This is a genomic window from Sphingobium sp. WR1, from assembly GCF_059693745.1.
Genome location: NZ_JCATID010000030.1, coordinates 1 through 47203 on the forward strand (window position 1 = coordinate 1; position 47203 = coordinate 47203).

At 65.5% G+C, this 47203-nt stretch carries 52 protein-coding genes; 44 read left to right on the plus strand and 8 right to left on the minus strand.

Going from position 1 to position 47203, the window contains the following annotated elements; genetic code table 11:
• Positions 1 to 78: 78 nt before the first annotated feature.
• The 4 genes from AC58EF_RS24285 (at position 79) to AC58EF_RS24300 (ending at position 2819) form a co-directional block, all read left to right on the plus strand.
• Positions 79 to 1839: a ParB/RepB/Spo0J family partition protein gene (locus AC58EF_RS24285; protein WP_497279014.1), complete on the plus strand. Its 1761-nt coding sequence runs from the start codon at positions 79 to 81 to the stop codon at positions 1837 to 1839.
• Between the two features lie 59 nt (positions 1840 to 1898).
• Positions 1899 to 2117: a hypothetical protein gene (locus AC58EF_RS24290; protein WP_497279015.1), complete on the plus strand. Its 219-nt coding sequence runs from the start codon at positions 1899 to 1901 to the stop codon at positions 2115 to 2117.
• Between the two features lie 67 nt (positions 2118 to 2184).
• On the plus strand, positions 2185 to 2598 hold the full coding sequence (locus AC58EF_RS24295) for a hypothetical protein (protein WP_497279016.1): 414 nt from the start codon (positions 2185 to 2187) through the stop codon (positions 2596 to 2598).
• Positions 2595 to 2819 (plus strand): DUF6117 family protein, encoded by a 225-nt coding sequence (locus AC58EF_RS24300; protein WP_497279018.1) that lies wholly within the window; start codon positions 2595 to 2597, stop codon positions 2817 to 2819. Before AC58EF_RS24295 ends, AC58EF_RS24300 begins: the two co-directional genes overlap by 4 nt.
• Before the next feature lie 305 nt (positions 2820 to 3124).
• Here the strand turns inward: AC58EF_RS24300 and AC58EF_RS24305 are convergent, their stop codons facing one another.
• Positions 3125 to 3499: a hypothetical protein gene (locus AC58EF_RS24305; RefSeq protein WP_497279019.1), complete on the minus strand. Its 375-nt coding sequence runs from the start codon at positions 3497 to 3499 to the stop codon at positions 3125 to 3127.
• Positions 3500 to 3728: 229 nt separating this feature from the next.
• Here AC58EF_RS24305 and AC58EF_RS24310 point away from each other — a divergent pair, with 229 nt between their 5' ends.
• The 3 genes from AC58EF_RS24310 to AC58EF_RS24320 all read left to right on the plus strand — a co-directional run bounded on the left by AC58EF_RS24310 (position 3729) and on the right by AC58EF_RS24320 (position 10309).
• A complete protein-coding gene (locus tag AC58EF_RS24310) occupies positions 3729 to 8051 on the plus strand; it encodes a strawberry notch-like NTP hydrolase domain-containing protein (protein ID WP_497279021.1) in 4323 nt (1440 codons plus the stop codon).
• The gene (locus tag AC58EF_RS24315) at positions 8051 to 9088 is read left to right on the plus strand and encodes a DUF7146 domain-containing protein (RefSeq protein ID WP_497279022.1); all 1038 of its coding nucleotides are present in this window, start codon (positions 8051 to 8053) and stop codon (positions 9086 to 9088) included. Before AC58EF_RS24310 ends, AC58EF_RS24315 begins: the two co-directional genes overlap by 1 nt.
• 297 nt (positions 9089 to 9385) lie before the next feature.
• Positions 9386 to 10309, plus strand: coding sequence for a DUF2493 domain-containing protein (locus AC58EF_RS24320; RefSeq protein ID WP_497279024.1), 924 nt, complete (start codon positions 9386 to 9388; stop codon positions 10307 to 10309).
• A gap of 118 nt (positions 10310 to 10427) precedes the next feature.
• Here the strand turns inward: AC58EF_RS24320 and AC58EF_RS24325 are convergent, their stop codons facing one another.
• Positions 10428 to 11366 carry an alpha/beta hydrolase family protein gene (locus tag AC58EF_RS24325; RefSeq protein WP_497279025.1) on the minus strand — a complete coding sequence of 313 codons (939 nt, stop codon included), beginning with the start codon at positions 11364 to 11366 and terminating at the stop codon, positions 10428 to 10430.
• 136 nt (positions 11367 to 11502) lie between these two features.
• Between AC58EF_RS24325 and AC58EF_RS24330 the strand changes: the two genes are divergently transcribed.
• Positions 11503 to 11871: a winged helix-turn-helix transcriptional regulator gene (locus AC58EF_RS24330; protein WP_497279026.1), complete on the plus strand. Its 369-nt coding sequence runs from the start codon at positions 11503 to 11505 to the stop codon at positions 11869 to 11871.
• A gap of 190 nt (positions 11872 to 12061) precedes the next feature.
• On the opposite strand, the gene AC58EF_RS24335 is transcribed toward AC58EF_RS24330, so the two are convergent.
• The 3 genes from AC58EF_RS24335 to AC58EF_RS24345 all read right to left on the minus strand — a co-directional run bounded on the left by AC58EF_RS24335 (position 12062) and on the right by AC58EF_RS24345 (position 15783).
• On the minus strand, positions 12062 to 14236 hold the full coding sequence (locus AC58EF_RS24335; protein WP_497279027.1) for a xanthine dehydrogenase family protein molybdopterin-binding subunit: 2175 nt from the start codon (positions 14234 to 14236) through the stop codon (positions 12062 to 12064).
• A 12-nt stretch (positions 14237 to 14248) separates the two neighbouring features.
• Positions 14249 to 14716, minus strand: a complete 468-nt coding sequence (locus AC58EF_RS24340; protein WP_497279028.1) for a (2Fe-2S)-binding protein — start codon at positions 14714 to 14716, stop codon at positions 14249 to 14251.
• Between the two features lie 113 nt (positions 14717 to 14829).
• Complete coding sequence (locus tag AC58EF_RS24345) at positions 14830 to 15783, minus strand: aldo/keto reductase (protein WP_497279030.1); 954 nt, start codon at positions 15781 to 15783, stop codon at positions 14830 to 14832.
• A 173-nt stretch (positions 15784 to 15956) separates the two neighbouring features.
• Between AC58EF_RS24345 and AC58EF_RS24350 the strand changes: the two genes are divergently transcribed.
• The 19 genes from AC58EF_RS24350 (at position 15957) to AC58EF_RS24440 (ending at position 29776) form a co-directional block, all read left to right on the plus strand.
• The gene (locus AC58EF_RS24350; protein WP_497279031.1) at positions 15957 to 16856 is read left to right on the plus strand and encodes an AraC family transcriptional regulator; all 900 of its coding nucleotides are present in this window, start codon (positions 15957 to 15959) and stop codon (positions 16854 to 16856) included.
• Positions 16857 to 17127: 271 nt separating this feature from the next.
• Positions 17128 to 17295: a hypothetical protein gene (locus AC58EF_RS24355; protein ID WP_497279032.1), complete on the plus strand. Its 168-nt coding sequence runs from the start codon at positions 17128 to 17130 to the stop codon at positions 17293 to 17295.
• Between the two features lie 141 nt (positions 17296 to 17436).
• Complete coding sequence (locus AC58EF_RS24360) at positions 17437 to 17877, plus strand: hypothetical protein (RefSeq protein ID WP_497279033.1); 441 nt, start codon at positions 17437 to 17439, stop codon at positions 17875 to 17877.
• A gap of 636 nt (positions 17878 to 18513) precedes the next feature.
• Positions 18514 to 18840 (plus strand): DUF736 domain-containing protein, encoded by a 327-nt coding sequence (locus AC58EF_RS24365; protein ID WP_008125143.1) that lies wholly within the window; start codon positions 18514 to 18516, stop codon positions 18838 to 18840.
• A 185-nt stretch (positions 18841 to 19025) separates the two neighbouring features.
• Positions 19026 to 19268, plus strand: a complete 243-nt coding sequence (locus AC58EF_RS24370) for a helix-turn-helix domain-containing protein (RefSeq protein WP_497279034.1) — start codon at positions 19026 to 19028, stop codon at positions 19266 to 19268.
• Between the two features lie 120 nt (positions 19269 to 19388).
• Entirely contained in the window at positions 19389 to 19652 is a 264-nt protein-coding gene (locus AC58EF_RS24375) for a DNA -binding domain-containing protein (protein WP_497279035.1), read from the plus strand.
• Positions 19653 to 19771: 119 nt separating this feature from the next.
• Positions 19772 to 20086 (plus strand): transcriptional regulator domain-containing protein, encoded by a 315-nt coding sequence (locus tag AC58EF_RS24380; protein ID WP_497279036.1) that lies wholly within the window; start codon positions 19772 to 19774, stop codon positions 20084 to 20086.
• Positions 20058 to 20537 (plus strand): DUF2285 domain-containing protein, encoded by a 480-nt coding sequence (locus tag AC58EF_RS24385; RefSeq protein ID WP_497279077.1) that lies wholly within the window; start codon positions 20058 to 20060, stop codon positions 20535 to 20537. The genes AC58EF_RS24380 and AC58EF_RS24385 overlap by 29 nt, the downstream gene beginning before the upstream one ends.
• 127 nt (positions 20538 to 20664) lie before the next feature.
• On the plus strand, positions 20665 to 20946 hold the full coding sequence (locus AC58EF_RS24390) for a helix-turn-helix transcriptional regulator (protein ID WP_104493678.1): 282 nt from the start codon (positions 20665 to 20667) through the stop codon (positions 20944 to 20946).
• Positions 20947 to 20956: 10 nt separating this feature from the next.
• Positions 20957 to 21841, plus strand: coding sequence for a replication initiator protein A (locus AC58EF_RS24395; protein WP_497279038.1), 885 nt, complete (start codon positions 20957 to 20959; stop codon positions 21839 to 21841).
• 208 nt (positions 21842 to 22049) lie between these two features.
• Positions 22050 to 22850 carry a ParA family partition ATPase gene (gene parA / locus AC58EF_RS24400; protein ID WP_497279039.1) on the plus strand — a complete coding sequence of 267 codons (801 nt, stop codon included), beginning with the start codon at positions 22050 to 22052 and terminating at the stop codon, positions 22848 to 22850.
• On the plus strand, positions 22847 to 23101 hold the full coding sequence (locus AC58EF_RS24405; RefSeq protein ID WP_497279040.1) for a ribbon-helix-helix protein: 255 nt from the start codon (positions 22847 to 22849) through the stop codon (positions 23099 to 23101). The genes parA and AC58EF_RS24405 overlap by 4 nt, the downstream gene beginning before the upstream one ends.
• Entirely contained in the window at positions 23098 to 23619 is a 522-nt protein-coding gene (locus AC58EF_RS24410) for a DUF2840 domain-containing protein (protein ID WP_497279041.1), read from the plus strand. The genes AC58EF_RS24405 and AC58EF_RS24410 overlap by 4 nt, the downstream gene beginning before the upstream one ends.
• The gene (locus tag AC58EF_RS24415) at positions 23616 to 24161 is read left to right on the plus strand and encodes a S26 family signal peptidase (RefSeq protein WP_497279042.1); all 546 of its coding nucleotides are present in this window, start codon (positions 23616 to 23618) and stop codon (positions 24159 to 24161) included. The genes AC58EF_RS24410 and AC58EF_RS24415 overlap by 4 nt, the downstream gene beginning before the upstream one ends.
• A 35-nt stretch (positions 24162 to 24196) precedes the next feature.
• Positions 24197 to 24532 carry a DUF736 domain-containing protein gene (locus tag AC58EF_RS24420; protein WP_497279044.1) on the plus strand — a complete coding sequence of 112 codons (336 nt, stop codon included), beginning with the start codon at positions 24197 to 24199 and terminating at the stop codon, positions 24530 to 24532.
• A gap of 42 nt (positions 24533 to 24574) precedes the next feature.
• On the plus strand, positions 24575 to 25312 hold the full coding sequence (locus AC58EF_RS24425; protein ID WP_497279046.1) for a lytic transglycosylase domain-containing protein: 738 nt from the start codon (positions 24575 to 24577) through the stop codon (positions 25310 to 25312).
• Between the two features lie 244 nt (positions 25313 to 25556).
• On the plus strand, positions 25557 to 27293 hold the full coding sequence (locus AC58EF_RS24430) for a relaxase/mobilization nuclease domain-containing protein (RefSeq protein ID WP_497279078.1): 1737 nt from the start codon (positions 25557 to 25559) through the stop codon (positions 27291 to 27293).
• A gap of 28 nt (positions 27294 to 27321) precedes the next feature.
• On the plus strand, positions 27322 to 29316 hold the full coding sequence (locus AC58EF_RS24435) for a conjugal transfer protein TraG (protein ID WP_497279048.1): 1995 nt from the start codon (positions 27322 to 27324) through the stop codon (positions 29314 to 29316).
• Between the two features lie 7 nt (positions 29317 to 29323).
• Positions 29324 to 29776 carry a ribbon-helix-helix protein, CopG family gene (locus AC58EF_RS24440; RefSeq protein ID WP_497279050.1) on the plus strand — a complete coding sequence of 151 codons (453 nt, stop codon included), beginning with the start codon at positions 29324 to 29326 and terminating at the stop codon, positions 29774 to 29776.
• Positions 29777 to 29947: 171 nt separating this feature from the next.
• Here the strand turns inward: AC58EF_RS24440 and AC58EF_RS24445 are convergent, their stop codons facing one another.
• Entirely contained in the window at positions 29948 to 30907 is a 960-nt protein-coding gene (locus AC58EF_RS24445; protein WP_497279051.1) for an aldo/keto reductase, read from the minus strand.
• 151 nt (positions 30908 to 31058) lie between these two features.
• Here AC58EF_RS24445 and AC58EF_RS24450 point away from each other — a divergent pair, with 151 nt between their 5' ends.
• The gene (locus AC58EF_RS24450; RefSeq protein WP_497279052.1) at positions 31059 to 31961 is read left to right on the plus strand and encodes an AraC family transcriptional regulator; all 903 of its coding nucleotides are present in this window, start codon (positions 31059 to 31061) and stop codon (positions 31959 to 31961) included.
• Positions 31962 to 32051: 90 nt separating this feature from the next.
• Here the strand turns inward: AC58EF_RS24450 and AC58EF_RS24455 are convergent, their stop codons facing one another.
• Positions 32052 to 32261: a hypothetical protein gene (locus tag AC58EF_RS24455; protein ID WP_497279054.1), complete on the minus strand. Its 210-nt coding sequence runs from the start codon at positions 32259 to 32261 to the stop codon at positions 32052 to 32054.
• A gap of 50 nt (positions 32262 to 32311) precedes the next feature.
• Here AC58EF_RS24455 and AC58EF_RS24460 point away from each other — a divergent pair, with 50 nt between their 5' ends.
• From AC58EF_RS24460 to AC58EF_RS24530, 15 genes are all read left to right on the plus strand, one after another.
• Positions 32312 to 33106, plus strand: a complete 795-nt coding sequence (locus tag AC58EF_RS24460; protein ID WP_497279056.1) for an SDR family NAD(P)-dependent oxidoreductase — start codon at positions 32312 to 32314, stop codon at positions 33104 to 33106.
• Positions 33093 to 33743, plus strand: coding sequence for a TetR/AcrR family transcriptional regulator (locus AC58EF_RS24465; RefSeq protein ID WP_497279057.1), 651 nt, complete (start codon positions 33093 to 33095; stop codon positions 33741 to 33743). Before AC58EF_RS24460 ends, AC58EF_RS24465 begins: the two co-directional genes overlap by 14 nt.
• A gap of 322 nt (positions 33744 to 34065) precedes the next feature.
• Positions 34066 to 35013, plus strand: a complete 948-nt coding sequence (trbB, locus tag AC58EF_RS24470; protein WP_497279058.1) for a P-type conjugative transfer ATPase TrbB — start codon at positions 34066 to 34068, stop codon at positions 35011 to 35013.
• Entirely contained in the window at positions 35010 to 35342 is a 333-nt protein-coding gene (locus AC58EF_RS24475; protein ID WP_497279060.1) for a TrbC/VirB2 family type IV secretion system protein, read from the plus strand. Before trbB ends, AC58EF_RS24475 begins: the two co-directional genes overlap by 4 nt.
• Positions 35342 to 35623, plus strand: coding sequence for a VirB3 family type IV secretion system protein (locus AC58EF_RS24480; RefSeq protein ID WP_008125099.1), 282 nt, complete (start codon positions 35342 to 35344; stop codon positions 35621 to 35623). Before AC58EF_RS24475 ends, AC58EF_RS24480 begins: the two co-directional genes overlap by 1 nt.
• An 8-nt stretch (positions 35624 to 35631) precedes the next feature.
• Positions 35632 to 38070 carry a conjugal transfer protein TrbE gene (trbE, locus tag AC58EF_RS24485; protein ID WP_497279062.1) on the plus strand — a complete coding sequence of 813 codons (2439 nt, stop codon included), beginning with the start codon at positions 35632 to 35634 and terminating at the stop codon, positions 38068 to 38070.
• The gene (gene trbJ / locus AC58EF_RS24490) at positions 38067 to 38831 is read left to right on the plus strand and encodes a P-type conjugative transfer protein TrbJ (RefSeq protein WP_497279064.1); all 765 of its coding nucleotides are present in this window, start codon (positions 38067 to 38069) and stop codon (positions 38829 to 38831) included. The genes trbE and trbJ overlap by 4 nt, the downstream gene beginning before the upstream one ends.
• A gap of 10 nt (positions 38832 to 38841) precedes the next feature.
• Positions 38842 to 39228 carry a putative entry exclusion protein TrbK-alt gene (trbK-alt, locus tag AC58EF_RS24495; RefSeq protein ID WP_497279065.1) on the plus strand — a complete coding sequence of 129 codons (387 nt, stop codon included), beginning with the start codon at positions 38842 to 38844 and terminating at the stop codon, positions 39226 to 39228.
• A 4-nt stretch (positions 39229 to 39232) separates the two neighbouring features.
• Positions 39233 to 40591, plus strand: a complete 1359-nt coding sequence (trbL, locus tag AC58EF_RS24500; RefSeq protein WP_497279067.1) for a P-type conjugative transfer protein TrbL — start codon at positions 39233 to 39235, stop codon at positions 40589 to 40591.
• Positions 40591 to 41274 carry a conjugal transfer protein TrbF gene (gene trbF, locus AC58EF_RS24505; RefSeq protein WP_497279068.1) on the plus strand — a complete coding sequence of 228 codons (684 nt, stop codon included), beginning with the start codon at positions 40591 to 40593 and terminating at the stop codon, positions 41272 to 41274. The genes trbL and trbF overlap by 1 nt, the downstream gene beginning before the upstream one ends.
• A 2-nt stretch (positions 41275 to 41276) precedes the next feature.
• Positions 41277 to 42299 (plus strand): P-type conjugative transfer protein TrbG, encoded by a 1023-nt coding sequence (gene trbG, locus AC58EF_RS24510; RefSeq protein ID WP_497279079.1) that lies wholly within the window; start codon positions 41277 to 41279, stop codon positions 42297 to 42299.
• A 71-nt stretch (positions 42300 to 42370) separates the two neighbouring features.
• Positions 42371 to 43504, plus strand: a complete 1134-nt coding sequence (locus tag AC58EF_RS24515; protein ID WP_497279080.1) for a TraB/TrbI/VirB10 family type IV secretion system protein — start codon at positions 42371 to 42373, stop codon at positions 43502 to 43504.
• Position 43505: 1 nt separating this feature from the next.
• Positions 43506 to 43769 carry a DUF2274 domain-containing protein gene (locus tag AC58EF_RS24520; RefSeq protein WP_497279070.1) on the plus strand — a complete coding sequence of 88 codons (264 nt, stop codon included), beginning with the start codon at positions 43506 to 43508 and terminating at the stop codon, positions 43767 to 43769.
• Positions 43770 to 43908: 139 nt separating this feature from the next.
• Positions 43909 to 44415, plus strand: a complete 507-nt coding sequence (locus AC58EF_RS24525; RefSeq protein ID WP_497279071.1) for a TetR/AcrR family transcriptional regulator — start codon at positions 43909 to 43911, stop codon at positions 44413 to 44415.
• Between the two features lie 4 nt (positions 44416 to 44419).
• Entirely contained in the window at positions 44420 to 45316 is an 897-nt protein-coding gene (locus tag AC58EF_RS24530) for an SDR family NAD(P)-dependent oxidoreductase (RefSeq protein ID WP_497279073.1), read from the plus strand.
• Between the two features lie 300 nt (positions 45317 to 45616).
• Here the strand turns inward: AC58EF_RS24530 and AC58EF_RS24535 are convergent, their stop codons facing one another.
• Positions 45617 to 46447: an SDR family oxidoreductase gene (locus AC58EF_RS24535; protein ID WP_497279075.1), complete on the minus strand. Its 831-nt coding sequence runs from the start codon at positions 46445 to 46447 to the stop codon at positions 45617 to 45619.
• An 89-nt stretch (positions 46448 to 46536) separates the two neighbouring features.
• Here AC58EF_RS24535 and AC58EF_RS24540 point away from each other — a divergent pair.
• On the plus strand, positions 46537 to 47203 hold a 667-nt coding region (locus AC58EF_RS24540), incomplete at its 3' end, for a cupin domain-containing protein (RefSeq protein ID WP_497279076.1).

Here is a 47203-nt window from a genome sequence, read left to right on the forward strand (position 1 = left end):
CACCCGACGTCAAGGCTAAAAACTGACGGATATCCGACAGAAAATGCTTCACAGGACAGTTGACACATGACCTAAAATATGCATCCCCTCGACCAGTACCGCGCCTTTCAGGATATGCGCGACAAGGGCATGTCCGAAGAGGAGATCGCCGCGGCCTTCTTCCTGCCGGCCCAGGTGGTGAAGCAGCGTCTGCGGCTGGCGTCCGCATCGCCGGCGCTCCTCGACATCTATGCCGAGGACGGCATGACACTGGAGCAGCTCATGGCGTTCACCGTGTCGAACGACCACGCCCGCCAAGAACAGGTCTGGGACGCGATCAAGGACGCTTGGTCCAAGGAGCCGTACCAGATCCGGCGCATGCTCACCGAAACCACGGTGCGCGCCTCGGACAAGCGGGCCGTGTTCGTCGGCGTCGAGGCCTACGAGGCCGCCGGCGGCGTCACCATGCGCGATCTCTTCCAATCCGACGATGGCGGCTGGCTGCAGGATCCGGCGCTGCTAGATCGTCTGGTCGCCGAGAAGCTGAAGGCCACGGCCGAGACAATCGCCGCCGAGGGCTGGAAGTGGATCGAGGTCGCGGTCAGCTTCCCCTATGACGCCACGCGGGGCCTGCGTGAGCTGCAGGGCGAACCGCTCGACCTCTCGGCCGAGGAACAGGCGACTATCGAGGCGCTCAACGCCGAATATCAGAAGCTCGAGGCGGAATATGAAGGCGTCGACGAGCTGCCGGACGAGGTCGATCAGCGCCTCGGCGAGATCGAGACGGCGCTCGCCGCCTTCGAGACCCGGCCGGTGCGCTTCGAAGCGGAAGACATCCCCCGCGCAGGCGTCTTCGTCAGCATCGCCCATGACGGCAGCCTCGACATCGACCGCGGTTACGTGCGGGCCGAGGATGAAGCGCCGATCGAGCCCGAGGGTGAGACCGGCGTAGAAGCCGGCGGTGATCCCGCCGCGCCCGTGGTGCAGCGGGCGGTCATCACCATCGGTGGCCAGCCTGTCGAACCCGAGGAGGACGAGGATGACGGCGTCATCAAGCCGCTGCCGGAGCGCGTGGTCATCGAGCTGACGGCGTACCGCACGCTCGCGCTGCGCAACGCCGTCGCGGAGAATCCGCACGTCGCAATGACCGCGCTGCTCCACAAGCTGGTCTCGGACACCTTCATGACCCGCATGTACACGGGCGCCATGGATGCCGGAGTGAAGCACATCTTCTTCCCGGCCCAGGACGATACGCTGAAGGACAGCCCGTCCGCGCGGGCGGTGCAGGACCGCCACGCCGCCTGGGCGGGCGACATCCCGAAGGAGGACGACGCTCTGTGGGATTGGCTCGCGGGCCTGGACGACGCCAGCCGGATGGCGCTGCTGGCGCATTGCGTCAGCTATGGCGTGAATGCGCTCTACGAGCGGCCGAATCCGCACAGTGCCGGCGGCTTGTCCCAGCACACGCTCGACATGCGGCTCGCCCAGGCCGACCGCCTGACCCGGGCGACCGGGCTCGATCTTGTCGAGGCCGGCTGGCGTCCAACCTTCGGCAATTACCTCAACCGCGTCACCAAGCCCCGCATCCTTCAGGCCGTCCGCGAGGGCGCCGGCGAGCAGGCCGCGCAGCTCATCGACCATCTGAAGAAGGGCGACATGGCCAAGGAGGCCGAGCGCCTGCTGGCCGACACCGGCTGGCTGCCGGAGCCGCTGCGCCTGGTCGCCGAGGCCGAGGCGTCAACGCAGGAAGCCCAGACTGGCGGCGAGGACGACGGCGCTGAGCTGCCCGACTTCCTCGCGAGCGATGACGAGGAATCCGCCGGCGAAGACGACGAACGCCACCTCGTCGCGGCCGAGTGATCGCTCAGGCGGGGCGGCTTCGGCCGCTCCGCCCATTCCTCCAACCAAGGAGCTGCGCCATGTCGCAATCCGGCCCGGCGCCCCGGCGCCTCGTCTTTGAATATCTCGTGCCCGTGCATGTCGAGGTCGAGAACGGCCTGGTCGGCCGCGTGACGATCATCGACGAAACACCGGTGCGCGATCCCTCCGTCGTCGAGGGCGATCCTGCCTATCTCGACGATGCGGTGCGCGCTGCCGACGACGGCCAAGCCTGGCCATCCTGGCAGTTCGGCTACTAGCCCGCCCCCCTCCGATCCCTCACGAGCCCGGCCCAGCGCCGGGCTTTTTTCGTTTCAGGAGCCCGCCATGACCGATTTTCTCACTCGCTTTTCATGCCTGCTCGACGTCGGCACCACCGCCAACGCTGCGCGCGCCTTCGATATCTACACGACGCTGATCACCGAGAACGCCCGCGAATACCCGCCGGCCGAGCCATTCCTGCTTTCGCTGACGCCGGAGCACGGACGGTCCCGCCTTTGGCTGCGCGATCCCGGCAGCGCCGACCAGCAGCTCGCGGTCACCTTCGTGACACGCTGCGCCGAGGCTTTCGGCCTGACCGGTCGCTGGGGATTCCAATGGGCAAACGTCGCCTCGGAACCCCTCGTCGATGGCTTCTCGGGCGGCGCCCATATCCTCGACCTTTCGACCGGCCGGACGCTCGAATGGATCAGCACTGGGCGCTGGCTCGCGGACCGGCTTCCCGACGGAGGCGGGCGATGAGCATTCCCGACTATGCCCGCGCCAATTTCCAGACGCTGCTGCGCGCCGCGACCAGCGGCGACCTGGCGCTGATGGAATGCACCGAAATCGCGACGGGCGAGACCCGCTACGTCATCTGCGCCGTGGGGCGCGATGACGGCGACTATATGTTCACGCCGTTCGGCCACCTGGCCGATGGCAATCCGTTCGAGCTTTATCGTCCGCCCGAGGCCTCGACCTGAGGGCGAACGCGCTCGTAGAGGTCTGCGACAATCGCCCGGGCCCTGGCCGGAAACGCGGCGTCGCCGGCCGGCACGACGAAGCTGTCGAAAGCGTGCCTCGGATAGTAGCCGTTCAGCACGCAGACGATCCCGTCCAGCCCAGCCCCGGGCGACGAGGAATGCCTTCAGCACCAGCTCGGTGGCGATGGCGATCGCGTAACAGATCTCGCGCGCATCGCCGCGATCAGCCGAGTCTGCGCCCCGCAGGAAACCTTCGCCATTGGCAAGGAACACAGCCGCGAGCTCGCGGTCGATGTCGCCCGCCGCTACCAGACCGCGACCTCCCACTGGCCGTTGACCCTGGCAAAGCCGATCGGCCGATTCTGCGGCGCCGCGCCGGCCTTCGTCGGGTCCATGACGAGCTGCGTCATGCAGGTCACGCCGGGCCCGACACCGCCAGGCGAGCAGTCGCCGAGCTTCAGCGTCGCGCGTTCGAGCGAAGTCCCCGTGAACCGGCGATGGCGCCGCACGGCCGCCGTCGCTTCTTCCTCGCTCGGTTGCGCCACGCCCGCCGCCACGGCCGGCGATGCCGCAGCGGGCGACACGGCGACCGGCGAGATCACCGGCCGGAGAACAAAACCCGCGCCGAATCCGGCCGTCAGGCATCCCGCCGCAATGATGCCGATCGCGCTTCCCTTCATACCGTCTGCCTTTCTCGCCCGGCGCGGCGAGCCTTCGAAGAAGACGCCGCGGCCAATTTTTTTTCCCAACCAAGATTAGCGTCCCATCGCTCCCGCCGGAAGCCGGAGCGATGGGACGGGCGCCGACCGCGCCAGAGTGAGAGGTCTGCCGGCACGGGTTTGAGCCCGTCCGGTCGAGAGAGAGCGCCGGGCCGGCTCGTCCGTCTCCTGCTCTTTCGAGGTATCCTCCATGCTTCACGCTCCCGTCTCCGGAGCCGCTCCGGCGGCCTCGCTTCCGCTCGCGCCCGACGCGCCTCCGGCCGCCGCCATTCTCGCCGCCGCCGGCTATCTCCTCCCTCACCTCGAACTGGGCCGCGCGATCGACGCCGCCATCCTGCGCTCCGCCATGGAGCACGCCTTCGGCGCGTCGGATGCCAGCGGCGCCTGGGACTGGAAATCGGCCTATGACGCCTGCGAGGCCGCGACCGTCCTCTTCCTGCGCAAATACGGCAAGGCGCTTTTCCGCAAAGCCGCATCTCCGGCTGCACGGCTCACCGCGCTGGCCAAGATCGTGAGATTGCTCCCGACCCACACACGCCGCTCCGAGGAGGCCCAGGCCTTCCAGCAATTCTCGACACCGATCCCACTTGGCCTTGCGGCGCTCACCGCCGCATCGATCACGCCTGCGGATCGCGTGCTGGAGCCGTCGGCCGGGACAGGCTTGCTTGCCGCGCTCGCCGACGTCGTCGGCGCTGGCGTTTCTCTCAACGAGCTGGCCGAGACCCGGGCCGATTTGCTGGCAGCGCTTTTCCCGGCAGTCGCCGTGACGCGCTTCGACGCCGCTCAGATCGACGATCATCTCGATCGCGCTGCTGTCCCGAGCGTCGTCATCATGAATCCCCCATTCTCGGTCATGGCGAACGTCTCCGGGCGCGTCGCCGACGCCGCCTTTCGCCACCTTGCCTCGGCGCTGGCGCGGCTGGCGCCGGGCGGCCGGCTGGTCGCCATCACCGGCGCGAGTTTCTCGCCCGAGTTGCCGGCCTGGCGGGACAGCTTCGTCCGGCTACAGGAGCGTGGCCGCGTCGTGTTCACCGCGGCGATCGCGGGCTCGGTCTATGCCAAGCACGGCACGACCATCGAAACGCGGCTGACCGTCATCGACAAGGCGCCGGCCGAAGATGCCGAGCGCTTTCCAGAGTCCCCTGGTATCGCGCCGGACGTGGCGACGCTGCTCGCGTGGATCGATCGGCATGTGCCGCCCCGCATGGCCGTTGCGCTGCCAAAGATCGTGCCTGACGCCACACCGCGCACCGTGCGCGGCTATCTCACCCGGGCCGCAACCGCCGCACCTGTCCGCCGCACCGCGCAAGTCGAGGGCGTGCCGCTCGACTATGAGACCGTCGACTGGACGCCGCCCGAGGGCGACCGCCTGTCGGACTCGATCTACGAGGCCTATGCGCTCCAGTCGATCCGCATCCCGGACGCGCAGGCCCATCCCACCAAATTGGTGCAATCGGCCGCCATGGCATCGGTCCCCCCGCCGAAGCCAACTTATCGCCCCACGCTTCCGGCCGCGATCGTCACAGACGGCATCCTCTCCGATGCCCAGCTCGAAACGGTCATCTATGCCGGCGAGGCTCATGGCGAATATCTCGTCGGCGCCTGGACCGTGGACGAGACCGGCGATCTCGTCACCGCCGCGCCGGACGATGCACCGAACGCGGTTCGCTTCCGCCGTGGCTTCATGCTCGGCGACGGCACCGGCGCCGGCAAGGGCCGCCAGTCGGCCGGCATCATCCTCGACAACTGGCTACAGGGCCGCCGCAAGGCCGTCTGGATCTCCAAATCCGACAAGCTGCTCGAAGACGCCCAGCGCGACTGGTCGGCGCTCGGCATGGAGCGCCTGCTGGTCACGCCGCTGTCGCGCTTCCCTCAAGGGACCGCCATCCGGCTGAACGAAGGCGTCCTATTCACCACCTACGCCACGCTACGGTCCGACGACCGTGGCGAGAAGCTTTCACGGGTCAAGCAGATCGTCGAATGGTTGGGCTCCGACTTTGATGGAGTGATCATTTTCGACGAGTCCCACGCGATGCAGAACGCCGGCGGTGGCAAGGGAGAACGGGGCGATGTCGCCCCATCGCAGCAAGGCCGTGCGGGCCTGCGGCTCCAGCACGCGCTGCCCAATGCCCGCGTCGTCTACGTCTCGGCCACGGGCGCGACGACCGTCCACAATCTCGCCTACGCCCAGCGGCTCGGCCTATGGGGCGGCGACGATTTTCCCTTCGCCAATCGGGCCGAGTTCGTCGAGGCGGTGGAGAATGGCGGCGTCGCGGCCATGGAGGTGCTCGCCCGCGACCTGCGCGCGCTCGGGCTCTATACCGCCCGGTCGCTCTCCTATGACGGCGTCGAATATGAGTTGGTCGAGCACCAGCTCACGCCCGAGCAGACTCGCATCTACGACGCCTATGCCGGCGCCTTCGCCATCATCCACAATCACCTCGACGCGGCGATGCAGGCCGCCAACATCACCGGCGACAGCGGCACGCTGAACCGGCAGGCGAAGTCCGCCGCGCGTTCGGCCTTCGAGAGCGCCAAGCAGCGCTTCTTCGGTCATCTGCTGACCAGCATGAAGACGCCGACGCTGATCCGCTCAATCGAGCAGGACCTGGCCGACGGGCACACCGCCGTCATCCAGATCGTCTCGACCGGCGAAGCGCTGATGGAACGGCGCCTGGCTGAGATCCCTACCGAGGAATGGAACGACGTCCGCGTCGACATCACGCCGCGCGAATATGTCCTCGACTATCTCGCCCATTCCTTCCCGGTGCAGCTCTACGAGCCGTTCTCCGACAGCGAGGGCAATCTGTCGTCGCGGCCGGTCTACCGGGAAGGCCAGCCGGTCGAGAGCCGCGAGGCGATAGCCCGCCGCGACGAGCTGATCGAGCGTCTCGCATCGCTGGAGCCCGTGCCCGGCGCCCTCGACCAGATCGTCCAGCGTTTCGGCACCGACGTCGTCGCCGAGGTCACCGGTCGCTCGCGGCGCGTGGTGCGCAAGGGCGAGCGCCTTGCGGTCGAGAACCGGGCGGGGTCGGCCAATCTCGCCGAGGCGGCCGCCTTCATGGACGACCAGAAGCGCATCCTCGTATTCTCGGATGCCGGCGGCACGGGCCGCAGCTATCACGCCGACCTTGCGGTGAGGAACCAGCGCCTGCGCATCCACTATCTGCTGGAGCCGGGCTGGAAGGCCGACGCAGCGATCCAGGGGCTCGGCCGCACCAACCGCACCAACCAGGCGCAGCCGCCGCTTTTCCGACCGATCGCCAGCGACGTGAAGGCAGAGAAGCGCTTCCTCTCGACGATCGCACGCCGGCTCGACACCCTCGGCGCCATTACGCGCGGACAACGCCAGACCGGCGGACAGGGCCTGTTCCGTCCCGAGGACAACCTGGAAAGCCCATACGCGCGCGATGCGCTGCGCCAGCTCTATCTGCTGCTCGTCCGCGGCAAGGTCGAAGGCTGCTCGCTTGACCGCTTCGAGTCCGCCACCGGGCTGAAACTCATGGATGACAACGGCATCAAGGACGAGCTGCCGCCGATCACCACCTTCCTCAACCGGCTGCTGGCGCTCACCATCGACCTTCAGGGCGTGCTGTTCACGGCGTTCGAGCAACTCCTGACCGCCAAGGTCGAGGGCGCGATCCGCAGCGGCGTCTATGACGTCGGGCTTGAGACGCTGCAGGCCGAGAGCTTCGTCGTTACCGACAGCCAGGTCATCCATACCCATCCTAGCACCAGCGCTGAAACCCGGCTGCTCACCATCACCCGGCGCGAGCGCAATCGACCAACGAGCCTCGCCGACGCGCTCGACCATCTCTCCGATCCACGCGCACGGCTCCTGGTCAACGGCCGCTCCGGGCGCGCCGCCGTGCAGGTTCCCGCGCCGTCGATGATGCTCGACGATGGCGAGATCGAGCGCCGCGTCTGTCTGATCCGGCCGATGGAGCACCATCACGCGCCGCTGCGCTTGATGGACGAGAGCCATTGGGAGGAAGCCGATCGAGCCGCCTTCGCCGCAGCGTGGTGCGCGGAGCTGAACGACGTGCCGGAGTTCTCCGACAGCACGATCCATATCGTCGCCGGCCTGCTGTTGCCGATCTGGAAGCGGCTGCCGAACGAGTCGACCCGTGTCTACCGACTCCAGACCGATGCCGGCGAGCGCATCATCGGCCGCCGCGTCTCGCCGGCCTGGGCGGCGAACGCCGTCACGACGGGCGCTGCGTCGCTGACACCGGAGCAGGCCTTCACCGCTCTGATGGACGGCACGACGATCCTCGATCTCACTGAGGGCCTTCAGCTTCGGCGTGCGCGCGTCATGAGCGTTCAGCGTTTGGAGCTGACCGGCTTCACCGAGGCGATGCGGGACCGGCTGCGCGCCTATGGCCTGTTCAGCGAGATCATCTCGTGGAAGCTCCGCTTCTTCGTGCCGGTCGACGCCACCGGGCCAGCCATCCTCGCCAAGCTGCTCGACACCTTCCCGGTCGCGCGCATCTCCGAGCGGGAGGCTGCGTGATGGCACGTCAGGACGCTTCCGATCTTGCCCATCGTCTCGGCCGGCAGGCCGAGGCGGTGTGCCGGCATTATCTCTCCAGCGGCCGCCGCGAGGGCGGCTACTGGCTGGTCGGCGACGCGCGCAACACACCCGGCCGCTCGATGTATGTCCGGATCAAGGACACGCCAAAAGGGCCAGCCGGCAAATGGACCGACGCGGCGACGGGCGAACACGGCGATCTTCTCGACGTCATCCGCGAGAGCTGCGGCTTGGTCGATTTCAAGGACGTCGCCGACGAAGCCCGGATCTTCCTCAGCATGCCGCCGCCGGAGCCGGCGACCCGCGAGCACCAGCGGCAGAGCCCGGCGCCGCATGGCTCGCCTGAAGCGGCCCATCGGCTAGTTCGCATGTCGCAGCCGATCTACGGCACGCTCGTGCAGGCGTATCTACGGGAACGCGGCATTACGGATTTACGCGGAACCGGAAGCCTGCATTACCACCCGCGCTGCTACTATCACTCCGATGAGCACTCGCCGACCGAAACCTGGCCGGCGATGATCGCAGCCGTCACCGACCTCGACGGAAGGATCACCGGGGTGCATCGCACCTGGCTCGATCCCCGCCGCCGCGACAAGGCGCCGATCGACACGCCGAGGCGGGCCATGGGCGATCTTCTCGGCAATGCGGTCCGCTTCGGAACGGCAAGCGATGTAATGGCGGCCGGCGAAGGCATCGAGACCGTCCTGTCGATCCGGCAGGTCTTGCCCGACATGCCAATGATGGCGGCGCTCTCGGCAGCGCATCTCGCCGCCATCCTGTTCCCAGACACATTGCGGCGGCTCTACATCGTCCGCGACAACGATCCCGCCGGCGACGGGGCACGCGATAACTTGATCGAACGGGCGAATGCGGCCGGGATCGAGGCGATTGTCATCTCGCCGGAGTTGGGCGACTTCAACGAGGATCTGCGCGCCCTCGGCCTGAACGCATTGCGCATGGAAGCCCGGTTGCAGGTCGCACCGCAGGACGTCACACGCTTTTTGGCGCTTGCGGCATAGCCGGCAGGAAGGACGGTGACGCGTTGTCGACGTGCCGCGTCCGGATGCATCGTTCCGTTTAAAAGGACCGCGCCTCGGCCTTCGAGAGGGCGATCGGCCCACAAGCCGGCCAGCCGGGCAATGGCGGCGGCCGACTATTTTCCGGCGCGGCCTGAAGGCCGCTTTCCATCGCGAGGCAAAATAGCCGGCCTTAGCCATCGAGCCCTGCGCTTACGCTCCGGGTGCCCGGCCGTCCGGCCCGTGGGCTTCGTCGCCATGAAGGCCGCGACGGTCGCGGTCCTATCGACGGAGCATCCCATGGACACGCACGACGACTTCGAACCTCATCACGAATCCTCACCCACCGACCATGTCCTCAACGAACTCCAGCTCCACGGCTACCGCCCCTTTGCCGACGAGCCCGACCAGCGGCTTCTGCCCGACGGCAATCAGGTCGCGAGCGCCGTTGCCGACATCTTCGACGCCCTGATCGGCACCCTGGAGGACACGCGCCTCGAACCCGACCTCGACGATCTCCTATGGTCGACCGTCAACGTCTTCCACCGCGCCACCGACCGGATCGGCCGGGAACTGGACGACAACGAGCAGGCCCAGAAGCGGGCCCAGCGCGAACAGGACGGCAGCGAGGTGAAATCCGTCGAACTGGAGCGCTTGATCGCAGAGGGCATGACGCTGATCGAGCGCCAGAACGCCTTCGAGCTCATGCGCGACCAGGGCGCCGAACACTATGAGCGCCACGTCGGCAAGCCCTGGCTCCCGCGCAGTGGATCGAAGGTCAACCATCGCAATCTCACCTCAGCGATGATCGACAGCCGCGATTTCCTGATGGCGAAGAAGCGCGCCGACCAGGAGGTGCTCCTGCCACCGGGCCCGAAGATCGTCGTCACCGGCGGGCTCGACTATGACGACCACCGGCTGATCTGGGCCAAGCTCGACCAGGTCCACGCGAAGCACCCCGACATGGTGCTGATCCATGGCAAGTCGCCGAAGGGCGCCGAGAAGATCGCCTCGCTCTGGGCAAAGAATCGCAACGTGCCGCAGATCGGCTTCGCCCCCGACTGGACGAAGCACGGCCGGGCCGCGCCGTTCAAGCGCAACGACGCGATCCTGGAGATCGTGCCCAAGGGCATAATGCACTTCCCAGGCACAGGTATCCACGACAACCTCGCCGACAAGGCCAAGAAGCTCGGCATCCCGGTCTGGAAGTTCGGCGGCGCGTAAGCGCTGTCCAACACCTGATCCGAACAGCCCTGCCGACCGCCGCGTTACGCTGTCCGCAGGGCGTCCGAATTCTCCTCGAGAAAGATGCTGTCACTCACGCATATCGCGATGCGAGACTTTACCGCTCCTCGATACGCCCTACGGCCGACACACCTGTGGCCAGTTCCCCGCATAGTGACGTCCACGCGGTTGCGTGGTTCAGAAGCGCCTTTTGCAAGTATGCGAGGGTCACCTTCTGCACGAGCGCAACACGCTCGGGATTTTCGTCAGTGGTTTCGGTGACCTCATATCCGGAGATGCCGCCGAGCATATGCTCTCCGCCAAGCAGCGTCAGCAGCGCTTGCCCGCCCGGACTGAGACGGAATGGATCAGCGAACCAGTCCGGGCCACGAACCGTTAGCGGCGACACGTCGGCATCACCTGCCACCACCAGCGTCGGCGTCATCATATTGTCGAAGCCGGAGTTGAGATAAGGAGTCTTCTCGATCGCCAGAGGGCTCAGGTCGGAGCCGCCCCGTCCGCCCGATGCGAGCAGTATCCCGGCCCTGACGCGCGGATCGGACATATCTTCGCCCACTCCGCCCGGATCAAGCATCCGTGCGCCCAACAACATGCTCGTCGTCTGTCCGCCGAAAGAGTGCCCCGCTGCGGCGACCAGACCTTTGTCCGTCCGCCCCTCAAGGCCCGGGACCAGCCGCTCGATCAAGTCAAGATCGTCGAGGATGCGCTTCATGTCGTCGACGCGCGTTCGCCAGATTAGCGGTCGTCGCGGATCGTCCTCCGCAAGACCGAGTCGCTTCGCGTCGAGATGGGTCGGCTGGATCACGACAAAGCCGCGCGCGGCCCAATAGTCGGCCAGTGGCGCATAACCGTCCATCGAGGAGCCGAACCCATGCGAAAACACGATGGTCGGCAGTCCGTCGCCTAGAACAGGTGCGGACACGCGCAGTTGCAGGTCTTCTCCCCGCCCCGCTGCCGGCAATGCGAGCGACCGTACCGATTGAACGGGTGTCGGCGCTTCCATGTTTGCGTCTCGGTGGATCGGCCGGCCGGTCATGGTTGCATCCTTTCAGATGGAGACCGGCCGCGAACAGAAGCTCTGCGATGGAGCGATCGGTCTGGATTCTAGACCTGATCTCGATATATGACTGCAACAGCCGTTGCTAGAACGCATATTTTTGGAGCCAAGTCATATGGATGTGACTTCATCAGGCGATCTGCCTACGGACTGCGCCGGAGTAGGAGACGTCCTGGCGCGCATCGGGGACAAATGGACGGTGCAGATCGTCGTCGCCCTCCACCGCCAACCGAGGCGCTTTAACGAGATAAAGCGCCTTGTCGCCGGCATCTCGCAGCAGATGCTGACCCGCACGCTCAAAGCGCTGGAGCGAGACGGCCTGGTCAAGAGGGTTGTGCACGACAAGACACCGCCTCAGGTCGAGTATTCCCTAACCGCTCTCGGCCTATCGCTGTCGACGCCGCTTCGGGCGTTGGCCGCTTGGGCGATCGACCATCGCTCATCGATCCGCGACAATCGCCATTCATACGATGATAATCAATAGCCGCGCGGGCGCAGCCCATGCGCTTCGGCCCGGTGGTGCCGACGTGTCGAACCCAACTCACCTCCGACAATGTCAACATAGTGCTGCGCAGCGTGGAAGCCGGGCTGGGGCTCGACATTGCGATAGATGACTAATGTGCATGAGCGGCTGGCCACTGGGCGCCCCTGTGGGGAAAGACGCCCGGCACCCCTCAACTGCCAGTCCGCAGGTCCACGTTTTTCAGCGGCAGCTGCCGCACGCGTTTGCCCGTGGCGGCAAAGATCGCGTTCATGACCGCAGGAGCCGCCACCGCAATCGTGGGCTCGCCGACACCGCCCCAGAACCCGCCCGATGGCATGGCGACGACCTCGACCTCCGGCATCTCGTCGAGCCTGAGCACGTTGTAGGTGTCGAAGTTCTGCTGCTCGATGCGGCCCTCTTTGACCGTGCACTCGCCGTAGAGCATGGCGGAGAGGCCATAGACGAACGAGCCGACTATCTGAGCTTCCACCTGCTGCGGGTTGACGACGTGACCGGGATCGGTCGCCGCGACGATGCGGTGGATCTGCAGCTTGCCCTGGGTGACCGAGACCTCCGCGGCACCGGCGACGTAGGCGCCAAAGCCCATGATCTGGGCGATGCCGCGATGCCGACCCGCAGGTGCCGGGGTGCCCCAACCGATGCCTTTGGCAGCCGCATCGAGTACCGCGAGGTGCTTGGGATGACGGCTCATCAACCGGCGGCGAAACTCCAGCGGATCAACGCCGGCGGCCTGCGCCAGCTCGTCCATGAAGCACTCGAGATAGATGGCGTTCTGGTTGAGGTTGACTCCGCGCCAGGCCCCCGGCCTCACATGCGTGTTGCGCATCGCGTGGTCGATCAGGAGGTTCTGGATCGTGTAGCCGATCGCCATCTCGTTGCCGTCCGCAACCAGGCCCTGGAACACCAGGGGATCACCATTGGCGCTCATCAGGTTGGGCATCGCGTAGTGGGCGATGGATTGCCCAGAGATGCGCATGTGCAGCGCTTCGAGATTGCCCTGGGCGTCCAGCGAACCGCGCAGGCGGCACTGCGTGATCGGATGGAACCGACCCTGCATCATGTCCTCTTCGCGGGTCCACATCATCTTCACCGGCGTGCCGGGTATCTGCTTGGCGATGAGGGTCGCCATCCGCACGTAGTCGCTCTGCAGCCGGCGGCCGAAGCTGCCGCCGATGCGCATGGTGTGGATCTCGCATGCCTCGGGCGGAACGCCTGCCGCGGTCGACATGATCGCGAGCGCCGCCTCGGCCATCTGGGTCGGTCCCCACATCTCGCAACGCTCGGGCGTCCAGCGAACGGTGGCGGACAGTACCTCCATGGGCGCGTGGTTCTGGTAGGGATAGCTGTAATCGGCCTCAATGAGCCGCGACGCCTTGGCGAGCGTGCCGCGGGCATCGCCCTGGCGGTTGCCGATGAAGTTGGTCTCGGCAGTGAGCCCCTCCTTCAGCTGCGCGGCAATGGTCTCGCTGGAGACCTTGGCGTTCTCGCCTTCGTCCCAGACGATCGGCAACGCCTCAAGCGCGGTCTTAGCGCGCCAGAAGGTGTCGGCGACCACGGCCACGGTTTCATCGTCGACCTTCAGCACATGCCGCACGCCGCGCATGCCGGTGACCTTGCTGGCGTCAAAGCTCACCAGCTTGCCGCCATGGACGGGACAGGCCTTCGGCAGCGCAACAAGCATGCCGGGCATTGCGAAATCGATTCCGTAGACCAGCGAGCCGTTGAGCTTGTCGGCGGTGTCGAGCCGCCTGAGCGGCTTGCCGGCGATCGTCCAGTCCTTCGGATCCTTCAGGGTCACATTGGCCGGCACCGGCAGCTGGGCTGCGCGCGTGGTCACCGCGCCATAGGTCACGCTGCGGCCGGTGCGCGCATGGGTGACCAAGCCGTTGGCGCCGGCGCATTCCGACGCGGGGACGCCCCACGCTTCGGCCGCAGCCTGCACCAGCATGACGCGCGCGGTGGCGCCGGCCATGCGGACGTAGTCCTGTGATCTGCGGATCGCGGTTGAGCCGCCGGTGGCCATGTCGCGCCAGGGCCGGTTGCGGCGGCGGTTCTCGCCGGGCTTCACCAGCTCGAATCCGACATCTGCCCAGTTGCAGCCGAGTTCCTCGGCTATCAGCTGTGCCAGGCCCGTGAGCGCGCCCTGTCCCATCTCCGCGCGCGCGGTGCGGATGATGACCTTGTTGTCGGGCTGGATGACGATCCAGGCGTTGACCTCGCGGTCGGTCGTCTGTGCGAGTGACTGGCGCGGACCCGACAGAGAGAACGCCAGCGTGAACGCGCCGGCTGCCGAGGTTGCCAGGAACGCGCGGCGGGTGGGCGACGGGAGGGTCGTGTTCAACATGACAGGCGCTCCTTAGCCGCGGTTGGCTGCAAGACGGGTCGCCGCCAGCTTCACGCCGGCGAGGACGCGCGGATAGGTCCCGCACCGGCAGATGTTGCTGATCTCGCTGCGGATCGCCTCGTCGGTCGGGTTGGGGTTCTGGGCGAGCAGGGAAGCGGCCGCCATGATCATGCCGGTCTGGCAGAAGCCGCACTGCGCGACGTCGAGCTCTGCCCACACCTCCTGGACAGGATGGGGTTTCTCGTTGCCCAGGCCTTCGATCGTGACGATCTTCTGGTCCTCGGACACCGCGCTCGCGGGCATCGAGCAGGAGCGCACCGCGCCGCCATCGATATGCACGGTGCAGGCGCCGCACTGGGCGACGCCGCAGCCATACTTGGTGCCGGTGAGACCGGCGTGCTCTCGGATCACCCACAACAGCGGGGTATCGTCCTCGACGTCAAAATCCACGATTTTGCCGTTGATGTTGAGCTTGACCATGCGGTTCTCCCAACCGTTGCAGGCGTCAGTTTGAGGCGTTCAGGTTTTGCGGATCGGCGATGATGCTGACGCCCTCGCCGGTATTGGGCATCCTTTCCTGAACGCCCTTCGAACTACATTTCTTGTTCCCACCAGCCGCGGGTGTTCACGTTAGCCGCGTCAGCGAGAGCCTCCAGCTCGACAATGTTGTCGCTGGTGAGCGTCATGCTGGTGGCTCGGACCAGGCCATCGACGTAGTGGGGCTTGGTGACGCCGATGATCGGCGTCGCGCCCTTGGCGATGGCCCAAGCTGTCGCGACATCAGGCGCTGTTGCACCGTGGCTTTGGCCGATCGAGTCGAGCTTGTCGGTCAGCGCCTTCAACTGAGGCAGCATGCCGTTGTAAGCCTGCGCCCGGTTTGTGCCTTCCGGCAGCGGGTTGTCCGGATTGTACTTGCCGGTCAGGGCGCCCTGTTCGAGCACCATATAGGCGAAGAACGGGATGCCCTGATTGCGGCAGTAGTCCAGGATGCCGGCATCCTCGGGGCTGCGGTAGACCAGGCTGTAGTGGTTCTGGACCGCCTCGACCCGGAACCCGGCTTCGCCGAGAATCTGGTCGGCTTGCTTGATTTGGCTCAGGTTATGGTTCGAGACGCCGACATGTTTGACCTTGCCGCTCTTCAGCAACGGGATCAGGTGCGGAGTCCACCGCGCCACGTCGGCTGGATTGTGAATCCAGTAGAGGTCGATGTAGTCGGTACCGAGGCGGGCCAGGCTTTGCTCCAGCATGTCCGCCATCGGATCGTCGCCGGTTCCCGCAGCCTGCGGGGTGAACTTCGTGGAGAGCTGATAGTCGCTGCGGGCGAAACGCTTTAACACTTCCCCGAGTACGGTCTCTGAACGGCCCATGCCGTACACGATGGCGGTGTCCCAGAGAGTAAGTCCGGCCGCATGTGCCTTGTCGGCCACCTCTTCCAGGCCCGCCTGCGTCATCGGGCTGCCGAAGTAGCCGTCGCCAGTCTCGCCACTGTCGCCCCAGGCCCAGGTGCCCAGTGCGACTGCGGGGATCTTGAGATTATCTATTGCCATGTTTGTCCCATACTTGTTCTGCGGCCGGGGCCTGCCGTGACCCCACGCGTCCCAGACATTGTGATACGCAGGAGCCCAAACCGTTAGCCTGATGCGCCGGGATTTCTGCCCGATCCTACGGGAATTTGCGGTTTCGCGTTGCCGCAGATCCGCGTGCGTGCGATGGTCGGCTCATGGAAACACTGAAGGAAATTTCTGCGATAATCGCTCGATCTGTCTTGAAGGACGGCTTCCAGGCCACCCCTATCGAGCGCGTGACGCTTGTTCGATCCTCCACAGTCACGATGCCGATGCCGAATGTTTACCGGCCGCAACTGTGCCTCGTCGCGCAGGGGCGCAAAGAGGTCACGCTGGGCGACCGCGTGTTCAGCTATGCACCGGGGCGCTACGGCGTTGTGACTTACGATTTGCCAGCTATAGGCCATGTGGTCGAAGCGACGCCTGACAAGCCCTATCTCTGCCTGTACCTTGACTTCGATCCGATGATGCTGGGCGACTTGGCGTCGCGCGTGCCGCCGCCGCCAGGAGCGCCATCCCCGCCCATAGGAAAAACGGTGTCCGATGCCGGCGCCGGTCTGCTCGATGCGGCGCTGCGCCTGCTGCGCCTGCTCGATGATCCGGCGGCGCTGCCCGTGCTCGGGCCGCTTGCCGAGCAGGAGATCCTCTATCATCTCCTCGCCGGCCCGGATGGCGCAAGGATGCGCCACATCACCTCCGGCCAGGGTAAAGTGGCGCAAGTCGGCCGCGCCATCGCCTGGATCGGCAAGAACTTCCGGGAACGGTTCAGCATCGAGCGGCTTGCTGCGGAAGTGGGCATGAGTCCGTCGAGCCTGCACGAACATTTTCGCGCCGTGACGGCGATGACCCCGCTGCAGTTCCAGAAGCAACTCCGGCTGCAGGACGCACGCAGTCTGATGCTGGTCCAGGACATCGATGTCGCGACTGCCGCCTTGAGCGTGGGGTACGAAAGCCCATCGCAGTTCAGTCGCGAATATCGCCGCCACTTTGGAGAACCGCCTGCCCGCGACATAGCTCGCTTGCGCGCTTCGCCGGGCCTGGCAGTGGTGGCTTGAGGTCAGCTAACCGACGTCGGCGTACTAGCGTTTAGCTAACTAGAGCGATGCGCTCCGGGTCCGTCGACGCTCGTCAGTGCGCACCACCCCGCTTTTCTGCGCTGATCCTTGAGTCCGACCGATCGCTTGACGCCATCAACCCATAAAGGGTCGGCTATGCGAGCATGCCGCCGCTGCGGCTGCGCCTACGCGGTGATTGCAGCGCTCAGTCCGACACATCGGGCGCCTGTCAGCGGGGGATGGTCCTCCGCTCGAAACAGGAGCCGGACCGATGTCCCTCAACGACGCTCACGCCTTCGCCTTCAGCCTCGCCACCACGCTGATGGCCGCCATCGTCATCTTCCAGGCCGGCGACGGCACGCTGTCGGTCACGCCCGCCTGCGAATATGACGGCGACCCCGCCGCCATCGTCCATGAGATCGACCCCTTCGCCCCCTGACCGGGGCGACCCGGTCGCAGGTGCGGAAATCGCCGACGATTCCCGCTCCCGGCACGCGCGCTCTTGCGCTATACTTCAGCCGCGCCGTGGTGGTGGTGGAAGGCGCGACCGTCAGACCTTGTCCATACGGAGGCCACCACCATGATCATCCTCGCAATACTTGCATCCCTCGCAGCGATAGGCCTGCTTTGCTGGCTGCTGTTCACGCTGGCCGTTTTCGCGCTGCCGGCGTTCGTCGGTGTGACCGCGGGCGCTTGGGCGCACGGCACCGGCACCGGCATCCTCGGGGCCATCCTGGTCGGCGCCGTCGCGGCCGCCATCACGCTCGCCGTCGGGCATCTGCTCATCACCTTCGTCCGGCCTATGTGGCTGAAGCTGATCGTGGCCGCAGCCTTCATCGCGCCCGCGGCGATCGCCGGCTTCCATGCCACCCATGGCATCGTGAAGCACCTCATGCCGTCCGACGCGTGGCAGATCACGTTCTCCGTCATCGGCGCGATCGCGGTCGGCATCACCGCCTTCGTACGGGTCGCTGGAATGGCGGCACCGGCCCCGTCCAGCCGGGATCTTGCACGGGCCTGATCTTCGTCATCGCCGTCAGGAGGATCAGGGTAACAGTGGGTGTGGTCGCCCGCGTCGTCTCAAGTCGGAGCGATGGGCGTGCGCGGCGCGGATCGACGCTGGGCCCGTAAAAGCGGTCCTCGCTGGAGCGTTGCGGCAGCAGAGCCGTGTCTTACCGGGCACCGGACATCCGGCGCGGCAATCTCCTTGGTGGCGGCGGAAGGCCAGGATGCAGCAGCGTCGGCCTGGCGGAAGGAGACGAACCCGGTGAGCATGTCGTGGCGCCGGTTTGCCGATGCGGGACGGCCGCCATCTTCTCCGTTCCCTGACCGTGCCTCGACCGCTCCAAACGGCCTCTTCAATGGCCTGATCTGGCCGAAGGTCGGCTGCGCCTCGATCGCCTATGACGCAACAGCCGCGTCAAACTTTCTTCCCCTGCCGGACCCCCACCCCATGCGACCTGTCGCATGGGGTGGGGGTCCGGCATTCCTCGCGAGACAAGAAAGCCCTCCTTAGCTGTCAGGCCCCATCCCCACCCCAACGCGCAAGCGCATCGGGGACCCCGAGGAAGGGGTGCGCCGTCGATCGCCTCCGACCTGCCGATCGCCATCGAGGCCGCAATGGTGCGGGCTCGGGAACGGAAAACGGAGACTTACAATGGCGACCATCGGCACCTTCAAGAAGACCGGCTCGAACGAGTTCACCGGCGACATCGTCACCCTCAGCGTCCAGGCCAAGAACGTGCGCATCGTCCCAGACCAGCGCGCCACCGGCGAGAACGCTCCCAGCCACCGGGTCCTGGTCGGCCGCGCCGAGATCGGCGCCGCCTGGTCCAAGCGCTCCAACGAGGGGCGCGACTATCTGGGCCTCAAGCTCGACGATCCGAGCTTCAACGCCCCGATTTACGCCAATCTCTTCGACGACGAAGGCGAAGATACCTTCTCGCTGATCTGGTCCCGCCCCAACGGGCGGCGCGGCGACTGAGGCCCCGCGCAAGGCCCCGGCCGAACAGGCCGGGGCCTTCGTCCTACCAACGACCGAATCAGTTCGCACCGCATCGATTCAAGTGACGACCGCCGAGGCTCTTAAAGCTGGCCTCGGCCCCTTAGAGCGACTATTATAGTCGTAGTTCTGGCGTTCGCGTAGGTCCGAGTGGGAGGTGATCATGCATGATCACCGCCCGACAATCGCGGGCCGCACGCGCGTTGCTGGGTTGGACACAGGAGACGCTCGCTGACCGGGCCCGGGTATCTTTGACCGCGCTCAAGCGCCTCGAGTCCGAAAGCGGCCTCGAGGTCTATGAGAGCACGCGCGATGAAGTCCGGCGTGCGTTCGAGCGTGGCGGTATCGTCTTCCTGAACTCCGACCAAGGTGTGGGAGTGATGCTTGTCAACGGGAAGAGAGACGACTGACGCATCGGCGGACAATCACCCCGCTGCGCCGTTATGTCCGCAGTCTGGCGATAGCCTCTGTTCTCAAAACAGCGTTAACAATCCCCTTCAAAATGGATACATCTATCGATGGGGGATACCGTGACCAAAGAAGAATTTCTGGACCAGCCGCCTGACGGCGCAGCGCTCACCGCCTATGACCGGGCGCATCTGAAGCTTTATCTGCGCCTTCTCGACGCTGACGCTGACGGAGCGAACTGGAAAGACGTTGTCGAAACGCTCTTCGGAATCTGTGCCAAAACCGATCCGGAGCGCGCCGCGCGCGTCCACACCGCTCATCTCTCGCGCGCCAAATGGATGACTCAAAGCGGCTACGCCGAGCTTCTTGGCCGCCGCCTCCATTGAGGTGATGCAGAAGTTGCATCACGTAGATCCGACTTCGTTCTTCCCAGCAATGACTCAACTTGGAATCGTCATCGCTTCACAACTCGCGTTGCGTAACATTTGCGCGGAGGCGTCGGAGCATGTCCAAGGAAGAAAGTTGGCGGTCTGAGGCCGCCTATGACTATATTGATCAGCTTACGACAAGCGAACTTGCCTGGGAATTCCTGCGGCGAAACCAGGATTACAGGACGGCCTTTCAGCGACTATTATCCTCCGGGCGATTGACAGACGAAACAGCGACGGCGTTTGCCCAGCAATGGGGGTTATGTTTTCGCAGCAGACCCACGCATCACGGGGCTCGCGCAGCCGATCTTCTGGACCCCGCAAACCGATCCGGCGGCGATCATCCTCCAAAGCGGTCCCGCCCTGTCCGAAGGTTCTCATCTCACCGTTGACGATCTTCGGGCTCACGCTGTCCGAGACCGCGAAGCAGCGCTTCTGCGGCTGAACCTTCACGGCGAGCGTTTCGATGTCAGCCTTTCCGGTTCGATGGAAGGCGACGCGCTCGCCGCGGTGATCCCGCTCGACGAGATGACACCGGACCGCCTGACGGCGTTGGGCCGGTTCTGGTCAGCCGCGACAGGCCGAGCGGTGCCGGCGGACCCGCGCATGACGCCCCAGCGGCTTCAACGGGCGCGACAGATGTTACGCGCAGTCGACGCCCGCGAGACGGGCGCCACCTACCGGGCCATCGCCCAGTTTCTTTTCCCCCAGCATGAGAACGACGCGACGTCGTGGGTTGGCAGCGCCATTCGCGAAACCACCATTCGTCTCGCCCGCGACGGCGTGAAGCTCGTTCGCGGCGGATACCGGGCGCTGCTGCGCCGTCCCCGACGCGAACGCTGACACCCGCCCGGGTGTCGAATTTAGCTTCCTTACTTCGACATCGTCCGAGGCGCCGTCTTCGCGCCACCGTGCTCGCAACCCGCCGCTCGTTCGCAGCGGCCTCCCGCGAGACTACGGAGGTTCGATCATGGCCGAAAAAGCCGCCAATCTACCGCCACGATACCTAAGAACGCAGGAGGCGGCCCGCTTCCTCGGCCTTTCCGAACGCACACTCGAAAAACATCGCACCTACGGCACGGGCCCGACCTATCGGAAGCTCGGCGGCCGCGTCGTCTATTCGGTCGACGACCTCCAGACCTGGGCGGATCGCGGTCTCGTCACTTCGACCTCCGATCCGCGCGGCGGGACCGTCCTTCCGGCAAAGCGCCAGGCGGCCGCTCCTACCGCTGCTGGCCGCTTCCCGCGCTGACCTCCTCACGATGTCGGCGCGCCATCACCACAGCGAACGCGAGCAGCTCGATCTCTTCCGGGCGCTGCCCGGCGATCTCGCGCCGCGCGACGCGCAGGACCTGATGGCGTACCCGTTCTTCGCGCTCGGCAAGTCGAAGCGGCTGGCGCCGATCGACTTCAAGGCGGGCTCGATCGTCATCCGCGTCGAAGCCGTCCCCGAGCACGGCATGGCCACCATCTGGGACGCCGACGTGCTGATCTGGGCCGCCTCCCAGATCGTCGAGGCGCGCGATCACGGCCTGCGGCCGTCGCGCCTGATGGCGACCACCCCCTACGAAATTCTGCAGTTCATCGGCCGCGGCGTCAGCTTGCGCGACTACGACCGATTGAAAGCCGCGCTCGACCGACTCCAGTCGACGACGGTGGCGACGTCGATCCGCCAGCCGACCGAGCGGCGGCTGCACCGCTTCTCCTGGATCAACGAGTGGAAGGAGCGCGCCGACGGCAAAGGCCGGCCACTCGGCCTCGAGCTCATCGTGCCGGACTGGTTCTACGCTGCCGTTCTCGACGACGCGCTCGTACTGACCATCGACCGCGACTATTTCGGCCTGACGGGCGGCCTGGAGCGCTGGCTCTATCGCCTGGTGCGCAAGCACGGCGGTAAGCAGGAGTTCGGCTGGAGCTTCGATTTCCCGCATCTCCACGCCAAGTCCGGCTCGCTCTCGCCGCTCAAGCACTTCGCCTACGACCTGCGCGACATCGTCCGCCGCCAGCCGCTGCCGGGCTATCGCCTGACCATCGAGCAGTGCCTCGGCGGTCCCGAAATCCTCTCCTTCAAACCCATCGATCCGCACGCGCTCGGCATTCCTCGCCAGCGCCGCCGCTCGACCAAGCGCCCTGGGGATAAGCTGTGAATCGTCTCGTGCTATCAGGGACCGGACCCATCGTGCCATCGAGGACCCGATCCTCGTGCTATCAGGGACCGGAATCGTCGAATCCGCTCGCTAAATCAGCAACTTGCGAGCCCCGTAACTTCTCTAACCTAGATTCCTTCGGAATCTTTCTAACGCAAACCGCTTTTTCGCGGCGTGTGGACGAGTCCCCGATCGCCGAGAGACCGTCATGATCGTCGCGCTGCTCAACCAGAAAGGCGGCGTCGGCAAGACGACGATCGCGCTCCATCTTGCCGGCGAATGGGCTAAGCGTGGCCAGCGCGTCACACTCGTCGATGCGGACCCGCAGGGCTCGGCGCTCGACTGGTCGCAGCAGAGGGCGCGGGAAAGCCTGCCTCGGCTCTTCGGCGTCGTCGGCCTGGCGCGCGACACCCTGCATCGCGAGGCGCCGGAGATCGCCCGTGGCGTCGATCATGTCATCATCGACGGGCCGCCGCGTGTCGCTGGGCTGATGCGCTCGGCGCTGCTCGCGGCCGACCTGGTGCTGATCCCGGTGCAGCCATCGCCCTTCGACGGCTGGGCCTCGGCCGAGGCGCTGTCGCTGCTCGGCGAGGCCCGCATCTATCGCCCGCAGCTCGTGGCGCGCTTCGTCCTCAATCGCTGCGCCGCGCGCACTGTCATCGCCCGCGAGACGGCCGAGACGCTCGCCGACCATGACCCGCCGCTGCTCGCCGCCAGGATCGGCCAGCGCGTCGCCTTTGCCGACACCGCGCNGGCCCGCATCTATCGCCCGCAGCTCGTGGCGCGCTTCGTCCTCAATCGCTGCGCCGCGCGCACTGTCATCGCCCGCGAGACGGCCGAGACGCTCGCCGACCATGACCCGCCGCTGCTCGCCGCCAGGATCGGCCAGCGCGTCGCCTTTGCCGACACCGCGCAGACCGGACGGTTGGTCAACGAACTCGACAGCGACAGCGCCGCCGCGCGCGAGATCGCCGCGCTCGTCACCGAGATCGGGAGGATCGCGCCATGACCGCGACGCCTCCGAAGCGCGGCTTCGCCACCCGGCCCGGCGATGCGGAGACGTGGATCAGGGCCGCCGATGCGCCTGCGACACGCGCGCCCGACGCTGCGATCCACTCGGCACGGCTGACGATCGACGTCACGCCGGACCAGCGCGCCCGCATCAAGATCGCCGCCTTCCAGCGCGGCGTCACCGTGGCCGACATGCTGCGCGAGCTGCTCGCGCGCGAATTCCCTGAGAGCGCTGGAGACGCGACATGACCGGCGCCGCCGCCATCCATGCGCGCGGCGAGCCGAGACCGGCCGCGCCGCCGCCCCACGACCTGACCGAGGTCGAACTCACCTGGATCGAGAAGCGTATCGAGAACTGGCTCAGGTTCGGCCGCGTGGTGGGCGAACAGATCCTCGACCGCCGTCGGCGCGTGCTGCGCTTCGCGCCGGACAGCGTGTTGGGCTTCGTGCGCTGGGCCGCCAACGACTACGGCACCATCGCCTCGCATCTCGACGTGCTGCGCACTGTCCGCGCCGGCGAGCCGCAGCAGACCGTGCCCTTCGTGCGTCCTGGCGGCGACATCCTGCTCAAGGTCGAAGGCTGGCCCAAGGTCGAGCGCGTTCTGCAGATGGTCGATGCGATCGAGGCGATCGGCATCGATCCCAGCGATGTCTCGCCCGATCATTGGCGGCACGTCCACAACAGGATGAGCGCCGACGAACAGCCGCGATCCTACACGGCCCAGCACCACAAGGCCTTCCTCCTGCGTCGAGGGGCCGGATCATGAGCCGCTTCGGCTACGTCATGGTCACCTACATGCTGACCATGGGAATGGCGATCGCCGCCTTCGTCGATTTCCCGAAAAAGCTGATCTGGAACGCGTCGGCCAGCACGCCGATCGGGCTCTACAGCATCGCGCCGGCCGACCGGTTCGAGGTCACCGATCTCGTCGCCGTTCGCGCGCCCGAACCGCTCGCCGCCTTCATAGTCGAGCGCGGCTATATCGGCCGCGGCGTGCCACTAATGAAGCGGGTCGCGGGCGTGCCCGGCCAACAGGTCTGCCGCCGCGATCATGCGATCACCGTCGACGGCGTGCCGATGGGCGACGCGCTCGATCGCGACCATCTCGGCCGCTCGCTGCCCGCCTGGCAGGGCTGCCGCCGCATCGCCGAGGGCGAACTTTTCCTGATGAACTGGTCGGTCCGCGACAGCCTCGACGGCCGCTATTTCGGCCCGCTGCCGACCAGCGACGTGATCGGCCGGGCAACGCCGCTCTGGACCGATGAGCAAGGCGACGGCCGCTACGTGTGGCGCGCGCCGACCCGCTGAACTGCCGCTTCCACCCCCAACCGAAGGAGACGACCATGACTCAGATCGGCCAATTCACTCGCACCAAGTCCGGCTATTCCGGGCGGCTCACCGCGCTCGGCATCGACACCGAACTCGCCTTCGTCCCGGCCGAGCCGTCCGAAGCCGAGAACGCGCCGGACTACCGCGTCCTGCTCGGCGGTGACGAAGGCATCGAGATCGGCGCTGGCTGGAAGCATGTCGGTGAGCGTGCCGGCGACTACGTCTCCGTGCAGCTCGACAGCCCGTTGTTACCGCGTCCTCTGCGCGCCAATCTCTTCCGCTCGGGCGACGACAACTCCGCGTGGGGCCTGCACTGGTCGCGCCCCGCCAAGCCGCGCAAGGAGGACTGATCGGTGCGCGCGCCGCATCGATCGCAGCAACACCGGGGCGGCATGCGGAAGTCCCGTGCCGCCCACCGGCTGCTCCTCCTTCTCCTTTCCGGCCTGCCGCTCGCCGCCGCGCCAACGTCGCCGGTGCAGGCTCAGGCCGTGCCACCGGTTCCAGTCCAGGCGAGCGCGCCATTTGCCGTCTTCGTGACGGAGGCCTCGCAGCGCTTCGGCATTCCCTTCGCCTGGATTCGCGCGCTCATGCGCGTCGAGAGCGCCAACGACGTGCGCGCCGTCTCGCCCAAAGGCGCGATGGGACTGATGCAGCTCATGCCCGATACCTGGGCCTATCTGCGCGCCCGGTATCGGCTCGGCAGCGACCCGTTTGATCCCCGCGACAACATCATCGCGGGCACCGGCTATATGCGCGAACTCTATGATCGTTACGGCACGCCGGGCTTTCTCGCCGCCTACAATGCAGGGCCTGGGCGGTACGACGAATATCTCGCCAATGGCCGTCCATTGCCGGCCGAGACGCGCGCCTATGTCGCCCAGCTCGCACCCCTTGTCGGCGGTGACGACGCGTCTCCGGCCGTCGTCGCCGTCGCCGCCGACCCGCTGGCATGGACGCGCGCGCCGCTCTTCATCGGCGCTGCGGATCGCGGTCCTGGCGCAGGTCCGGCGCAGGCGGAGGCGCAGTCGCGTGACGACGACACGGCGGCTCCACCGCGCGATGCGGCGGCGAACGCGAACCCGACCGGCGGCCTGTTCGTCTCCCGGCGGGAGGCTGCAGGCCCGCGATGACCCTCTCACCCGTCAATCGCAGCATAGCGAACCCCAGCGCAGCTTGGAGGGCGTTGGGAGGGAGAACCGCAAGCACAACCGCACGATGGCAGGATAAAGGGGCGCGATGTGCGCTTCTGTTCGGTTGTGCTTTTTCAAGGGGTTATGGCGCGACTTCGCGAGGTGCGCCTGATCGGCGCAGCCTGCGCGTCGGCGCATTATTCAAGAATATCATCGCGTTGGCGCGATGTGCGGGGGCTTCGTCATGACCGACGAGTACGAATTCCGCATCCGGCCAGGCCGCATCCGCTCGACCAGCGCGCAACGGGCGCGGCCCTTCATCGCCCAGGCATTGGCGGCCGCCCAGCGCGCCGGCGGCAGCGTCTCCCGGCAAGGGAAGATCGGGTCCGGCGCGCGGTCCCGGTTCGGGCGCGGCCAGCGCGCCTCGATCCAGGCGAACCGCCTCATCACCGCGCGTTCGCGCGGCGCGGTCATCAAGGCGCGCGTCGTCCGTCACGCCGGCCGATCCGCCCCGCTCTCGACGCATCTTGATTATCTTCGCCGCGACGGTGTCACCCGCGACGGGGAGAAGGCCCGGCTGTTCGGCCCGGGCGGCGATGACGTCGACGCCAAGGATTTTGCGGAGCGGTCAGAGGACGACCGCCACCATTTCCGCTTCATCGTCTCGCCGGACGACGCGCTGGAGATGTCCGACCTCAAGGGCTTCACCCGCGAGCTGGTCGGCCAGATGGAGAAGGATCTCGGCACGCGGCTCGAATGGGTCGCGGTCGATCACTGGAACACCGAGCATCCGCATGTCCACCTGATCGTGCGCGGCGTCCGTGATGACGGCGAGAACCTGGTCATCTCGCGCGACTATATAAAGGAGGGCATGCGCGACCGGGCACGCGACCTGATCACCCAGGAGCTGGGGCCGCGCACCGATCAGGAGATCCGGCAGGCGCTGGAACGCCAGATCGACGCCGACCGCTGGACCAACCTCGATCGCCAGCTCGCCCGCGATGCCTATCGCACTGGTGTCATCGATCTCGCGCCACATGCCGATCGGCAGCCGGACGAATTCCACGCGCTGAAGGTCGGGCGCCTGCGCAAGCTCGAAGGACTGGGGCTTGCCGACGAGATCGGCCCCGGTCAGTGGACGATCTCGGATAAGGCCGAGGCGACGCTGCGCGAGCTCGGCGAACGCGGCGACATCATCAAGCGCATCCATCACGGCCTGACCGAACGCGGCATCGAGCGCGGCGCGGCGAGCTATGTGCTGGCGTCGGAAAGCCTCAGCGATCCGGTCATCGGCCGCCTGGTCGCCCGCGGCCTCGACGACGAGCTAAAGGGCACGGCCTTCGCCGTCGTCGACGGGGTCGACGGCCGCACCCACCACATCAAGCTGCCCGATCTCGACGCGGCCGGCGACAGCGCGCCGGGTTCGATCGTCGAGCTTCGAAAATTCGACGACGCGCGCGGCCAGCGCCGCGTGGCGATCGCGGTGCGCTCCGACCTCGACATCGAGCGGCAAGTGACCGCGACCGGCGCCACCTGGCTCGACCGGCAGAATATCGCCCGCGAGCCGGCGGCGCTGGGCGGCGGCTTCGGTGCCCAAGTGCGCGACGCCATGGACCGACGCGCCGAACATCTCGTCGGCCAAGGCCTCGCCGAACGCCAGAAGCGCGGCGTCAGCTTCCAGCCCGGTCTGGTCGACACGCTGCGGCGTCGCGAGGTGGCGGCCGTCGGCGAACGCATCGCCGCCGAGACCGGGCGTCCCCAGGTCAAGCCGGAGTCCGGCGAATATGTCACCGGCACCTATCAGCGGCGGCTGAACCTCGCGAGCGGCCGCTTCGCCATGATCGACGACGGGCTCGGCTTCAGCCTCGTGCCCTGGACGCCATCAATCGAAAAGCAGCTCGGCCGTCACGTCTCCGGCGTCGCCCGAAGCGACGGCGGCGTCGACTGGAGCTTCGGCCGCCAGCGGGGGCTCGGCCTTTGACCACCATCCCAAGCGAAAGGACCCCGCCATGTCCGCCACCAAGATCCTCTGGGGCCAGATCCTCACCGTCTTCGCCATCGTCCTGTTGACGACATGGGCCGCCACGCAATGGACGGCCTACAAGCTCGGTTTCCAAGCCCAGCTCGGACCGCCTTGGTTCATGCTCGGTCATTGGCCGATCTATTATCCGTGGTCCTTCTTTCCCTGGTGGTACTTCTATGACGCCTATGCGCCGCCGATCTTCGTCGAGGGCGCCTATATCGCGGCGTCCGGCGGCTTCGTGTCGATCGCCGTCGCCATAGGCATGTCGGTGTGGCGGGCACGGGAAGCGAAGAACGCCGAGACCTTCGGCTCGGCGCGCTGGGCCCGCCATTACGAAGTGCGCGGTGCGGGTCTGCTCGGCGAGTACGGCGTGGTGCTCGGCAAGTTCGACCACGCCTATCTTCGGCACGACGGACCCGAGCATGTGCTGTGCTTCGCGCCGACCCGGTCCGGCAAGGGCGTCGGCCTGGTCGTGCCGTCGCTGCTCACCTGGCCGGGCTCGGCGATCATCCACGACATCAAGGGCGAGAACTGGACGCTGACCGCCGGCTTCCGCGCGCGGCACGGCCGCGTGCTGCTCTTCGATCCGACCAATGCGAAGTCGGCGGCCTACAATCCGCTGCTCGAGGTGCGTCGCGGCGAGTGGGAGGTCCGCGACGTGCAGAACATCGCCGACATCCTGGTCGACCCGGAAGGCAGTCTCGAAAAGCGAAACCACTGGGAGAAGACCAGCCACGCGCTTCTGGTCGGCGCGATCCTTCATGTCCTCTACGCCGAGGAGGACAAGACGCTCGCCGGCGTCGCGGCCTTCCTCAGCGATCCGAAGCGGCCGATCGAGTCCACCTTGGCGGCAATGATGAAGACCGCCCATCTCGGGGAGAGCGGGCCGCATCCGGTGATCGCGTCGGCGGCGCGCGAGCTGCTCAACAAATCCGACAACGAGCGCTCCGGCGTGCTTTCAACCGCCATGTCGTTCCTCGGCCTCTATCGCGACCCCGTCGTCGCCGAGGTGACGCGCCGCTGCGACTGGCGCATCGCCGACATCGTTGGCGCCCGGCAGCCGACCAGCCTCTACCTGGTCGTGCCCCCGTCGGACATCGCCCGGACCAAGCCGCTCATCCGGCTCATCCTCAACCAGATCGGCCGGCGCCTGACCGAGGATCTCAACGCCAAGGGCAACCGGCACCGGTTGCTCCTCATGCTCGACGAATTCCCGGCGCTCGGCCGGCTCGACTTCTTCGAATCCGCGCTCGCCTTCATGGCGGGCTACGGCCTGAAGGCTTTCCTGATCGCGCAGTCGCTGAACCAGATCGAAAAGGCCTACGGCCCGAACAACTCGATCCTCGACAACTGCCACGTCCGCGTCAGCTTCGCGACCAACGACGAGCGGACCGCCAAGCGCGTCTCCGACGCGCTTGGCACCGCGACCGAGATGCGCGCCATGCGCAACTATGCCGGCCATCGTCTCTCGCCCTGGCTCGGCCACCTGATGGTGTCGCGCTCGGAAACCGCGAGGCCGCTGCTCACGCCGGGCGAGATCATGCAGCTTCCGCCCGCCGACGAGATCGTCATGGTCGCGGGCACACCGCCGATCCGCGCGAAGAAGGCCCGCTACTATGAGGATCGCCGCTTCAAGGGCCGCATCATGGCGCCACCGGTGCTCACCAGGCCGACGCAGCCGGGAAAGGACGATTGGAGCAGGCTGCCGCTTCCGGCCCCACCGGCGAGCATCGTGTTGGCCGGCGTGGTCGCTGCTGTGGACGCCGGAGATGAAGATCCGACCGGATCGGAACGGCGCCACCAGCCCGAGCTGACCCGCGCCGCGTCCGTCGAGAAGAAGGCAACGATCGAAAACGAGTTCGATGGCGGCTTCGACGACGAGGCCGATGACGACACCGCCCGGATCAGCCGCGCCAACCAGATCATGCAGGGCGTCGCGCGCCAGGTCTCGCTCGATCCGAACGACGGCATGGAGCTGTGAGGCGCCCATGGCCAATCCTTCGAAGAAACAGCGCCTGTCGGTCTATCTCGAACCCGAGGTCATGAAGGCGCTCGCCGCCCATGCGGCGCGCCGAGACCAATCGCGCTCGCTGATCGCCGAGGCGGCGATCGCATCCTTCCTGTCGCCGGACGCCGCCGAGCGTCAGGAGGCGGCGACCACCAAGCGCCTCGACCAACTCGACCGGCGCATGACGCGGATGGAGCGCGACGTCGGCATCTCGGTCGAGATGCTCGCCGTGTTCGTCCGTTTCTGGCTGACCACCAATCCGCCGCTTCCCGAGCCGGCGCAGGCCGCGGCACGCGCCCAGGCCGGCGAGCGCTACGACGCCTTCGTCGCGGCGCTTGGGCGCAGACTCGCCAAGGGCCCGAAGCTACGGCAGGAGATTTCCGAGGATCTGCCCCCGTCTATCGACACCCGCACAAACGCGGTCGAAAGATAGGGTTCGTATACGCCGCATCCTACGCTGCCACCAGTTTAGTCCCATGGTGGGCACGTCGGTTCCCGCCGATTTCCCCGCTAGAAGATGCTCTGATGACTGTCTTCAGCAGATCATCATTGTCATGACCCACGCAGGCGCCCGACGCGCACCCAGTATCACTGACACGGCTGATTAGTGCGCGACCATAAAGCGCTCACCTGCAACAGCATCCTCGGGAACGGCCTTTTGGATTTCGAAGAGGGCTTCCTCGGTTAACTGCAAGGGCGACGCCAGTGCTTCGGTTAGCCGATCGACAGTGCGCGCGCCGACGAGAGGAATGATATCTGCGCCTTGGCTGGCGACCCATGCGATCGCTGCTTGAGCTGCCGTGATGCCTTCGTTTCGGGCGACTATCGCCAGCGTCGCCGCCAGCCGTTCATTTCGGGTAAGATTTTCGCCCTGAAAACGCGGAAGCAGGATGTTGCGGAAGTCGCCTTCGCCGCTGCCCTTGCTGCCAGTAAGCAGGCCTCTGCCCAGCACTCCATAGGCCGTGATCCCAATTCCGAGCTCGCGGCAGAGCGGCAGGACTTCACGCTCGATGTCTCGCGACATCAGGCCGTACTCGAACTGCAACGCGGTGATCCTGTGCGTCTTATGTGCCCGCCGGATCGTATTGGCGTCGACATTGGTAATGCCGACGTGCCGCACATAGCCTTGCGCAACAAGATCTCCGATCGCGCCAATCGTTTCTTCGATCGGCACGGCGGGATCCAGTCCCGTCTGATAGAGATCGACATAGTCGGTCCCCAGACGCCGGAGGCTATAGGCCAACGCGGTCTTGACCGAATAAGGGCGCGCGTCGATGCCCAGGAACGCCCCGTCCGGGCCGCGTTGCGCACCGGACTTGCCCTGAATGAAAGCCTTGTCCCGCTTGCCGCGCAGAGCTTCGGCCAGCAACATTTCATTGTGCCCCATGCCATAGAGGTCGCCCGTGTCGAGAAGCGTGATGCCTGCCTCCAGGGCGGCAGCGATCGTGGCAAGCGCTGCCTCGCGGTCGCTGTGACCATAGAATTCCGACATGCCCATGCAGCCCAAGCCGAGGGCCGAGACTTCAGGGCCTTCCTTGCCCAATGTGCGCTTTACGAACGTCATCGCCGAGCTCCTTGTCGTTTGACAATCCTAGTTTCGCTTTCGAGGAAATTAGGGGCCGCAGGCGAAATTTGCCTTCCAGAAGCTCTCTGATCTTTGCCTAATCCTATCAGGTGCCTTTCCGCGGGCCGATAGGTGATGTATGATTGTGCGGATGGAAGATCTTCTCAAACGTATGCGCGGGCGCGTTCTTAACCACGCGCCTGGTCCGGACGGCATTACCGCGATCCCCAACCTTTTCTTGGCGGTTTTGGCGCAGAGGACAATTCCGACAATGAGCCTGTGCGATCCGATGATCTGCGTGGTCGTGCAGGGCGCGAAGGAGGTATTGATCGGCGGAAGAGTCCTGCGCTTCGAAGCCGCAAGCTGCTTTGCCTCAACGATCGAGTTGCCAGCGATGGGCTGCATACTCGATGCTGATGCGGAAAGACCTTACATCGCGGTGGCGCTGATGCTCAACCAGGACACGTTGGCAAGTCTTGCCAGCGAGGTCGCGCCGGATCCGGCAGAGAAAGGCATCCGCACAGGATTCGGCGTCGAACAGGCCACTACCGATCTGTTGGGCGCACTGGATGCTTTGCTGGCGCTGCTGGACAGACCGGAAGACATAGGGGCGCTCGGTCCGGGCCGTGAACGCGAGGTTCTATACCGCTTGCTGCAAAGTGGACACGGCTCCATGCTGCGACGGGCAATTCGCCAGGGAAACGGCACTACAAATATTCGACGCTCGGTCGAGTGGATCCGGCGGAATCTCGGTCAAAAACTGCGTACCGAAGAGCTGGCAGCAGTTGCAGGAATGAGCGTTCCATCGTTCCATCGCCATTTCAAGGAGGTGACATCCTTGAGCCCCCTGCAATACCAGAAAACCTTGCGGCTGCAGGCAGCCCGAAGAATGCTCGTGACGAGTTCTGATACCACTCAGGCAGCATTTGCAGTGGGATACGAAAGTGCATCGCAATTCAGTCGCGAATATTCCAGATTGTTCGGGATTTCGCCTTTCAAGGACGCGGTGCGCATGCAAGCTGCATCAAGCTATATTTTCGGATACACGGTCTAAACTTACTTCATTGTCGATTGCGACACAGGATATATGATCGTGTCCCTTTGGGTGGTCCAGCTTCCGAGAAGCACGACTCTCGAGAACGCGTCAGTTATCGTATGATTGCGACTTGATCAGACAACGGCACACCAGCTCGATGGCGGCCCGCATCAGATCCGGTTCCTGGATTCTCTGCGAAATGCCGTGCGCCGAAGCCGTTATTGTGCGCGCCAGCGTCGCCGCGTCCTCCACGCCTGTCCGACTCAATTCCTCAGCGATCCCTGCCTCGATTCGCAGATGCTCATTGAAAACCACCAAAATGACCGCTAGTCATTATATATGACCAGTAGTCATTTGAGGTTTGCGCGATGGAAAGACAATGGGCACTGATCACCGGTGCGTCGGGCGGATTGGGGGAAGCGATAGCTGGCGACCTTGCGGGCCGAGGTTACAATTTGGTCCTCACGGCTCGACGTGAGGATGTGCTGAATAGTGTCGCGGCAAGGCTGAGCCAACAGCATGGTTGTCAGGTCACGGTGGAACCGATCGACCTCTCTATAGCCGGAAGTGCGGCGGCGCTCGTCGATCGTCTATCAGCGCACGGCCTACAACCGAACGTCTTCGTCAATAACGCGGCCTTTGGGGTCTCCGGACCATTCATCGAGAGCGATGCAGTTCGGCTCAACGAGATGCTTCAGCTGGATATTGTCAGTTTCACAGAACTGACATTGTTGATCGGCAGGCAGATGGCCTCTCGCGGGAGCGGCAAAATCCTGCTCGTCGCCAGCGTCGGCGCTTACTCTCCAACGCCCCTGATGGCGGCCTATGCCGCCGCCAAGGCCTATGTCCTATCGCTGGGTGAGGCATTGCACGTCGAGCTTGCGCCGACAATTGGCGTGACGGTGCTGTCGCCAGGCATCATGGACACCGGTTTCGGGGCGGTGTCCGGCCTCGACATACCCGATGGGATGCGGCGTTCCGTGCTCTCGACCGACAAGGTCGCGCAAATCGGCCTCGACGCTCTGTTCACCGGCAAATCGAGCATCATTGCCGGTCGGCTTAATCAATTGAGCACCTCGATCGGAGGCTTGTTCTCCCGTCACGTCAGAGCAAAACTTTCTTACCGGATATTCCAGGCGGCGACACGACATGGGAATCGCTAAACGGGCTTACGGCCGGGAAGACAAGGAGGAGCGCCGCGAGGTGATCCTTGCGGCCGCGACCGAATTGTTCCGCCAAGGGCATGGCGACCTGCCGTCTGTCGCCGATATCGCGACCGCTGCCGGCCTCGCCAAAGGGACTGTGTACCTCTATTTCCCGACCAAGGAGACGATTTTCGCGGTGCTTTTGCTGGAGGGCTGGGGCCGGGTTTTGAAGTTGGTCGATCACACCTTTCCGCCGGCCGCGACCGGCGGAAACAACGCGGTCGAAGCGTTTCTATCTGCCTATGTGACGCATCTGGACGGCCATCGCGAGTTGTTGCGGCTGGACGCGCTTCGATCGACGCTCGAACTTAAGCTGGAGATCGAAGCTCTGATCGCGGCCAAGCAGACGTTTCACGAATGGCTGAGTGCTGGCGGCGCGCTGGTCGACCGCGAACTGGCGCTGACGCCAGGGCGCGGCCTCAAATTGCTGACGCGAACCTACGCGCTCACCGTCGGTCTATGGCAATCGTCCACTTCCGGCCAGACCAACATTTCCCCTGAGTTGGCCGCGCTGCAGACCGACTTTGCAGCGGATCTTTCGGAGGCATTGGTGGAGTATTGGCGAGGTGCGTTGGCACCTTGTGAACAATCCTAGGTGAACGTCGTGATCCATGGAGCAATCCCCAGGACGCCCGCTCAGGGCCGCGGTCCCTCCACGCTTTTCCGATCCGCGACATCGACCCGCGCGCGACGCGCAATAAGCACCGATTGAGGCATCACAAGTATTGGGCGATTCCGCCGAATGCCTGTCTTCGTACGCCACAGTACGACAAGCAAAACAACCTATTGCCGAGGACCGATTTCCGGTTCTCTTAATCATCCCCGATCCAGGGGCGGCCTGACGCGGTCCCGCAAAGAACGGGGACGCCGTGGCCGTATCTTCCGAGAAATCTGAGGCGATACTTCGCGGGGCCCGCATGCTGCGGACCGCACTCGGCCCCGCCATCGCCGGTTTCCTTGGAGACGCCAGCGTCGTCGAGGTGATGCTCAACCCCGACGGCCGTCTCTGGGTCGACCGGCTGTCTGAGGGATTGTCCGACACCGGTGAGCGGCTCTCCGCCGCCGACGGCGAGCGCATCGTGCGGCTGGTCGCACACCATGTCGGCGCCGAAGTTCACGCCGGCAACCCCCGTGTCTCGGCCGAGCTGCCGGAAACGGGGGAACGGTTCGAGGGCCTGCTGCCGCCCGTCGTCGCCGCACCCGCCTTCGCGATCCGCAAGCCCGCCGTCGCAGTCTTCACGCTTGAGGACTATGTCGCGGCCGGCGTCATGACGGCCGAGCAGGACGAGATCCTGCGCCAGGCCGTCGCCGATCGCCGCAACATCCTGGTGGCCGGCGGCACCTCGACCGGCAAGACGACACTCACCAACGCGCTGCTCGCCGAGGTGTCGAAGACCTCCGACCGCGTGGTGCTGATCGAGGACACCCGCGAGCTGCAATGCACCGCGCCGAACCTGGTCGCCATGCGGACCAAGGACGGCGTCGCGACGCTTTCCGATCTGGTGCGCTCCTCGCTGCGCCTTCGTCCCGACCGCATCCCAATCGGCGAGGTACGCGGCGCCGAAGCGCTCGACCTGCTCAAGGCCTGGGGCACCGGCCATCCCGGCGGGATCGGCACCATCCACGCCGGCACCGCACTCGGCGCGCTACGGCGCCTCGAGCAGCTCATCCAGGAAGCCGTCATCACCGTCCCGCGCGCGCTGATCGCCGAGACGATCGACGTCGTCGCGGTCCTCTCGGGCCGCGGCTCGACCCGGCGCCTGGCCGAGCTCGGTCGCGTCGAAGGGCTCAGCCCCGACGGCGACTACCGCGTCCGCCCCGCAACCCAGCCTCCAGCCCAGTCCCCCAAAGGAGAACCCGCATGATCCGCCGAGCCCTGCATTTCCGTCGCCATGCGGCAACCGCCGCATCCGTCCTCTTGACCAGCGTCCTGCTGGCCCCGGCCGCACACGCTTCCGGGTCCTCCATGCCGTGGGAAGCGCCGTTGCAATCGATCCTCGAATCCATCGAGGGACCGGTCGCCAAGATCATCGCGGTGATCATCATCATCGTCACCGGCCTCACGCTGGCCTTCGGCGACACGTCGGGCGGTTTCCGCCGCCTGATCCAGATCGTCTTCGGCCTGTCGATCGCCTTCGCCGCGTCGAGCTTCTTCCTGTCGTTCTTCTCGTTCGGCGGCGGAGCGCTCGTCTGATGGCGGGTCTGATCGAGAGCGGCGGCGACGTGCCGGGCTACACCGTCCCGGTCCACCGAGCCCTGACGGAGCACATCCTGCTCGGCGGCGCACCCCGGGCCATCGCCATCCTCAACGGCACGCTCGCCGCCGCTCTCGGTCTCGGCCTTCGCCTCTGGCTGGTCGGCCTCGGTCTCTGGGCGATCGGCCATTTCGCCGCCGTCTGGGCGGCCAAGCGCGACCCGCAATTCGTCGACGTCGGTCGCCGGCATCTCCGCATCCCCGGTCACCTGAACGTCTGAGGCGCGCCATGATGAATCTCGCTGAATATCGCCGCACCTCGACCCGGCTCGCCGACTTCCTTCCCTGGGCGGCGCTAGTGGCGCCCGGCGTCGTCCTCAACAAGGACGGTTCCTTCCAGCGCAGCGCGCGCTTTCGCGGACCCGATCTTGATTCCGCCGTGCAGGCCGAGCTGGTCGCCGTCGCGGGCCGCCTCAACAGCGCCTTCCGCCGTCTCGGCAGCGGCTGGGCGATCTTCGTCGAAGCGCAGCGCCATGCCGTCGGCGCCTATCCGGCGAGCCGCTTTCCCGACGCGGCCTCCGCCATGGTCGATGCCGAGCGCAAAGCCGACTTCGAGGAGGACGCGGTCCACTACGAGTCGAGCTACTTCCTGACCTTCGCCTTCCTGCCGCCGGCCGAAGACGCGGCGCGCGCCGAAAGCTGGCTCTACGAGGGCAAGACCGAACGCGGCGTCGACGCCTGGGAGGCGCTGCGCGGCTTCGTCGATCGCACCGACCGCATCCTGCAGCTCGTCGAGGCCTTCATGCCCGAGTGCGGGTGGCTCGATGATGTCGAGACACTGACCTATCTGCACTCGACCATCTCGACGAAACGCTATCGCGTGCGCGTTCCCGAGACGCCGATGTATCTCGACGCGCTGCTCGCCGATCAACCGCTCACCGGCGGGTTGGAGCCGCGCCTTGCCGACGCGCATTTGCGCATCCTGACCGTCGTCGGATTTCCGACTGCGACCACACCCGGCATTCTCGACGACCTCAACCGGCTGGCCTTTCCGTATCGCTGGTCGACGCGGGCGATCCTGCTCGACAAGACCGACGCCACGAAGCTGCTGACCAAGATCCGGCGGCAGTGGTTTTCCAAGCGCAAGTCGATCGCCGCGATCCTCAAGGAGGTGATGACCAACGAGGCGAGCGCGCTCGTCGACACCGACGCCGCCAACAAGGCCGCCGATGCCGATCTGGCGCTGCAGGAACTCGGCGCGGACTATGCCGGTCAGGCCTATGTCACCGCCACGATCGCCGTCTGGGACAACGATCCCCGCGTCGCGTCGGAAAAGCTCCGTCTCGTCGAGAAGGTTATCCAGGGCCGCGACTTCACCGCGATGCCCGAGACGATCAACGCGGCCGACGCCTGGCTCGGTTCGCTGCCGGGCCACGTCTACGCCAACGTCCGTCAGCCGCCGATCTCGACGCTCAATCTCGCCCACATGATCCCTCTGAGCGCCGTGTGGGCGGGGCCGGAACGGGATGAGCACTTTGGTGCGCCCCCCTTGCTGTACGGCAAGACCGAAGGGTCCACCCCGTTCCGGTTCTCCATCCATGTCGGCGACGTCGGCCACACCCTGGTGGTCGGCCCAACCGGCGCCGGCAAGTCCGTGCTGCTGGCGCTGATGGCGCTGCAATTCCGCCGCTACGCCGGCGCGCAGGTCTTCGCCTTCGACTTCGGCGGTTCGATCCGCGCCGCCGCCATCGCCATGGGCGGCGACTGGCACGATCTCGGCGGCGGCCTGACCGAGGGCTCGGCCGACAGCGTCGCGCTTCAGCCGCTCTCCCGGATCGACGAGGCGGCCGAACGCGCCTGGGCCGCTGACTGGATCGTCGCCATCCTGATGCGCGAAACCATCCAGGTCACGCCCGAGGTCAAGGAGCTGATCTGGACGGCGCTGTCGTCGCTGGCCAGCGCGCCCACGGTCGAGCGCACGATGACCGGCCTGTCGGTGCTGCTGCAGTCAAACGATCTGAAGCAGGCGCTGCGGCCGTACTGCGTCGGCGGCCCCTACGGCCGGCTCCTCGACGCAGAGAGCGAGCAGCTCGGTGTCGCCACCGTCCAGGCCTTTGAGACCGAAGGCTTGATCGGGACGGCCGCGGCGCCGGCGGTGCTCGCTTATCTCTTCCACCGCATCGAGGACCGGCTCAACGGCGAGCCGACGCTGATCATCGTCGACGAAGGCTGGCTTGCCCTCGACGACGAGGGTTTCGCCGGCCAGCTCCGCGAATGGCTCAAGACCCTGCGTAAGAAGAACGCCAGCGTCGTCTTCGCCACTCAGTCCCTCTCCGACATCGACGGATCAGCGATCGCGCCGGCCATCATCGAGAGCTGCCAGACGCGGCTTCTCTTGCCGAACGAGCGAGCGATCGAGCCGCAGATCACCGCGATCTACCGGCGCTTCGGCCTCAACGACCGGCAGATCGAGATCCTCGCCAGGGCCATGCCCAAGCGGGACTATTACTGCCAGAGCCGCCGCGGCAATCGGCTCTTCGAGCTGGGCCTCGCCGACGTCGCACTCGCGCTCTGCGCCGCGTCGTCCAAAACCGACCAGGCGGCCATCGACCGCATCGTCACCGAACATGGGCGTGAGGGCTTCCTCGCGACCTGGCTGCGCCATCGCGGCGTCGATTGGGCGGCCGACCTCATTCCCAACCTCACCAACCTGGAGAGCCAGCCATGAATCTGCGTGTTCCCCGCGCGGCGCTCGCCGCCGCCATTCTCGCCATGCCGCTGTCGGTATCGCCGATGCTGACAGCGCCGGCCTCGGCGCAATGGATCGTCTACGACCCGACCAACTATGCCCAGAACCTGCTCTCTGCGACCCGGGCACTGCAGCAGATCAACAACCAGATCACCTCGCTGCAGAACCAGGCGCAGTCCCTGATCAATCAGGCCCGCAACCTCGCAAGCCTGCCGTATTCGTCGCTCCAGCAGCTTCAGCAGTCCGTCCAGCGGACCCAGCAGCTCCTGCAGGAGGCGCAGGGCATCGCCTACAACGTCCAGAACATCGACCAGGCGTTCCGCACGAACTACGGAGCCAGTAGCGCCCCGATGAGCGCGTCCGATCAGCAGCTCGTCGCGCAGGCGAAGGAACGCTGGAACAACACCGTCTCGGGCCTGCAGGATGCGATGCGCGTCCAGGCCGGCGTCGTCGGCAACATCGATACCAACCGGACGCAGATGACGGCGCTGGTCGGTCAGAGCCAGGGTGCGACAGGCGCCTTGCAGGCGACGCAGGCCGGCAACCAGCTTCTCGCGCTCCAGGCCCAGCAGCTCGCGGATCTCACCGCCGTCGTCTCCGCTAATGGCAGGGCCCAAGCGCTCGCCGATGCCGAGCGCTCTGCCGCCGCCGAACAGGGCCGCGAGCAGCGCCGCCGCTTCCTGACCCCGGGCGCCGGTTACCAGCCCGGCAGCGCGCAGATGTTCCCAGGCAGCAACTGAGGGCGCGGCGATGGACGGAAAAATTCTCGCGCGTATCGGCGCCATCGGCTTCGTGACCTTTGCGATCACGGCGACGGCCATCGAACTCTCCCGCAAGGACGAACCGCCGCTCTATCGCAGCGTTGCCGCGGTGACCGAGACGTCCCTGGACCCGCTCAAAGCCGAGCTGCAGCGCTGCCAGCAACTCGGCGAGGCCGGGACCCGCGATCCCGCCTGCCTCCAGGTCTGGGCGGACAACCGCGACCGCTTCCTGAAACCATCGCAGCCCTTGCAGTCGCAGCCCGCCCCGCAAGCCCCAGGCCCGCAGGACACGCCGCAGAACCCTCCGGCCGCGCGAGACCCAGCCGTTAACGAGACTGCGCCGGCGATCGACACCCACAGCAACGAGGCGCGTTGAGATCATGGGCGGCACCGGCGTCATCGATCATTTCCTGGAGGTCTTCACCCGCTACATCGATAGCGGGTTCGGCCTCCTCAGCGGCGAAGTGGCGTTCATCGCCACCACGCTGATCGTGATCGACGTGACGCTCGCCGCGCTGTTCTGGAGCTGGGGCGCCGACGACGACATCATGGCGCGCCTAGTCAAGAAGACCCTGTTCGTCGGAGTGTTCGCCTACCTGATCGGCAACTGGAACAACCTGGCGCGGATCATCTTCGAAAGTTTCGCCGGACTCGGCCTGAAGGCCTCCGGCACCGGCTTCACCGTCGCCGACATGATGCGACCGGGCCGCGTGGCGCAGACGGGCCTCGATGCGGGACGGCCGCTGCTCGATTCCATATCCGATCTGATGGGTTACTGGAGTTTCTTCGAAAACTTCATTCAGATCGCGGTGATGCTGCTGGCCTGGGCGCTGGTGCTGCTCGCCTTCTTTATCCTCGCGATCCAGCTCTTCGTCACACTGATCGAATTCAAGCTGACGACACTCGCCGGCTTCGTGCTCATCCCCTTCGGCCTGTTCGGCAAGAGCGCCTTCATGGCCGAGCGCGTGCTCGGCAACGTCATCTCCTCCGGCATCAAGGTCCTGGTCCTCGGCGTCATCATCGGCATCGGGTCGAGCCTCTTCTCCGAATTCACCGCCGGTTTCGGCGGCCGCACGCCGACGATCGACGAGGCCATGGCGATCGTGCTCGCGGCCCTGACGCTGCTCGGCCTCGGCATATTCGGTCCCGGCATCGCGAATGGCCTCGTCTCCGGCGGTCCCCAGCTCGGCGCGGGCGCCGCCGTCGGCGCCGGGCTTGCCGCAGGCGGCATGGTCGCGGCCGGAGCCGCCACGGTCGGCGCCGTTGCCTCCGGCGGTGCGGCGCTGGCAGGCGGTGCAGCCGCCGCAGCCCGTGGTGGCGCAGCCCTCGCAGGTGGCGCATCGACCGCATACAGCCTGGGCGCCGCAGGGCAGACCGGCGCCTCGGGCGTCGCCAGCGGCATGGGTGGTGTCGCCCGGGCCGCTGGTTCCGCCGCCACATCGCCGCTCCGCCGCGCCGCCGAACGCGTATCGGCCAGCATGCGCTCCAGCTTCTCTGGCGGAGCCCGCGCCGCCTTCGAGGCGACCGGCGGTTCCTCGACCATGGGAACCGTCGGCGAAGCGGCCAATGACGCCGCATCGAGTCCCGCCAGCGGCGGCGACCAGCCGCCGGCCTGGGCTCGCCGCATGAAGCGCTCCCAGCAGATGAGCCACGCCGTCTCGACGACCGTCCATGCCGTGCGCAGCGGCGACAGCCACGGCAGCGGCTCCTCCATCAACCTATCCGAAGGCGACCGCTGATGTTCCGACGACCCTCGACGCACTATGGAAAAGCTCCCGAGCCCGAAACGCCCTATCAGCGCGCCGCGCAGGTCTGGGATGACCGCATCGGCTCGGCCCGCGTGCAGGCGCGCAACTGGCGCCTCATGGCGTTCGGCTCGCTTTTCCTGTCGGCGGGGTTCGCGGCGGCGCTGGTCTGGCAATCGGCGCGCGGCACCGTGGTTCCGTGGGTGGTTCAGACCGACCGGATCGGCCAGGCGCAGGCGATCGCACCGGCGACGCCCGATTATCAGCCAACCGACCCGCAGATCGCCTTCCACCTCGCACGCTTCATCGAGCAGGTCCGCTCGATCCCGGCGGACGCGATCATCGTCCGGCAGAACTGGCTGCGCGCCTATGACTTCACGACGGACCGCGGAGCCGCCGCGCTCAACGACTACGCGCGCTCGAACGACCCCTTCACCAAGGTGGGCCGCCAGCAGATCGCCGTCGACGTCTCGAGCGTGATCCGCGCGTCCCCCGACAGCTTCCGCGTCGCATGGACCGAGCGCCGCTACGAGAACGGCCAGCTCGCCGACACGACCCGATGGACGGCGATCCTCACCATCGTCGTCCAGATTCCGCGCAACGCCGACCGGCTGCGCGCCAATCCGCTGGGGATCTACGTCAACGCAATTTCATGGTCACGGGAGCTGGGGCAATGACGATGCCGATTTTCCGTAAAGCCGGAGAACCGGCTTTCCGTACTCACACATTGGCGGCTTTCCTGCTTTCCGCCACGGCGCTCGCCGGCTGCGCGACAACGCAGAAGCCGCCGGAGATCAGCTACGACGACGCGCCGGCCGCCGTGCAGACCGTCGATCCTCCGGCGCCGGTTCAGGTGGTCGAACTGCCGAGACCTCTGCCACTGCCCGGACAATTGCAGCGGGTCGAGCCATCGCGCTCGACGCCGGAGCCAGCCGATCCCGCAGCGCGCGTGAATCAGGCGAACGCCGCGGCGCGCATGCAACCGGTGCGCAACGGCTTCATCAATTCGATGCAGGTCTATCCCTTCACGCAGGGAGCGCTCTACCAAGTCTATACCGCAGTCGGTCAGATCACCGACATCGCGCTTCAACCCGGCGAGCAGCTCGTCGGTTCAGGCCCGGTGGCCGCTGGCGACACGGTGCGCTGGATCATCGGCGATACGCAGAGCGGTTCAGGCGCCACGCTGCAGGTCCACATTCTGGTCAAACCGACGCGCGCCGACCTGATGACCAATCTTGTCATCAATACCAATCTGCGCACCTACCACATGGAGCTGCGCTCGACAGAGCGCACCTACATGGCCTCGGTCTCCTGGCAATATCCGCAGGACCAGCTCATCGCGCTCCGCCGTCAGAACGCCGAGGCGCAGGCGACCCAGCCGGTGGCCACCGGCGTCGACCTCTCGCGCATCAACTTCCGCTACGAGGTGACCGGCGACCGCGCGGCGTGGCGGCCGTTGCGCGCTTACGATGATGGTCGGCAGGTCTTCATCGAGTTTCCGCGGGGCATCGGCCAGGGCGAGATGCCGCCGCTCTTCGTCGTCGGCGCCGAGGGCAACACCTCCGAACTCGTCAACTACCGCGTCCGCAACAACTACATGATCGTCGACCGGCTCTTCGCCGCCGCCGAGCTTCGCTTCGGCTCGGGCGACAACCAGAAGCGCGTCCGGATCACCCGCACGGACGGGAGGCACGCGTCGTGAGCGATGACCGGAACGAGGAAGAGGAAGCCGCCGCGCCGCTCACGGGTTCGGCACCCGAGGCAGCCGCGCCGATGCGGCTGCGCGCCGAGGCTCCGCGTGTCACGCGGCTGTCGCGAAAGGTGTTGGCCGGGCTTGGCCTGGTGGCGAGCCTCGGCCTTGGCGGCGCGCTGGTCTATGCGCTCCAGACCCGCAACGGCGGCCGGCCGCCTGAGGAACTCTATTCGACCGACAACCGCTCGACCGCGGACGGCCTCCAGGGTCTACCGCGCGACTATACGGGCGTGCCCCAGCTCGGGCCTCCTTTGCCCGGTGACCTCGGCCGGCCGATCGTCAGCGCCCAGAACCGGGGCCAGCCCGTGCCGACGCCCGGCGTCACGCCTGCGCAGCCGGGCATCAGCCCGGAGGAGCAGCGCCGCCTCCAGGAGATCGAGACGGCGCGCACCAGCCGGCTGTTCGCGGCCTCGGAAGCGCGCAATACCGCGCCGGCCGCGACGAACACGCCGACCCTCGCGCAGCCCGACCTCACGAGCCTGGGACTTGCGCCGCCGCCGGCGACACCGACGGCGCAGGAACGACAACAGGCGTTCCTCAATGCGCCAATCGACCGGCGCACGGTCGCGGCCGATCGCGTCGCGGCGCCGGCGTCGCCGAACATCCTTCAGGCGGGTGCGGTCATCTCGGCCGCGCTGATCACCGGCATCCGGTCAGACCTTCCGGGCCAGATCACGGCCCAGGTCACCGAGAACATCTACGACAGCCCAACCGGCCGCATCCTGCTCGTGCCGCAGGGTACGCGCGTCGTCGGCCAGTACGACAACAACGTCCAGTTCGGCCAGAGCCGCGTGCTCCTGATGTGGAACCGGCTGATTTTCCCCAACGGCCGCAGCATCGTGCTGGAGCGGCAGCCCGGCGCGGATGCCGAGGGCTATGCTGGCCTGCAGGACGGCGTCGATTATCACTGGTGGGATCTCGCGAAGGCCGCTGGGCTTTCGACGCTGCTCAGCGTCGGCGCCGAACTCGCAACCAATGATGATGACCGACTGATCCAGGCGATCCGCAATGGCGGTCAGGATACGATCAACGACGCCGGCCAACAGATCATCCGCCGCCAGCTCAACGTCGCTCCGACGCTGACAATCCGACCCGGATTCCCGGTACGGGTGATCGTCACTCGCGATCTCGTTCTCGAACCGTATGGAGGTTGACATGGCTAAACTGAAACTCGGCGCGATCTCGGATGACAAGCCGGTCAAGGTCACCGTCGAGCTGCCGGCCTCAGTTCACCGCGACCTCGTTGCCTATGCCGAAATCCACCGTCGCGAAACGGGCCAACCGGTCGCCGATCCCGTGCGCCTTATCGCGCCTATGATCGAGCGCTTCATGGCGACGGACAGGGGCTTCGCGAAGTCGCGTCAAGGGAGCGGTCGAGGCGACCGGGCGGGCTCGACGGGTCCAAATACTCCTTCTTAACGGGCTAGCCAGTGCAGCGCCTCGACATCACCCTTGCGAGGCTTCAGGACATATTGACATCAGATACGTCATTTGTCACAATGCGCTTATGCCTGCACCAATCTCGGACTCTGAAAGCACCGTACGCCGGACCAAAATCTTGGAAGCTGCGCGCTGGTGCTTCTTGAATTTCAGCTTCGCCAAGACGTCACTTGAGGACATCGCCAAGCGGGCAAATCTCTCCCGAACGCTCTTGTACCGGACGTTCAAGGACAAGAGCGAAATCTACGAGGCGGTCTTCATCGATTGGCTCATTTCCAGGCGGCCTAGGGCAGAAGAAGCGGCTGCCGATCCAGGACATCCCCGTGACCGCCTGCTCAGCGTCTGCCGCGCCATGGTTCTGGAGCCATGGGCGGAGATGGTCTGTACACCGATGGGAAGCGAGTTCCTCGAGGCGTGCGCGCAAATCGCTCCGAAGAGCGAGGCGCTTTACCGCGAAGTCGTGCTTGGCAGCGTGACGATTATTTTGGGCGACCAAGCCAGCGCGGAGGTTTTCCTCTTGGCAATGGACGGTTTGCTTTCCGATCAACCATCAATTGCCGCTCTGGAGCAGCGCACTCAGATCTTGGCTGAGCGCTTCGCAGCTATTCCGCCGAACAAAGGGTAAGTGCATGACGAGGTCGCGCGACACGCAAGAACTTATTGTTGTCACCGGGGCCTCTAGCGGAATCGGCGCGGCCACCGCGCAAGAAATGGCTCGGCGTGGCTATCTTGTCCTCGCCGGTGTGCGGCGTGAACAGGATGCACATCACATTCAAGGACCGAACATCGAACCGGTGTTTATCGACATAACACGCATGGAGGATATCACAGCCCTCGCTCATCGCATTGATGCCGACCCGCTCCGGAGATCATTGCGGGCGATCGTCAACAATGCTGGTATCGGCGCCAACGCCCCGGTTGAGGTTTTCAACCTCGATGCGTGGCGCAGGCTATTCGAAGTAAATTACTTCGGCCACATTGCGGTGACGCAAAAATTGCTGCCGGCACTTCTCCGCAGCAAAGGCAGAATCATCAACATCAGCTCCGTCGGTGGCAGAGTCGCTATGGCAACTTACGGCCCGTATGGCGGTGCAAAGTTTGCGCTGGAGGCGTTGAGCGACTCCCTTCGTAGGGAAGTGGCCCCTTTGGGCGTTGACGTGGTCGTCATCGAGCCGGGAGCCGTGCAGACCAAAATATCGGGTCGCGCGATTGCTACGGCGAACAACGTAGCCTCAGAAATGACGCCCGAACAGACCGAACGCTATGGCTCTCTTATCCATGCGGTAACCGCGCAAGCGGCAGCAGCTGATAAAATGGGGGTGAAGGCTTCCATTGCAGCCAATGTCGTTGCCAAAGCAATTACTTCGCGAAAGCCGCGCACCCGCTATGGCGTGGGCAGCGCAGCCGCCCTGATCGGCATCATGAACATGCTTCCTGACAGGGTCGTGGACCGGCTGCTCGCTGCTGTTCTGCGCCGCTATTTCCCAACAACAGATCCCAAGGACACTCTCTCAGCTCGGGGTTGACCCTATAATCCTATCGCGCGCTGGCACGCCAAACTGCCGGCCACGATCGCCGACAACTCCGCAGTTGGGGACCTACGTCGGCGACGGATTCTCACAACAGATCGCTTCAGAGCACGGGCGCAATTGTGTCTCGAACATTCGTAAGCGGAGAGGCCTTTCGATCGAGGCGGCAGGCGCCAAAATAGCCTGACTCGTCAAGGAGACCTTTCGCATCAATGCCACTGGCCTCGATCTGAAGGATTGCAATGAAGCATCGCTCTTGCTTCCCGGCTCTCCTGACCGGATCGAGGCGAAGAGGGACTAGGGCTGCGGTAGAAAGGCGGCGCGCATTGCCGAGATGTACGTTTCTTCCGATGTTTCCCTACGCGCCTTTGAGAGATTATTGGCTTCGATCCCCACGATATATCGCAGTTGATCTTTGCCATCTTCGGCAGCTTCAACCATGGCGGCTACGACCTGGTGCGATGTCGTCGGTTCGGTTTCGGCGAAATGCATCATGAGTGTGTTCATGTGATCCGCATAAGCTCTGTAGGCGGGATCGGGGATTGGTGTATTTGAATGCGATCGCGTCTGGGCGACGAAGTTCGTTGATGGGACAAAGCCCGGCTCGATGATCTTCACATGAATATTGAGCTGCGAGAGCTCATACCACAATCCTTCAGAAAATCCCTCGACAGCATGCTTACTCGAGGAATAGAGGGACATCAGTGGGACCGGAACGATACCTGAGCCTGAGCTGACGTTGATGATCGTGCCAGCGCCCCTCGCACGAAAATGCGGGAGAATCGCCCGGGTTGTCCGCATTGTGCCGAAAATGTTGACCTGGAAAATTTTCTCGATTGTGGAAGCATCTGTTCCTTCAAATACTGCGAAATGCCCCATCCCGGCATTGTTAATCAGTACATCGATGCCACCGAAGCGTTGGATGCCCTCATTGACAGCGGCTGTTATGCTATCGGGATCCTCAACATCCAACGCCGTGACGAGGCAGTTAGGCGACAATAACGCCTTGCCCTGGTCCGGATTGCGCATCGTCGCTACCACATTCCAGCCTCGCTCGGAAAATACGGTTGCTGCCTCTCGGCCGAAGCCAGAGGAAGAGCCGGTGATCATTACGGTTTTGATGCTCATGATAGGTCTCCTTAACGCGTTCAGATTGACCGAGAAGGTCAGGATGGTCCATATTAGTAAATCCGTAATTTGTGTGAGATCGTCCTGTTATGGCGACCCCAGATCCTCTTGATGAAATTGCTGCGCTTCTCAAGGTGGAGGCGCTGCTTTCCAAACGGATCGAAGGGAGTGGCCTCTGGTCCCTGGCTATTTCTGGGCATGCAGGCGTAGACTTCGCGACAGTCTTGAGCGGCACTTGCGAGCTGCGCATGGTGGACCGGGCATATCGCCTGCGGAAAGGTGACTATATCCTCTTAACAGGGCCTAGCTCCTATTGCCTATCGACTGGGAAGGCCGACATGGTGGACGGAGATTTGGCATTCGCCAGGAGCCCTTCCGGGCTGGTAAAGCTTGGGGTCGATGCCCAGAAAACGGAGACCATTTTAGTAGGCGGTCATCTTGAATTGGATTCCACCAATGAAGGCTTTTTGCTCGATGTCCTTCCCGCGGTAATCCATGTGAAGGAAGAGGCGGCAAGATCGATCGGGCTGAAGAATTTAGTGACGTTGCTGCGCGAAGAGATGCGCGAAACTTTTGCGGGGCGGGATTTGTTGCTCAATCGCTTAGCGCAGGTAATGTTGCTTCGAGCGCTTCGAAGTCCTGCGGTGCAAGCGGCGATTGACCGTCCCGGATGGCTGCATGCTGTCAATCGGCGCGCAAAAAGGACCCCCTATCGGCGTCCAAAAGGGCCCCCTTTGCGGAGCGGCATGACAGGTA

Coding starts and splice junctions, on each gene's coding strand:
- AC58EF_RS24305 (WP_497279019.1), bottom strand. CDS start 3,499: ATGAAGGGAAGCGCGATCGGCATCATTGCGGCGGGATGCCTGACGGCC.
- trbL (WP_497279067.1), top strand. CDS start 39,233: ATGGGCGGCACCGGCGTCATCGATCATTTCCTGGAGGTCTTCACCCGC.
- AC58EF_RS24420 (WP_497279044.1), top strand. CDS start 24,197: ATGACTCAGATCGGCCAATTCACTCGCACCAAGTCCGGCTATTCCGGG.
- AC58EF_RS24415 (WP_497279042.1), top strand. CDS start 23,616: ATGAGCCGCTTCGGCTACGTCATGGTCACCTACATGCTGACCATGGGA.
- AC58EF_RS24435 (WP_497279048.1), top strand. CDS start 27,322: ATGTCCGCCACCAAGATCCTCTGGGGCCAGATCCTCACCGTCTTCGCC.
- AC58EF_RS24425 (WP_497279046.1), top strand. CDS start 24,575: ATGCGGAAGTCCCGTGCCGCCCACCGGCTGCTCCTCCTTCTCCTTTCC.
- AC58EF_RS24445 (WP_497279051.1), bottom strand. CDS start 30,907: ATGACGTTCGTAAAGCGCACATTGGGCAAGGAAGGCCCTGAAGTCTCG.
- AC58EF_RS24405 (WP_497279040.1), top strand. CDS start 22,847: ATGACCGCGACGCCTCCGAAGCGCGGCTTCGCCACCCGGCCCGGCGAT.
- AC58EF_RS24440 (WP_497279050.1), top strand. CDS start 29,324: ATGGCCAATCCTTCGAAGAAACAGCGCCTGTCGGTCTATCTCGAACCC.
- AC58EF_RS24535 (WP_497279075.1), bottom strand. CDS start 46,447: ATGAGCATCAAAACCGTAATGATCACCGGCTCTTCCTCTGGCTTCGGC.
- AC58EF_RS24350 (WP_497279031.1), top strand. CDS start 15,957: ATGGAAACACTGAAGGAAATTTCTGCGATAATCGCTCGATCTGTCTTG.
- trbJ (WP_497279064.1), top strand. CDS start 38,067: ATGAATCTGCGTGTTCCCCGCGCGGCGCTCGCCGCCGCCATTCTCGCC.
- trbG (WP_497279079.1), top strand. CDS start 41,277: ATGCCGATTTTCCGTAAAGCCGGAGAACCGGCTTTCCGTACTCACACA.
- AC58EF_RS24515 (WP_497279080.1), top strand. CDS start 42,371: ATGCGGCTGCGCGCCGAGGCTCCGCGTGTCACGCGGCTGTCGCGAAAG.
- AC58EF_RS24430 (WP_497279078.1), top strand. CDS start 25,557: ATGACCGACGAGTACGAATTCCGCATCCGGCCAGGCCGCATCCGCTCG.
- AC58EF_RS24410 (WP_497279041.1), top strand. CDS start 23,098: ATGACCGGCGCCGCCGCCATCCATGCGCGCGGCGAGCCGAGACCGGCC.
- AC58EF_RS24370 (WP_497279034.1), top strand. CDS start 19,026: ATGATCACCGCCCGACAATCGCGGGCCGCACGCGCGTTGCTGGGTTGG.
- trbE (WP_497279062.1), top strand. CDS start 35,632: ATGATGAATCTCGCTGAATATCGCCGCACCTCGACCCGGCTCGCCGAC.
- trbB (WP_497279058.1), top strand. CDS start 34,066: ATGCTGCGGACCGCACTCGGCCCCGCCATCGCCGGTTTCCTTGGAGAC.
- AC58EF_RS24365 (WP_008125143.1), top strand. CDS start 18,514: ATGGCGACCATCGGCACCTTCAAGAAGACCGGCTCGAACGAGTTCACC.
- AC58EF_RS24315 (WP_497279022.1), top strand. CDS start 8,051: ATGGCACGTCAGGACGCTTCCGATCTTGCCCATCGTCTCGGCCGGCAG.
- AC58EF_RS24345 (WP_497279030.1), bottom strand. CDS start 15,783: ATGGCAATAGATAATCTCAAGATCCCCGCAGTCGCACTGGGCACCTGG.
- AC58EF_RS24520 (WP_497279070.1), top strand. CDS start 43,506: ATGGCTAAACTGAAACTCGGCGCGATCTCGGATGACAAGCCGGTCAAG.
- AC58EF_RS24465 (WP_497279057.1), top strand. CDS start 33,093: ATGGGAATCGCTAAACGGGCTTACGGCCGGGAAGACAAGGAGGAGCGC.
- AC58EF_RS24395 (WP_497279038.1), top strand. CDS start 20,957: ATGTCGGCGCGCCATCACCACAGCGAACGCGAGCAGCTCGATCTCTTC.
- AC58EF_RS24290 (WP_497279015.1), top strand. CDS start 1,899: ATGTCGCAATCCGGCCCGGCGCCCCGGCGCCTCGTCTTTGAATATCTC.
- AC58EF_RS24330 (WP_497279026.1), top strand. CDS start 11,503: ATGGATGTGACTTCATCAGGCGATCTGCCTACGGACTGCGCCGGAGTA.
- AC58EF_RS24325 (WP_497279025.1), bottom strand. CDS start 11,366: ATGACCGGCCGGCCGATCCACCGAGACGCAAACATGGAAGCGCCGACA.
- AC58EF_RS24390 (WP_104493678.1), top strand. CDS start 20,665: ATGGCCGAAAAAGCCGCCAATCTACCGCCACGATACCTAAGAACGCAG.
- AC58EF_RS24340 (WP_497279028.1), bottom strand. CDS start 14,716: ATGGTCAAGCTCAACATCAACGGCAAAATCGTGGATTTTGACGTCGAG.
- AC58EF_RS24360 (WP_497279033.1), top strand. CDS start 17,437: ATGATCATCCTCGCAATACTTGCATCCCTCGCAGCGATAGGCCTGCTT.
- AC58EF_RS24380 (WP_497279036.1), top strand. CDS start 19,772: ATGTCCAAGGAAGAAAGTTGGCGGTCTGAGGCCGCCTATGACTATATT.
- AC58EF_RS24335 (WP_497279027.1), bottom strand. CDS start 14,236: ATGTTGAACACGACCCTCCCGTCGCCCACCCGCCGCGCGTTCCTGGCA.
- AC58EF_RS24530 (WP_497279073.1), top strand. CDS start 44,420: ATGACGAGGTCGCGCGACACGCAAGAACTTATTGTTGTCACCGGGGCC.
- AC58EF_RS24300 (WP_497279018.1), top strand. CDS start 2,595: ATGAGCATTCCCGACTATGCCCGCGCCAATTTCCAGACGCTGCTGCGC.
- AC58EF_RS24355 (WP_497279032.1), top strand. CDS start 17,128: ATGTCCCTCAACGACGCTCACGCCTTCGCCTTCAGCCTCGCCACCACG.
- AC58EF_RS24295 (WP_497279016.1), top strand. CDS start 2,185: ATGACCGATTTTCTCACTCGCTTTTCATGCCTGCTCGACGTCGGCACC.
- AC58EF_RS24475 (WP_497279060.1), top strand. CDS start 35,010: ATGATCCGCCGAGCCCTGCATTTCCGTCGCCATGCGGCAACCGCCGCA.
- AC58EF_RS24460 (WP_497279056.1), top strand. CDS start 32,312: ATGGAAAGACAATGGGCACTGATCACCGGTGCGTCGGGCGGATTGGGG.
- trbF (WP_497279068.1), top strand. CDS start 40,591: ATGTTCCGACGACCCTCGACGCACTATGGAAAAGCTCCCGAGCCCGAA.
- AC58EF_RS24320 (WP_497279024.1), top strand. CDS start 9,386: ATGGACACGCACGACGACTTCGAACCTCATCACGAATCCTCACCCACC.
- trbK-alt (WP_497279065.1), top strand. CDS start 38,842: ATGGACGGAAAAATTCTCGCGCGTATCGGCGCCATCGGCTTCGTGACC.
- AC58EF_RS24285 (WP_497279014.1), top strand. CDS start 79: ATGCATCCCCTCGACCAGTACCGCGCCTTTCAGGATATGCGCGACAAG.
- AC58EF_RS24450 (WP_497279052.1), top strand. CDS start 31,059: ATGGAAGATCTTCTCAAACGTATGCGCGGGCGCGTTCTTAACCACGCG.
- AC58EF_RS24310 (WP_497279021.1), top strand. CDS start 3,729: ATGCTTCACGCTCCCGTCTCCGGAGCCGCTCCGGCGGCCTCGCTTCCG.
- AC58EF_RS24480 (WP_008125099.1), top strand. CDS start 35,342: ATGGCGGGTCTGATCGAGAGCGGCGGCGACGTGCCGGGCTACACCGTC.